General features: G+C 63.3%; 55 protein-coding genes, 1 tRNA gene and 1 pseudogene. 23 read left to right on the top strand and 34 right to left on the bottom strand.

Features of this window, described 5'->3' with window-relative positions; translation table 11 throughout:
- Positions 1 to 139: 139 nt before the first annotated feature.
- Positions 140 to 1,180: a D-xylose ABC transporter substrate-binding protein gene (xylF, locus tag NKI46_RS20125; protein ID WP_023683968.1), complete on the bottom strand. Its 1,041-nt coding sequence runs from the start codon at positions 1,178 to 1,180 to the stop codon at positions 140 to 142.
- A gap of 266 nt (positions 1,181 to 1,446) precedes the next feature.
- On the opposite strand from xylF, the gene NKI46_RS20120 reads away from it, so the two are divergent.
- Entirely contained in the window at positions 1,447 to 2,682 is a 1,236-nt protein-coding gene (locus NKI46_RS20120) for an ROK family protein (protein WP_023683969.1), read from the top strand.
- A gap of 30 nt (positions 2,683 to 2,712) precedes the next feature.
- On the opposite strand, the gene phoB is transcribed toward NKI46_RS20120, so the two are convergent.
- The 7 genes from phoB to NKI46_RS20085 all read right to left on the bottom strand — a co-directional run bounded on the left by phoB (position 2,713) and on the right by NKI46_RS20085 (position 13,963).
- Positions 2,713 to 3,402, bottom strand: coding sequence for a phosphate regulon transcriptional regulator PhoB (gene phoB / locus NKI46_RS20115; protein ID WP_031253470.1), 690 nt, complete (start codon positions 3,400 to 3,402; stop codon positions 2,713 to 2,715).
- 16 nt (positions 3,403 to 3,418) lie between these two features.
- Positions 3,419 to 4,123, bottom strand: a complete 705-nt coding sequence (gene phoU / locus NKI46_RS20110) for a phosphate signaling complex protein PhoU (protein ID WP_023670109.1) — start codon at positions 4,121 to 4,123, stop codon at positions 3,419 to 3,421.
- Positions 4,124 to 4,164: 41 nt separating this feature from the next.
- Positions 4,165 to 4,989: a phosphate ABC transporter ATP-binding protein PstB gene (gene pstB, locus NKI46_RS20105; RefSeq protein WP_023670110.1), complete on the bottom strand. Its 825-nt coding sequence runs from the start codon at positions 4,987 to 4,989 to the stop codon at positions 4,165 to 4,167.
- 17 nt (positions 4,990 to 5,006) lie between these two features.
- A complete protein-coding gene (pstA, locus tag NKI46_RS20100) occupies positions 5,007 to 6,323 on the bottom strand; it encodes a phosphate ABC transporter permease PstA (protein WP_352747555.1) in 1,317 nt (438 codons plus the stop codon).
- A complete protein-coding gene (gene pstC / locus NKI46_RS20095) occupies positions 6,320 to 7,780 on the bottom strand; it encodes a phosphate ABC transporter permease subunit PstC (protein ID WP_023806534.1) in 1,461 nt (486 codons plus the stop codon). Before pstC ends, pstA begins: the two co-directional genes overlap by 4 nt.
- Before the next feature lie 95 nt (positions 7,781 to 7,875).
- Positions 7,876 to 8,904 carry a substrate-binding domain-containing protein gene (locus NKI46_RS20090; protein ID WP_352747552.1) on the bottom strand — a complete coding sequence of 343 codons (1,029 nt, stop codon included), beginning with the start codon at positions 8,902 to 8,904 and terminating at the stop codon, positions 7,876 to 7,878.
- Positions 8,905 to 9,400: 496 nt separating this feature from the next.
- A complete protein-coding gene (locus NKI46_RS20085; RefSeq protein WP_502896823.1) occupies positions 9,401 to 13,963 on the bottom strand; it encodes a PAS domain-containing hybrid sensor histidine kinase/response regulator in 4,563 nt (1,520 codons plus the stop codon).
- Between the two features lie 188 nt (positions 13,964 to 14,151).
- Between NKI46_RS20085 and NKI46_RS20080 the strand changes: the two genes are divergently transcribed.
- On the top strand, positions 14,152 to 14,508 hold the full coding sequence (locus tag NKI46_RS20080) for a hypothetical protein (protein ID WP_050485907.1): 357 nt from the start codon (positions 14,152 to 14,154) through the stop codon (positions 14,506 to 14,508).
- A gap of 118 nt (positions 14,509 to 14,626) precedes the next feature.
- Here NKI46_RS20080 and NKI46_RS20075 read toward each other — a convergent pair whose 3' ends face one another.
- Positions 14,627 to 15,040: a DUF2865 domain-containing protein gene (locus NKI46_RS20075; RefSeq protein ID WP_352747545.1), complete on the bottom strand. Its 414-nt coding sequence runs from the start codon at positions 15,038 to 15,040 to the stop codon at positions 14,627 to 14,629.
- A gap of 399 nt (positions 15,041 to 15,439) precedes the next feature.
- Here NKI46_RS20075 and NKI46_RS20070 point away from each other — a divergent pair, with 399 nt between their 5' ends.
- A complete protein-coding gene (locus tag NKI46_RS20070) occupies positions 15,440 to 15,655 on the top strand; it encodes a hypothetical protein (RefSeq protein ID WP_023690098.1) in 216 nt (71 codons plus the stop codon).
- Positions 15,656 to 15,786: 131 nt separating this feature from the next.
- Here the strand turns inward: NKI46_RS20070 and tolA are convergent, their stop codons facing one another.
- The 6 genes from tolA to NKI46_RS20040 all read right to left on the bottom strand — a co-directional run bounded on the left by tolA (position 15,787) and on the right by NKI46_RS20040 (position 19,425).
- Positions 15,787 to 16,155, bottom strand: coding sequence for a cell envelope integrity protein TolA (tolA, locus tag NKI46_RS20065; protein WP_023701341.1), 369 nt, complete (start codon positions 16,153 to 16,155; stop codon positions 15,787 to 15,789).
- 220 nt (positions 16,156 to 16,375) lie between these two features.
- Positions 16,376 to 17,257 carry a glutathione S-transferase family protein gene (locus NKI46_RS20060; RefSeq protein ID WP_352747541.1) on the bottom strand — a complete coding sequence of 294 codons (882 nt, stop codon included), beginning with the start codon at positions 17,255 to 17,257 and terminating at the stop codon, positions 16,376 to 16,378.
- Between the two features lie 25 nt (positions 17,258 to 17,282).
- The gene (locus NKI46_RS20055; protein WP_023683976.1) at positions 17,283 to 17,864 is read right to left on the bottom strand and encodes a VOC family protein; all 582 of its coding nucleotides are present in this window, start codon (positions 17,862 to 17,864) and stop codon (positions 17,283 to 17,285) included.
- Positions 17,865 to 18,456: 592 nt separating this feature from the next.
- Positions 18,457 to 18,531, bottom strand: a tRNA-Glu gene (locus NKI46_RS20050).
- Between the two features lie 92 nt (positions 18,532 to 18,623).
- Positions 18,624 to 19,031, bottom strand: coding sequence for a VOC family protein (locus NKI46_RS20045; protein ID WP_023693672.1), 408 nt, complete (start codon positions 19,029 to 19,031; stop codon positions 18,624 to 18,626).
- A gap of 13 nt (positions 19,032 to 19,044) precedes the next feature.
- A complete protein-coding gene (locus NKI46_RS20040; protein ID WP_023701325.1) occupies positions 19,045 to 19,425 on the bottom strand; it encodes a hypothetical protein in 381 nt (126 codons plus the stop codon).
- A 26-nt stretch (positions 19,426 to 19,451) separates the two neighbouring features.
- Between NKI46_RS20040 and NKI46_RS20035 the strand changes: the two genes are divergently transcribed.
- Together NKI46_RS20035 and rpoH are read left to right on the top strand one after the other, a co-directional pair.
- Positions 19,452 to 20,510, top strand: a complete 1,059-nt coding sequence (locus NKI46_RS20035) for an RluA family pseudouridine synthase (RefSeq protein ID WP_352747538.1) — start codon at positions 19,452 to 19,454, stop codon at positions 20,508 to 20,510.
- 244 nt (positions 20,511 to 20,754) lie between these two features.
- Positions 20,755 to 21,666: an RNA polymerase sigma factor RpoH gene (gene rpoH, locus NKI46_RS20030; RefSeq protein ID WP_023670124.1), complete on the top strand. Its 912-nt coding sequence runs from the start codon at positions 20,755 to 20,757 to the stop codon at positions 21,664 to 21,666.
- A 301-nt stretch (positions 21,667 to 21,967) separates the two neighbouring features.
- Here rpoH and NKI46_RS20025 read toward each other — a convergent pair whose 3' ends face one another.
- From NKI46_RS20025 to NKI46_RS20010, 4 genes are all read right to left on the bottom strand, one after another.
- Positions 21,968 to 22,840, bottom strand: a complete 873-nt coding sequence (locus NKI46_RS20025) for an MBL fold metallo-hydrolase (RefSeq protein ID WP_023818423.1) — start codon at positions 22,838 to 22,840, stop codon at positions 21,968 to 21,970.
- A 145-nt stretch (positions 22,841 to 22,985) separates the two neighbouring features.
- Positions 22,986 to 23,645, bottom strand: coding sequence for a peroxiredoxin (locus NKI46_RS20020; RefSeq protein ID WP_023727298.1), 660 nt, complete (start codon positions 23,643 to 23,645; stop codon positions 22,986 to 22,988).
- 190 nt (positions 23,646 to 23,835) lie between these two features.
- On the bottom strand, positions 23,836 to 24,201 hold the full coding sequence (locus NKI46_RS20015) for a cell division protein ZapA (protein WP_023670127.1): 366 nt from the start codon (positions 24,199 to 24,201) through the stop codon (positions 23,836 to 23,838).
- Between the two features lie 12 nt (positions 24,202 to 24,213).
- The gene (locus NKI46_RS20010) at positions 24,214 to 24,486 is read right to left on the bottom strand and encodes a DUF4164 domain-containing protein (protein WP_023670128.1); all 273 of its coding nucleotides are present in this window, start codon (positions 24,484 to 24,486) and stop codon (positions 24,214 to 24,216) included.
- Positions 24,487 to 24,759: 273 nt separating this feature from the next.
- Here NKI46_RS20010 and tkt point away from each other — a divergent pair, with 273 nt between their 5' ends.
- The 8 genes from tkt to NKI46_RS19970 all read left to right on the top strand — a co-directional run bounded on the left by tkt (position 24,760) and on the right by NKI46_RS19970 (position 34,538).
- Positions 24,760 to 26,751, top strand: coding sequence for a transketolase (gene tkt / locus NKI46_RS20005; protein ID WP_352747535.1), 1,992 nt, complete (start codon positions 24,760 to 24,762; stop codon positions 26,749 to 26,751).
- A gap of 152 nt (positions 26,752 to 26,903) precedes the next feature.
- On the top strand, positions 26,904 to 27,914 hold the full coding sequence (gene gap, locus NKI46_RS20000; RefSeq protein ID WP_352747532.1) for a type I glyceraldehyde-3-phosphate dehydrogenase: 1,011 nt from the start codon (positions 26,904 to 26,906) through the stop codon (positions 27,912 to 27,914).
- 206 nt (positions 27,915 to 28,120) lie between these two features.
- On the top strand, positions 28,121 to 30,007 hold the full coding sequence (locus NKI46_RS19995) for a potassium/proton antiporter (protein ID WP_023737392.1): 1,887 nt from the start codon (positions 28,121 to 28,123) through the stop codon (positions 30,005 to 30,007).
- 145 nt (positions 30,008 to 30,152) lie between these two features.
- Complete coding sequence (locus NKI46_RS19990; RefSeq protein ID WP_023706283.1) at positions 30,153 to 31,355, top strand: phosphoglycerate kinase; 1,203 nt, start codon at positions 30,153 to 30,155, stop codon at positions 31,353 to 31,355.
- Positions 31,356 to 31,476: 121 nt separating this feature from the next.
- Positions 31,477 to 32,502, top strand: coding sequence for a class I fructose-bisphosphate aldolase (locus NKI46_RS19985; protein WP_023708586.1), 1,026 nt, complete (start codon positions 31,477 to 31,479; stop codon positions 32,500 to 32,502).
- 172 nt (positions 32,503 to 32,674) lie between these two features.
- A complete protein-coding gene (locus tag NKI46_RS19980) occupies positions 32,675 to 33,415 on the top strand; it encodes a DUF899 domain-containing protein (RefSeq protein ID WP_023693666.1) in 741 nt (246 codons plus the stop codon).
- Between the two features lie 63 nt (positions 33,416 to 33,478).
- On the top strand, positions 33,479 to 34,192 hold the full coding sequence (locus NKI46_RS19975) for an SGNH/GDSL hydrolase family protein (protein ID WP_023706280.1): 714 nt from the start codon (positions 33,479 to 33,481) through the stop codon (positions 34,190 to 34,192).
- Positions 34,193 to 34,313: 121 nt separating this feature from the next.
- The gene (locus NKI46_RS19970) at positions 34,314 to 34,538 is read left to right on the top strand and encodes a hypothetical protein (protein WP_156933971.1); all 225 of its coding nucleotides are present in this window, start codon (positions 34,314 to 34,316) and stop codon (positions 34,536 to 34,538) included.
- 9 nt (positions 34,539 to 34,547) lie between these two features.
- Here NKI46_RS19970 and NKI46_RS19965 read toward each other — a convergent pair whose 3' ends face one another.
- Positions 34,548 to 34,709 carry a hypothetical protein gene (locus NKI46_RS19965; protein ID WP_352747526.1) on the bottom strand — a complete coding sequence of 54 codons (162 nt, stop codon included), beginning with the start codon at positions 34,707 to 34,709 and terminating at the stop codon, positions 34,548 to 34,550.
- Between the two features lie 204 nt (positions 34,710 to 34,913).
- Here NKI46_RS19965 and NKI46_RS19960 point away from each other — a divergent pair, with 204 nt between their 5' ends.
- The 3 genes from NKI46_RS19960 (at position 34,914) to NKI46_RS19950 (ending at position 36,523) form a co-directional block, all read left to right on the top strand.
- A complete protein-coding gene (locus NKI46_RS19960) occupies positions 34,914 to 35,084 on the top strand; it encodes a hypothetical protein (protein ID WP_023670139.1) in 171 nt (56 codons plus the stop codon).
- A 182-nt stretch (positions 35,085 to 35,266) separates the two neighbouring features.
- Positions 35,267 to 35,677: a hypothetical protein gene (locus tag NKI46_RS19955; RefSeq protein ID WP_031196067.1), complete on the top strand. Its 411-nt coding sequence runs from the start codon at positions 35,267 to 35,269 to the stop codon at positions 35,675 to 35,677.
- A 126-nt stretch (positions 35,678 to 35,803) separates the two neighbouring features.
- Positions 35,804 to 36,523, top strand: coding sequence for a helix-turn-helix transcriptional regulator (locus NKI46_RS19950; RefSeq protein ID WP_023683994.1), 720 nt, complete (start codon positions 35,804 to 35,806; stop codon positions 36,521 to 36,523).
- 63 nt (positions 36,524 to 36,586) lie between these two features.
- On the opposite strand, the gene NKI46_RS19945 is transcribed toward NKI46_RS19950, so the two are convergent.
- The 3 genes from NKI46_RS19945 to NKI46_RS19935 form a co-directional block, all read right to left on the bottom strand.
- Entirely contained in the window at positions 36,587 to 37,279 is a 693-nt protein-coding gene (locus NKI46_RS19945; protein WP_023670142.1) for a DUF1013 domain-containing protein, read from the bottom strand.
- Between the two features lie 325 nt (positions 37,280 to 37,604).
- Complete coding sequence (locus tag NKI46_RS19940) at positions 37,605 to 37,745, bottom strand: DUF1127 domain-containing protein (RefSeq protein WP_023670143.1); 141 nt, start codon at positions 37,743 to 37,745, stop codon at positions 37,605 to 37,607.
- A gap of 421 nt (positions 37,746 to 38,166) precedes the next feature.
- Entirely contained in the window at positions 38,167 to 39,177 is a 1,011-nt protein-coding gene (locus NKI46_RS19935) for an NAD(P)H-quinone oxidoreductase (RefSeq protein WP_031198035.1), read from the bottom strand.
- A 146-nt stretch (positions 39,178 to 39,323) separates the two neighbouring features.
- Here NKI46_RS19935 and NKI46_RS19930 point away from each other — a divergent pair, with 146 nt between their 5' ends.
- The 3 genes from NKI46_RS19930 to NKI46_RS19920 all read left to right on the top strand — a co-directional run bounded on the left by NKI46_RS19930 (position 39,324) and on the right by NKI46_RS19920 (position 41,149).
- A complete protein-coding gene (locus NKI46_RS19930; RefSeq protein WP_023701314.1) occupies positions 39,324 to 39,518 on the top strand; it encodes a DUF1192 domain-containing protein in 195 nt (64 codons plus the stop codon).
- A gap of 96 nt (positions 39,519 to 39,614) precedes the next feature.
- Positions 39,615 to 40,853 (top strand): MFS transporter, encoded by a 1,239-nt coding sequence (locus NKI46_RS19925; protein WP_023715030.1) that lies wholly within the window; start codon positions 39,615 to 39,617, stop codon positions 40,851 to 40,853.
- A 32-nt stretch (positions 40,854 to 40,885) separates the two neighbouring features.
- The gene (locus NKI46_RS19920) at positions 40,886 to 41,149 is read left to right on the top strand and encodes an ArsR/SmtB family transcription factor (RefSeq protein WP_023690079.1); all 264 of its coding nucleotides are present in this window, start codon (positions 40,886 to 40,888) and stop codon (positions 41,147 to 41,149) included.
- Between the two features lie 29 nt (positions 41,150 to 41,178).
- On the opposite strand, the gene NKI46_RS19915 is transcribed toward NKI46_RS19920, so the two are convergent.
- From NKI46_RS19915 to NKI46_RS19895, 5 genes and pseudogenes are all read right to left on the bottom strand, one after another.
- Positions 41,179 to 41,643: an SRPBCC family protein gene (locus tag NKI46_RS19915; RefSeq protein ID WP_023715031.1), complete on the bottom strand. Its 465-nt coding sequence runs from the start codon at positions 41,641 to 41,643 to the stop codon at positions 41,179 to 41,181.
- A gap of 16 nt (positions 41,644 to 41,659) precedes the next feature.
- The gene (locus NKI46_RS19910; protein ID WP_032887163.1) at positions 41,660 to 42,034 is read right to left on the bottom strand and encodes a nuclear transport factor 2 family protein; all 375 of its coding nucleotides are present in this window, start codon (positions 42,032 to 42,034) and stop codon (positions 41,660 to 41,662) included.
- Positions 42,035 to 42,057: 23 nt separating this feature from the next.
- A complete protein-coding gene (locus NKI46_RS19905) occupies positions 42,058 to 42,384 on the bottom strand; it encodes an ArsR/SmtB family transcription factor (RefSeq protein WP_031198036.1) in 327 nt (108 codons plus the stop codon).
- A 5-nt stretch (positions 42,385 to 42,389) separates the two neighbouring features.
- A complete protein-coding gene (locus NKI46_RS19900) occupies positions 42,390 to 43,046 on the bottom strand; it encodes a glutathione S-transferase family protein (RefSeq protein ID WP_023715032.1) in 657 nt (218 codons plus the stop codon).
- A gap of 116 nt (positions 43,047 to 43,162) precedes the next feature.
- Positions 43,163 to 43,996 (bottom strand): annotated as a pseudogene (locus NKI46_RS19895) (alpha/beta fold hydrolase).
- Between the two features lie 114 nt (positions 43,997 to 44,110).
- Between NKI46_RS19895 and NKI46_RS19890 the strand changes: the two are divergent.
- From NKI46_RS19890 to NKI46_RS19880, 3 genes are all read left to right on the top strand, one after another.
- On the top strand, positions 44,111 to 44,638 hold the full coding sequence (locus tag NKI46_RS19890; RefSeq protein ID WP_023670151.1) for a winged helix-turn-helix transcriptional regulator: 528 nt from the start codon (positions 44,111 to 44,113) through the stop codon (positions 44,636 to 44,638).
- A gap of 78 nt (positions 44,639 to 44,716) precedes the next feature.
- Complete coding sequence (locus NKI46_RS19885; protein WP_023684002.1) at positions 44,717 to 44,950, top strand: hypothetical protein; 234 nt, start codon at positions 44,717 to 44,719, stop codon at positions 44,948 to 44,950.
- A gap of 179 nt (positions 44,951 to 45,129) precedes the next feature.
- Positions 45,130 to 45,561 (top strand): GlcG/HbpS family heme-binding protein, encoded by a 432-nt coding sequence (locus NKI46_RS19880; protein ID WP_023690074.1) that lies wholly within the window; start codon positions 45,130 to 45,132, stop codon positions 45,559 to 45,561.
- A gap of 248 nt (positions 45,562 to 45,809) precedes the next feature.
- On the opposite strand, the gene NKI46_RS19875 is transcribed toward NKI46_RS19880, so the two are convergent.
- From NKI46_RS19875 to NKI46_RS19860, 4 genes are all read right to left on the bottom strand, one after another.
- Positions 45,810 to 46,211, bottom strand: a complete 402-nt coding sequence (locus NKI46_RS19875) for a hypothetical protein (protein WP_023670154.1) — start codon at positions 46,209 to 46,211, stop codon at positions 45,810 to 45,812.
- 192 nt (positions 46,212 to 46,403) lie between these two features.
- On the bottom strand, positions 46,404 to 47,351 hold the full coding sequence (locus NKI46_RS19870) for an agmatinase (protein ID WP_023737377.1): 948 nt from the start codon (positions 47,349 to 47,351) through the stop codon (positions 46,404 to 46,406).
- A 197-nt stretch (positions 47,352 to 47,548) separates the two neighbouring features.
- Positions 47,549 to 47,731 (bottom strand): 50S ribosomal protein L32, encoded by a 183-nt coding sequence (gene rpmF, locus NKI46_RS19865; protein WP_008834724.1) that lies wholly within the window; start codon positions 47,729 to 47,731, stop codon positions 47,549 to 47,551.
- Between the two features lie 153 nt (positions 47,732 to 47,884).
- Positions 47,885 to 48,592: a transglycosylase domain-containing protein gene (locus tag NKI46_RS19860; RefSeq protein WP_050588540.1), complete on the bottom strand. Its 708-nt coding sequence runs from the start codon at positions 48,590 to 48,592 to the stop codon at positions 47,885 to 47,887.
- 131 nt (positions 48,593 to 48,723) lie between these two features.
- On the opposite strand from NKI46_RS19860, the gene NKI46_RS19855 reads away from it, so the two are divergent.
- Positions 48,724 to 49,641, top strand: coding sequence for a polyprenyl synthetase family protein (locus NKI46_RS19855; RefSeq protein WP_352747519.1), 918 nt, complete (start codon positions 48,724 to 48,726; stop codon positions 49,639 to 49,641).
- 97 nt (positions 49,642 to 49,738) lie between these two features.
- On the opposite strand, the gene NKI46_RS19850 is transcribed toward NKI46_RS19855, so the two are convergent.
- Positions 49,739 to 50,740, bottom strand: a complete 1,002-nt coding sequence (locus NKI46_RS19850; protein WP_023733043.1) for an NADP-dependent oxidoreductase — start codon at positions 50,738 to 50,740, stop codon at positions 49,739 to 49,741.
- Between the two features lie 68 nt (positions 50,741 to 50,808).
- Entirely contained in the window at positions 50,809 to 51,624 is an 816-nt protein-coding gene (locus tag NKI46_RS19845) for an oxidoreductase (RefSeq protein WP_023690069.1), read from the bottom strand.
- Between the last annotated feature and the right edge of the window lie 7 nt (positions 51,625 to 51,631).

Here is a 51,631-nt window from a genome sequence, read left to right as displayed (position 1 = left end):
CCCCCCGGGCCTGGCGGGGGGGGGCGCCGCCCCCCCCACCCCCATCATTTGGCCCCCCTTGGGCTAAAAAAAAATATCCTCTACCAAAAACCCCGGCGGGTCCCCCCCGGCGGCGCCTCATTTCTTCAAGTCGTCGAGATCAGTTGCAAGCCGCGACGCTGCCGGCGGCGACGCCTGTGCAGACTTCGTCCTTCTTGATCCAGCCGGCGTCGATGACGACGTTGAGGTTGTCCTTGGTGATCGCGACGGGGGTCAGGAACAGCGACTTGACGGTGTTGCCGCCAGGCGTGGTGAAGTCCTTGGCGCCGGCAATGTCGCCCGTCTTCTTGCCATCGGCAAGCTGCGAGGCGATCTCGGCGGCGTTCTTGCCGAGTTCGCGCGCGTCTTTCCACACCGACACCGTCTGCGTGCCGAGCGCGATGCGGTTCAGGGCGGCATGGTCGCCGTCCTGGCCCGAGACCGGAACCGTTCCGGCAAGGCCCTGCGCCGTCAGCGCGGCGACAACGCCGCCGGCGGTGCCGTCATTGGCCGCAACCACGGCATCGACCTTGTTGTCATTGGCGGTCAGGAACTGTTCCATGTTCTTCTGGGCGTTGGCCGGCAGCCAGCCATCGGTATAGGCCTCGCCGACATTCTTGATCTTGCCCGAGTCGATGGCTTCCTTGAGCACTTCCATTGAGCCCGAGAACAGGAAATCGGCATTCGGATCCGAGCCCGAGCCCTTGATGAAGACATAGTTGCCTTCGGGCTTCGCCTTGAACACTTCGCGGGCCTGCATGCGGCCGACTTCCTTGTTGTCGAAGGTCAGGTAGAAGACGTCCTTGTTCTCGATCAGGCGATCATAGCCGACGACCGGAATGCCTTCGTCCAGCGCCTTCTGCACCGCCGGGCCGATGGCCGAGGCGTCCTGCGCCAAGATGATCAGCGAGTTGGCGCCCTGCGAGATCAGGCTTTCGACGTCGGTCAGCTGCTTGCCGGGATTGGACTGCGCGTCGGCCGAAATGTACTTGTCGCCGGCGGCTTCGATCGCCGTTTTCATCGCCGCCTCGTCGGTCTTCCAGCGCTCTTCCTGGAAGTTCGACCACGACACGCCGATGACCTTGTCCTTCGCCTGCGCGACCGACATCAGCGCCAGCGACATGGCGACACCCGCCAGCATGGCGGCTGCAAATCTGTTCATTATAACCCTCCCTGCGCCGCCCACGGCGCGACAAAACCGGCCCGAAGGCCTGCACAAAGAGGCTCCATTTTTTCGAGCCTCGAAAAAATACTGGTTCAATGATAAGGCACTGTCAACATCGATTATGATGGATTCTGATGGCGTTGCCGAATTTTTTCGAGCTCCGCAATAAACAATGACAGGGCTGCCGGCGTCTGCCAATATTTGGCTGGTGCCGTCGAACGCCTTCACTATCATGAGGCGCGAGGAGGCCGGGAGGAAAACAAATGTCGGTTGGGATCCGCCACGACGATCTGCGCCGTCGCAACCGTGCGATGGTGATTTCGGCCGTGCGCCGGGCCGGCCAGCCGTCGCGGACCGAGATTGCGGCGACCACCGGCCTCAGCCATTCGACGATATCGGCAATCTCGTCTGATCTAATTCAAGAAGGCATCCTGATTGAAGGCAAGCCTGGCGAGACCGGCTCGCTGAAACGCGGCCGGCCGCAGGTCGGCCTTGGCCTCAACCCGGAAGCGGCGGCGGTCATGACCGTGGTGCTGTCGCTGAACTTCCTCTCCGTCACCGTCATCGACTATGCCGGCCAGGTGGTCGCGGAAGAACAGCGCCGGCTCGACACGCTGACCATGCCGCGCGACGAGCTGATCGGCGAATGCGTAGCAATCGTCGGGCGGCGTCTCGCGGACCCGGACCTCGATGTCCAGAGCATCGCCCGCATTGCCATGGGCATCCAGGGCATCACCGATTCGCAGGCGCGGGCCATGCTGTGGTCGCCAATCACGCCACTGACCGACATTGCCTTCGCCGACATGTTGGAAGCGGAATTCGGCATTCCTGCCACCATGGAGAACGACTGCAATATGATGGCGGTGGCCCTGCAATGGCGCCAGCCCGAGCGCTACCGCGACAATTTCATCGCGATCCTCTTGTCGCACGGCATCGGCATGGGGCTGGTGCTGAAAGGCGAACTGTTCACCGGCACCCATTCCTCGGGCGGCGAGTTCGGCCACATGATCCACCGTCCGGGCGGCGCGCTCTGCCGCTGCGGGCGGCGCGGCTGCGTCGAGGCCTATGCCGGAAACTACGCCATCTGGCGCAGCGCCAAAATGATGAGCGAAGATGCCGAGCCGGTCGATATCGGCGACGCTGATATGCGCGCACTCGCCGCGCGCGCCCGCGAAACCGATGGCCCGGAGCGCGAAGCCTATCGCAAGGCCGGTGAGGCGCTCGGCTTCGGCCTCGGCAGCCTGTTTGCGCTGATCGACCCGGCGCCTGTCGCCATGGTTGGCGTCAGCGCCGCCGCCTTCGACCTGATCGAGCCGGCATTGCGCGAAGCGATCGCCCAGACCGCCGGCGGCCAGCACTCGAAGTCGATCTCCTTCGACACCGAGCCCAACGAGCTGCCGCTGATCCGCGAAGGCTGTGCCATGCGCGCGCTCGGCTTCGTCGATCAGGAGATTTTCGCGCCGGGCATTCAGGCGAAATCCGGCAAGCATGTCGCCTGAATGGCCGGCAACGGCGCGACGCGCAGCATCCTAGTCTTCCCTGATCGCGTAGCCGGCGCCGCGAATGGTACGGATGACATCCGGCATGCGGCCGTTGTTGACCGCTTTGCGTAAGCGCCCGACATGGACGTCGACGGTTCGCTCGTCGATGTAGATCGTCTCGCCCCAGACATTGTCGAGCAGCTGGCTGCGCGAGAACACGCGGCCGGGATGGCGCATCATGAATTCGAGCAGCCGGAACTCGGTCGGTCCGAGCCTGATCTCGCTCTTCTTGCGGTAGACACGGTGCGACTCGCGGTCGAGCACGATGTCGCCGACCTTGAGCACGCTGGACAGCACTTCCGGCTTGGCCCGGCGCAGCAGCGCCTTCACGCGCGCCATGAACTCCGGCGTCGAGAATGGCTTGACCAGATAGTCGTCGGCACCGGTGGACAGGCCGCGCACGCGATCGCTTTCCTCACTGCGCGCGGTCAGCATGATGATCGGCAGCCGCTCGGTTTCGGGCCGCACTCTAAGCCGCCGGCAGAGCTCGATGCCGGAAACAGCGGGCACCATCCAGTCGAGCACCAGGAGATCGGGCACGTTTTCCTGCAGGCGGATCTCGGCCTCGTCGCCGCGTGTCACCACCTCGACGTGATAGCCTTCGGATTCGAGGTTGTAGCGGAGGAGCACGCCTAGCGGCTCCTCGTCCTCCACGACCATGATGCGTGGCGCGATCATAGGCAGTTCACCCTCATCAGGCCGGCGTGGCCATCGCCGTCTCGTCCTGCTTCGGACGATTGGCGGGCAATTGCTGGCCGGTCAGCACATAATACGCATTTTCGGCGATGTTGGTGACATGATCGCCGATGCGCTCAAGATTCTTGGCGCAGAACAAGAGATGCGTGCAGGCGGTGATGTTGCGAGGGTCTTCCATCATGTAGGTCAAGAGCTCACGAAACACGGACGTGTATTTGACGTCGATGCGCTCGTCGTCATTCCTGAGTTTTGCAAGAGCTGCCGCATCGGTGGCGGCATATTCCTCGACGACGCCTTGCACCTGGATCAGCACCAGCTGCGCCATGGCATCGATGGAGTGCGAGAGGTCGCGCGGCGTGACGCTCAAGCCCACGGTGCCGACGCGTTTGGCGATGTTCTTGGCGAGATCGCCGATGCGCTCGAGGTCGCCGGCCATGCGGATCGAGCCGACCACGGCGCGCAGATCGTTGGCCATCGGCTGGCGCTTGGCGATCAGCGTGATGGCGCGGTCGTCCAGTTCGCGCTGGCGCGCATCCATGATGGCGTCGTCGGAAACGACACGCTGTGCCAGCGCATTGTCCGAATTGAGCAGCGCCCTGGTCGAGCCGCTGACCATCGAGCCTGCCAGATCGCCCATGTCGCGGATCAGCTTGCTGATCTGCCCGAGCTCTTCATCGAAGGAGGCGACGGTATGTTCACCCATGATCTTGGTCCTCGTGCCTGAAAATTCACCCGCCGGACGGCTCAGCCGAAGCGGCCGGTAATGTAGTCCTGGGTGCGCTTGTCGTCGGGGTTGGTGAACATCTTGTCGGTGGCGCCCTCCTCGACGAGATAGCCGAGATGGAACATCGCCGTGCGCTGCGACACGCGCGCCGCCTGCTGCATCGAGTGGGTGACGATGACGATCGTGTAGTTCTGGCGCAGTTCGTCGATCAGCTCCTCGACACGGGCGGTGGCGATCGGATCGAGCGCCGAGCAGGGCTCGTCCATCAGGATCACCTCCGGCGACACGGCGATGGCGCGCGCGATGCACAGGCGCTGCTGCTGGCCGCCGGACAGGCCGGTGCCGGGCTCCTGCAGGCGGTCCTTGACCTCGTTCCAGATCGCAGCCTTCTTCAGGCTCTGCTCGACGATCTGGTCCATGTCGGACTTGCGCTTGGCCAGCCCATGGATGCGCGGGCCGTAGGCGACGTTCTCGTAGATCGACTTCGGGAACGGGTTGGGTTTCTGGAACACCATGCCGACGCGGGCGCGCAGTTCGACGACATCGATGTTCTTGTCGTAGATGTCGTCTTCATCGAGCGTGATCTTGCCGGTCACCCGCGCCGAATCGATGGTGTCGTTCATGCGGTTGAGGCAGCGCAGGAAGGTCGACTTGCCGCAGCCGGACGGGCCGATCAGCGCCGTCACCTGGTTCTGGCGGACGTCGAGATTGACGTCGAACAACGCCTGCTTCTCGCCGTAGAAGACGCCGACCTTGTCGCCGCGCATCTTGATGACTTCGTTCGACTTGGCGTTCATTTTGTCGCCCACTGCATTCTCAAGGGACTGTTCGGTCATGATGTTCATACCAAATTGCCTTTTTTCTACCAGCGCCGCTCGAACCGGCGCCGAAGCACGATCGCGGTGATGTTCATGGCCATGAGGAAGACGAGCAGGATGATGATGGCGCCGGACATGCGCTCGACAAAAGCGCGCTCAGCCTCGTTTGCCCACATGTAGATCTGCACCGGCAGCGCGGTCGCCGGATCGAAAGGCGTCGTCGGATAATCGGCGACGAAAGCGACCATGCCGATCAAGAGCAGCGGTGCTGTCTCGCCGAGCGCACGCGCCAGGCCGATGATGGTGCCGGTAAGGATGCCTGGGGCGGCAAGCGGCAGGATGTGGTGGAACACCATCTGCATCTTGGAGGCGCCGAGCCCGAGCGCTGCCGAGCGGATCGACGGCGGCACCGCGGCAAGGGCGGCGCGCGTGGCGATGATGATGGTCGGCAGCGTCATCAGCGTCAGCACCAGGCCGCCGACGAAGGAAGCTGAGCGCGGCATGCCGAGGAAGTTGATGAACACGGCAAGGCCGAGCAGGCCGAAGACGATCGACGGCACAGCCGCCAGATTGTTGATGTTGACCTCGATCAGGTCGGTGAAGCGGTTCTTCTTGGCGAATTCCTCGAGATAGATCGAGGCGGCGACGCCGATCGGCAGCGCCAGCAACAGCACGATCACCATCATGTAGAACGAGCCGATGATCGCCACGCCCATGCCCGACGTTTCGGGCCGGCTGGAGGCGCCATAGGTGAACAGGCCGGTGTTGAAATGCTCGGCCATCACGCCGTCGGCCTTGAGTTTGTTCATCCAGTCGATCTGCTGGTTGGACACCTTGCGGCGCGCTTCATCGACGCCGAGGTCGATCTGGCCCTTGAAGGCCGAGTCGAGATTGGCGGCAGCCAGGATGTCGACATCGCGCGTCGTGCCGATCACCGAGGGATCGGCGGAGAGGATGTCGCGCAGCTGGACCCGCGCGCCTTCCGACAGGAAGCCCTTGAGCTTCAGCATCATCGGCTTGTTGGCCGGATCGATGCCGAGCTTGGCCACCAGCGCGTTTTCGGCGAGCTTGGGATAGTTCGCCTTGATCAGCACATTCGGGTCTGTGGCACGCTTGTTCGAGGGGTCGATGACCTTCTCATCGAAGGTGATCGGAAGCGTCACCGTCGTCTGCCAGAAGGCGGTGTAGCCTTTCGAGACGATGGTGATCAGCATGATGGCCAGGAACGCCAGGCCGACCGAGATCGCAATCACGCCATAGATGCGGAACCGGCGTTCGGCGGCATAGCGCGCCTTCAGCCCGATGTCGCGGCGCGGACGCGCGACGGCACCCGCCATCGTGTCCAGGGGGATGTCGGTCATTCGTACTGCTCCCGGTACTTGCGCACGATGTAGAGGGCGACGATGTTCATCACCAGCGTCAGCGCGAACAGCGTCAGGCCGAGCGCGAAGGCGACCAGCGTCTGCGGCGAGTTGAACTCGAGATCGCCGGTCAGCTGGTTGACGATCTTGACGGTGATGGTCGTCATCGCCTCGAACGGATTGGCCGTCAGATTGGCGGCGACGCCCGCCGCCAGCACGACGATCATCGTCTCGCCGATGGCGCGCGACGCCGTCAACAGGATGGCGCCGACGATGCCGGGCAGTGCCGCCGGCAGGATCACCCGCTTGATCGTCTCGGAGCGCGTGGCGCCGAGGCCGAGCGAGCCGTCACGCATTGCGCGCGGCACCGCGGTGATGATGTCGTCGGACAAAGAGGACACGACCGGGATCAGCATGACGCCCATCACCAGACCGGCGGTGAAGATGCTCTGGCCCTGGATGAAGGGCGAGCCGCCGGTGAGTGCCGCCGACAGGTCGCGCAAGAACGGTCCGAGCGTGACAACGGCGAAGATGCCGTAGACGATGGTCGGAATGCCGGCCAGCAGTTCCAACGCCGGCTTGACCACCGAGCGCACACCGCGCGAGGCATATTCGGACATGTAGACCGCCGACATCAGCCCGACCGGCACTGCCACCAGAAGGGCGACGGCGGCGATGTAGAGCGTGCCGGCAAGAAGCGGGATCAGGCCGAACTGACCCTGGCTGCCGCCGGAACCGGCGGCGGCGAAACGCGGATCCCACACCGTGCCGAAGAAGAAGCTCATCGGCGACACGCTCTCGAAGAAGGTGATGGTCTGGAACAGCATCGACAGCACGATGCCGACCGTGGTCAGGATGGCGATGGTCGAGGCCGCAAGCAGCCCCCACAGCATCAGCTTCTCGACATTGTTGCGCGCCCTGGCGCGCGGCGCGATCTGCCTCAGCGCATAGAAGGCGCCGGCGACCGACAGCGCGAAGGTCAGCACGGCGCTGAACAGGCCGAGCCGGTCCTGGACCTGGTTCGCCTCGACCGCGATCGGGATCATATAGTCCTGGGTGTCGCTGGCCAGTGCCACGCCCTTGGCGGCGAGCAGCGGCTGCAATTCGGCGAAAGTAGCGGGAAGTGCGGTATCGCCATCGAGCCGGCGCAGGCCCTTGGCCAGGCTCTTCACCAGGCTGGCGTCGAGCGCTTCGCTGGCCACCTTTGTGTCGGCGGTGCGCTCGGGCAAAGCGGCATGGATATGCCGGTCGAGATAGAAGGAAGAGCCGATATCCCAGACGGCGAGCAAAAGGACGGCAGGCAGGACCGCGAGCAGAAAGGCCCACCAGCCATGATAATGCGCGCGCGAATGCGGCTTGACCTTGCCGGTATCCTGCGCCGCGGCGCGCTGGCGGCCGACCACAAAAGCGACCACGCCTATGGCGATGACTATGGCGAGTACGAGCAAGGACGACATAACCCACCCCAGGGAAAATTCAGATCGCCGCAGCCGTTGCGGCAAGCGGCGAAGTCAGGGCGCGGAGTTCATCCGCGCCCTGATCCGTCCGTTGATTACATTGTCTTTCCAGCGGTGAAGGCGTCGCGCTGGCCCTGACGTTCGGCGTCGGGAGCGGAAACCAGGCCGTACTGGGCGAGCGGGCTTTCCGGGCCGATCATCTGGTCATCAAGGAAGAACTCGACATATTCCTTGAGGCCGGGAACGACGCCCAGATGCGCCTTCTTGACGTAGAAGAACAACGGCCGCGACACGGGGTACGTGCCATCGGCGATGGTCTGCGTCGAAGGCACGATGCCTTCCACGGTAGCGACCTTCAGCTTGTCGGCATTGTTCTCGTAGAAGGCGAGGCCGAACACGCCAACGCCGGTCTTGTTGGAGTCGATGCGGGCCAGCGTCTCGGTGTAGTCGCCGTCAATGTCGACAGCCTTGCCGTCTTTGCGGATGGCGATGCAGGTCTTGCCGATTTCCTTGTCGTCGGCGATGCCGGCAGCCTTCAAAGCGGCCTTGTCGCAGCCGGCGTCGAGCAGCTTGGTCTCGAACACTTCACGGGTGCCGTGCTTCTCACCCGGGATATAGGCGGCGATATCCCAGTCGGGCAGCTTCGGATTGACCTGGTTCCACTTGGTGTTCGGGTTGTCGACCAGCTTGCCGTCGACCACCAGCTTGGCGGCGAGCGCCTTGTAGATGTCGGCGGGAGCCAGCGCCCAGTCCGGACCCTTGATGTCGGTGGCAAAGACGATGCCGTCATAGCCGATGCGGACTTCCTGGACGTCCTTGACGCCGGCGTCGGCGCAGGACTTCAGCTCGTCCTTCTTGATCGGGCGCGAGGAGTTGGCGATGTCGATCGTGTCTTCGCCGACGCCCTTGCAGAACTCCTTGATGCCGGCGCCGCTGCCGCCGGACTCGACCACCGGGGTCTTGAAGTTGGTGAAGGTTTCGCCGAACTGCTCGGCGACGATCTTGGCGTAAGGCAGCACGGTCGACGAACCGGCGACCTGGATCTGGTCACGCGCAGCGGCGACACCGGACGATGCGGCGAACGCTACCGCCACGGCCGATGCCGTAACGAGGAATTTCTTCATGTGGCCTGCTCCTGTTCGGAAGATGGTCTCTTGGCGCCCTCTTCAAACCGGCGCCCGCTGAGGCCAATAGCCTTCGATTATTACAGTCGCATGACAGTTTCGTGTCAGCCCGGTAACGTCGCACAGACGTCTTGTGGGCCGCACCCTTTAAGCCGGTTTGTGGGAATGGAAGTTGCCGCTGGAATCAGACGCTTGCGCAATTCGTGCTGGCATCAAGTCCCGGCACACCGCAGGCCGCGATGCCGAGAAAGAAAAACCGGACGGGAGCGCGTTGCCCGTGACCAGAGCGAATCTTGGCCGAGCCATCGCCAAAAACAGGTCCGTTGGGGTAGATTCGACGCTGTTTCTTGTCGGCGGTCGCTTGCTCCCGCCCGTAACTGAATGAGCGGTTTCGTTGCGACCATTGTCCTGACTGGGCGCCAGCTTTGATATGGTGCGATCGCACCATATCCTTGGCTGTTGCGGCGCGGCCGAATCCCGGCGGCGCCGCAGGTTGCTATCCAGCGTCTCGTTGGGCTTCGCCTGATATGCCGACCCAGCGCTCGACCTTTTCGAGCAGCGCCCTGGGGCTGATCGGCTTGGGCAGATAGTCGTCCATGCCGGCTTCCAGGCAGCGCTCACGGTCGCCCTTCAAGGCATGCGCGGTGACGCCGACGATCGGGATATGCATACCCGTATGTTCTTCCAGCCGGCGAATTGCGGCGGTGGCCTCGAGCCCGTTCATCTCCGGCATCGAGACGTCCATCAGGATCATGCGCGGATTAAGCCGGCCGAAGGCGTCGAGCGCCTTGCGGCCGTTGCCGACGATTTCGAAACTGTAGCCGGTTTCGCCGATTATCTGGGTGAACACCATCTGGTTCACCTCATTGTCCTCGGCAACGAGAATGTCGAGCCGGCGTTCATCCCCGGCGGCCCGGGCGCGGGCACGAACCGGCGGCGGTTGCAGCAAGGCGCGTTCCGATGCAGCGAGCGGCGGCTTTGCCGGCGACGGTTCGTTCCTGCCGCCGCCGGAACCGCTGCTTGCCGCCGGCAGCACACGGCCGTCCGTGATATTGTGATGGTGCCGCTGGATGGTGGCGACCAGCGTTTCCAGAAGCACCGAGGAACGCGCCGGCTTGATCAGCTGGGCGTCGATGCCGAGATCGCGATAGCTGGTGTTGGCGAGCGACTGGTCGACCGAGGTCAGCATGATGATCGGCGTGTCGGCCAGCCCTGCGGTGTTGCGCACGACGCGCGCCATTTCGGCGCCGCTCATCCCCGGCATCTGATAATCGAGCACGACGCAGTCGACCGGCACGCCGTAGGCAGCCGCGGCGACCAGCACCTTGAGCCCTTCGGGTCCGCTTTCGGCGGCGCAGGAATCGAAGGTCCATGACGCCATCTGCTCGCTCAGGATCGATCGGTTGACGGCATTGTCGTCGACGATCAGCACCCGTGAGCCGGTCACGTCGACCGGCATGATCCGCCGTCCGGTCTGTTCCTCGGCCCTGGGCAATGTCACGGTGAACCAGAAGGTCGAGCCCTTGCCTTCGGCGCTCTCGACACCGATCTCGCCGCCCATCAACTCGACCAGCCGCGAGGTGATGGCGAGCCCGAGCCCTGTGCCTTCGTGGCGTCTGGTCGACGAGGTGTCGGCCTGACTGAATTTTTCGAAGACGAGCTTCAGTTTCTGCTGCGGAATGCCGATGCCGGTGTCGGTGACCGAAACGGTAAGCTTTGTCCCCGTCGGCCCCCTTTGTCCGGTCACGTCGACCAGCACGTGGCCTTCGTCGGTAAACTTCACCGCGTTGCCGACCAGATTGGTGACGATCTGCCTGACGCGACCGACATCGCCGACGAACAGGCTTTCCAGGCCCGGCTCGACGCGCACGATGAGCTCGAGGTCCTTCTCCTTGGCGCGCGTCGATATCAGCGTCGCCACATCCTCGATCGCTTCGGGCAGGTTGAAGGGCGCAGGGTCGAGCACCAGCTGTCCGGCATCGATCTTGGAGAAGTCCAGTATGTCGTTGATGATGGTCAAGAGCGCGTTACCCGACTTGACGATGATATCGGTGAACGTCTTCTGCTTGGGATCGAGGTCGGATTTGGCCAGCAACTCGGCCATGCCGAGTACGCCGTTCATCGGCGTGCGGATCTCGTGGCTCATATTGGCCAGGAATTCCGACTTGGCGCGGTCGGCCAGCACGGCGCGCTGGCGCGCCTCGCGCAGTTCGGCCTCGCGCAGCTTCAGTTCGGTGATGTCGGTGGTCGACCCAATCAGATAGAGCGAACCGTCGGACGCGATCATCGCGCCCTTGCGGGCGAACTGGTGGCGCACGCTGCCGTCGGCAAGCGTCACCGTTTCCTCGATCTCCTGTGTATCGCCTGTGCGCAGCACGGCGAGATCGCTGTTGACGAAGGCTTCGCCGTCTTCGCCGAAAATCTCGATGTCCGTCTTGCCGATCGCGTCTTCCCTGCGGAGGCCGGTGAGGTCGCACCAGCCCTTGTTGACGTAGAACTGCCTGAGGTCGGAGCGCTTGGCGTAGATCGACACCGGCACGTTGTCGATGAGATTGCGGAACACCTCGTTCTCGCGCATGCTCTCTTCCAGCGCCTGCTCGCGCGCCTTGACGTCGGTGATGTCGGTGCTGGAGCCGACAAGGTGCACCGACCCATCGAGCGCCACCAGCCGGCTCTTGCGCGTCATCAATTGCCGCACCGTGCCGTCGCGATGGGTAACGGGCTCCTCGATCTCGCGGCCGCGGCCGGTGACGACGACCTCGGTGTCGTCATGGGTGTAGGTTTCGGCGTCGTCGATGCCGAAAAGCTGGAGATCGGTCCGGCCGATGACTTCCTCCTTGGGGATGCCGGTCAGCGCGCACCAGGCCTTGTTGACGAATTCCATGCTCAGATCCTGCGCCTTGATGAAGGCGGCGACCGGCAGTTCGTCCATGACGTGGCGGAACAGGTCGATCTGGCGCATGCTTTCCTGCAGCGCCTTTTCGCGGCTCTTGATCTCCGAGATGTCGACGCGCACGCCGATGAAGGTGCCGTCCTCGGTGCGCATATCGTAGACCTGATACCAGCGGCCGTCCGCATTGAGGCGCTCATAGGACGAGTTGGGCAGGCGATAGCGGGCGAGGATGGCATTGAGCCAGACATCGGGGTCGCCTTCATAGAGCCTATCGATTTCTCGATCGCCGCTCGATCGGAAATAGCCGACCGAATGTCCGAGTTCCAGGGCCTCGCGGAAGCTGCGGCCGGGCTGCCATGCCGGTTTCAGCTCCGGCAGCGTGTCCTGCAGCTTGCGGTTTGCAAAGACGAACTTGTCGTCGCGGTCATAGATGATGACGGCCGCCGGCAGCGACTCCAGCACCGTGGTGAGGTTCTTGCGGGCGTCCTCGGCTTCGGTCTCGCGGCGCTTCATGTCGGAGATGTCGAACAGGAAACCGGCGACATAGTTGCGGCCGCTGGGCATGCCGACGCGGTTCTTGCGCACGATGCGCGAGCGGCTGGCGCCCTCGGCGTCGAAAGTCTCCTCGACCTCGTAGGGCGTGCCGGTCGCCAGCACGGCGCGTTCGCTGTCTTCGAATTGGGCGGCGTCCTTTTGCTTGAGGAAGTCGCCGCCGGGCCTGCCCAGCATCGCTTGCGGGCTCTGTCCGAACAGTGCCGAAAACGCCTCATTGACGAAGACGAAACGCAGATTGTCGTCCTTGACGAAGATCGGATCCTTGACGCCGTTGATCACCGCCTCGGCCAGCCGCGATTTCTCCAACGCTAGGGCGAGTTCAGCCTCGCGATCTTTCATGTTGGTGACGTCGACATAGGAGATCAGCCTTTTGCCGCCGGCGAGCGGCGCCAGCGATGCAATCAGCGTACGGCCGTCATTGCGTGGCAATTGCCTGGAGCCCACCAGGCCGGCCGAGATTTCTGCTTCGCGCTCGGCGATGTGGCCCTGCCATTCGGCATCGTCAGCACCGTACGGGTCCATATCGCGGCTGGCCTGCATCAGTTCGCGGAAGCCGCAGCCGATGCCGGCGCGTCGGGGATCGATTTCCCAGAAATCATAGAAGGCGCGGTTGATCACCTCCGCGCGCATGTCCGCATCAAGGACGAGCACGCCGATCGGCATCTGGTCGACCATCGTGCGAAGATTGGCGAAGGTCTCCGTAATTTTGGCGTTGGCACTCTCGATCTCTGCGTCGCGACGCTTGAGCTCGGAGACGTCGTAGTAGGTCAACAGCCGCTTGCCGCCGGACAATGCCGTCACCGAGAACATCATCGTCCTGCCGTTGGCATGGAGAAATTCGCGTGGCGCAACCGAGCCGGCGCTGATCTCCTCGATGCGGGTGGCTAGATAGTGCTGCCACTGCTGTTCATCGAGATCGCCGTAGATGCCGTTGCGGCGGTTGAGTTCCATCAACAGACTGAACGGCGCGCCGACAGTGACGGCGCCGTCGGGAATCCTGGAGAGCTCGCGATAGGCCTTGTTGACGATGAGCGTGTCGAACTTCGCGTCAAGCACCACGACGCCCATATGCATGGCATCCATTGTCCGCTCGAGATCGGCGAGGTGCTGCGTAGCCTCGCCGGCCGGCGGATCGCTCTCGTCCTGCCGCAGTTCGTCCAGCGCACCGGCCAGTGCCGTGACGTTGCGGCCGATGCCGCGATAGCCGATGAATTCGCCTTCGCCGTCGAACCGCGGGGAACCGGTGATCGAAACCCAGCGGCAGCCGGGACGGCCGCCCTTCAACTCATAAACAAAGTCGCGAAACGGCCGATGCGCCTGCAGATCCTCCAGATGCGCGGCGGCGTGTCGATTGCCGTGCACCATCTGCTTGAGGAAATCGAAGCGGAAACGGCCAAGAATGCTGGCGGGATCGATGCCGGTGGCGGCCTGGTAGTTCTCCGAAAGCCAGGAAAAGCGCAGCTCGGCGTCGGTCTCCCAGACCCAGTCGGCGCCGGCCTCGACCAGTTCGCGCATCGCTTCGGGCGAACCCCCGACGGACGTATCCTCGCCGTTCACCACCCCTTTTCGGGAACCGCGTCCGCCGCGTGTTCCAACAGTCCCGTCAGCCATCCCGTTCCCACCCCGAAAGCCAAGGCCGAACCCCCTCAGCGGTTCGCCGGCGGAATGTGCCCGAGAAGCATTAATGATCCGCTAACCATAACCAATCCAGACTGCGGCCAGAGCCACATTGCCCTGCGGTATTCCGCCGGTTGTCGGCGGAACCCCGGCCGGGCTATAAGTCGGCGGGGGTGTTGCTGATGACGGGTTGGATCGTGCCTTGTTTCCTGTGCCTGGCGCTGCTTGCGGGCAGCGGCTGCGCACGCAGCTATGACGGCACGGTGGTGATCCCGAAGCCGCTCGATATCAGGCGGGTCTGGGATCGCGATCCGTCGCAGACCGAGGCCAGCCGGATGCAGGCGGAAGCCGGTGTGTTTCCGACGCCGCCGCCGCAGGAGCCCTACCGGCCCGCGGCACGCAGGCACACAACGCAAATTGCCGCGCCAAGGCGGCACGTCAGGTCCAGCCCGCCCAGCATGGCTTCCGAACCGGCCAATCCGCTCACCTGCAAGAATGTCAGCGAACCCGGCAAACGCTACAGGATGGTTTGCGAATAGCTGGTACTTGAGCAATTCCAGGAAAAGTGTGAAACGGTTTTCCGTCCGGAATTGCGTAAAACAAAGACATAGAGCGGTTCGCCGTTTCGGTGAAACGGACAAACGCTCTAGGCGCAGGTTACTCCGCCGGGAAGAAAGCCGGCCCGACCACCCTGACCGGCCGCGAGCCGGCCAATAGCTCGACCGACTCTCGCTGGGCGGCGCCCCTGGCCTCTGCAGCGTCTGCGCCAGGCTGGGGAATTTGCGCCACGGTGCCAAGATCCGGCTTCGCTGACGGCAAAGGAATGATCGCGTTGGCCATATTGGCTGGCGTCACCGTGCGCGCTCTCAGCTCGGCAACGCGCCGGTGATAGCGCTTGAGGTCGCAGGCCCTGAAGTTCGCATCACCGCGATATTTGACGGCCGTCGGCAGGTCCTTGTAGGATGTGCGCGTATCGAGCGCGACCATCTTTTCGGTTTCAAGGCTTGGGTCCCTGAGCATGTACAGGTCGACGCCGGCATCGTCGCAGATGTAGCGGCACTGGTCGACCATCTCCTTGACATCGCCGCCTTGACGAACTGCGATTTCGGCGCCGGGAAGAAATAGCCGTCGGTGAGACGAACGCAAAACAGCATCGAATTGCTGCCGATCATGGCGCCAGCCGGACGCTGTCTTTGTTGCCCGGCGGCGGGCGTGCAGCCGAGCGCGACGAGCCTGGCCTGCAGTCCGGACGTATCCCGGCGCGAAATCGCGGCGCCGGCGATCTGGCGTTGCACCCGAGTGTATTATGCCGGTTCCTGTAAATTCGCTATTACACTTTTGTTTCAAGATTGAGACGAGGCCAGGCTCGGGCGAGCCCGGGCCGCCGCAATCATCGATCCCGCGTTGTCGGCCCTTGCGGATGAAACCTTTCTCCGGTGTCTCGCGTTGTGTCGGGCAAAGGAGACGAAGATGTCTATTCACTTCACTGTCTCTGGCCTGACCAGGAACCTGTTCCACTCGCTGGGGCTGGACCATGAGCGGGCGCCGAGAGCGCTCGATCCCGAACAGAGCCTGTTGCTGGAATGCTATCTGGCCGGACAGATTCCGGAATCCGCCTGGGCCGACTACGTCTTCGAGACGCCGGAACTGCAGCGGCATGTCGATATCAGACGCCCGCACAACTGATCAGAGCAACTTCAGGAAAGTGTGAGTCGTTTTTCCGGGAAAAGCGCGTAGCGCTTTCCCCTGGGAATTGCGTCAAGACAACGAGAGAGGGGGTCGCCGTTTGTGAAACGGTGAAACGCTCGCCCGCTCGCCTACTGCTTGGGCGAAGCGAATTGCACGGTGAAGACATTGCCCGCGACGCCTTGCGCCAGCGTCGGCGAGAAGCTCAACGGCAGGCACTTTTGCAGGGCAGTGGTTGCGGCGTCGACGAATGATTTCCTGGTATCCGCATCGCCATCGACCTTGATCGCCGTCGGCCGCGGCGGACCGATCAGCGTGCCGTCGCGCTTGAAGCTGAAGCTCAAGGTGACGCTGGCATTTCCAGCACCCGCCGGCGGCGTCCAGCACGCCTGGATGGCATCGCCGACCTCCGCCATCGTGTCGAGCGGCGCGGCATTGCACGGGTAGCCTCCGACCAACACAACACCGGCAATCGCAAACACTCTCGCTACGCCCTTCATCGCAAAGCTCCTCGTGTGTCGTCCGCCGACCATGATGGTAGGGTCGAAGCAGACGATGGCAATATGCCTGATGTCAGACTTTACGGCATGAGACGGGCCTGATGGCGCATCGGCGAAAAGCAAAAGGCCGGCATTGCGCCGACCTTTCCCTTCACCCTTGCGCCAGTACATCCGTGGTCGCGCGGTGCCTTCAATAGACAGCGTTTTGGTTAACGAATCCTTAGTTTTGCGCGCTGGCCTGCGACTTCACATAGGCGATGTAGCCGCGCACGTCGCCGGCCGGCTCGGCATAGGCCTTGCCGAGTTTCTTCTCCATCGCCGCGACATACTCCTTGGCCCATTTTGGCAGCGCATAGTCGATGACGGCCAGGAACTCCAGCGTCGATGCCAGGCGTATGTCGGCGATCGACGGGTGCTTGCCGCCGATGAACGGCTTGCCGTCCCTGAAGAAGGAGTGAAACACCTCCAGCGGCTCGGCAACCGCCGCCATGGCGGCCTTCTGCGCCTCGGACTTCTTCTCCGGATGAGCGTCGCTATGGCCGACCTCGCCGGCATAGTGCGGGAAACCCAGCGCCGGATAGGTGGCGCGCGCCACATAGGGGTAGAGCGTGCCGATCAGGTAGAACATGGCGCTGTCGACCATCGCCCGCTTGGCCGGTGCCTTGGGATAGAATTTCTCCAGCCCGTGCTTGTTGGCGAGATACTGCATGATGGCACAGCTCTCCCAGAGCACGCCGCGCGGCAGCCCCTTGTCCTCGATCATCGGCGTCAGATGCGCCGGATTGCGCGCCATATATTCCGGCGACCGCGTGTGGCCCCAGGCGTCGGTCTCGGCGGCGTCGAACCCGGCTGCACGGGCAAACACCCGAACGGTCATGTTGTTGACGCTTGGCTTCAGCATCGAGAGCTTCAGCGCAGGTTTTTTCGCCGCCTTGGCCTTCGGCGCGGATTTCCTGGCAGCCGGCCTCGTCGCGGTTTTGGCGGCCGGCTTTGCGGCTGCCTTCGGCGCGGCCTTTACGGCCGCTTTTGCCGCCGGCTTCACTGCCTCTTTTACTGCTGGCTTGGCCGCTGGTTTGCCAGCGCTCTTAACTGTCTTTGCCATTGTGGTCCTCCCCTTTTGCTGGCCGTCAGTATGGATTCTTCGGCGTCCGGTCGTCTGACAAGGTCGCGCGCGACCATTCGACCAGCGTCTGGATCGCGTCGGCAAGGTGTACTTCGGCGATGTTGTAGTCGCCGCGCGCAACGCGCAGCTTGTGCGCCTGCATCAGCACGTCGGCATGGGTGAAACCTGCCGGCGGATCGAAGCGATAGGAGGCGAGTTCGATCAAGAGGCCGAGCGGATCCTCGAAATAGATCGAATCCATGAAGCCGCGATCCTTGACGCCGCTGTGCTTGATGGCGCGCTCATCGAGCCGAGCGACCGCCTGCAGGAAGGTCACGCGCGACACCGAGAACGCAATATGATGGACGCAGCCCGGTTCGGTCGGCGTGCGCCGCTTGACCGGCGTGCGGCTCTCGTCGGTGAAGACGGTGATCAGCCTGCCGTCGCCGGGATCGAAATAAAGATGGCTTTCGCTTGGCTTGTCGAGGTTGGGCTGCTCGAAAATGAACGGCATGCCGAGCACGCCCTCCCAGAAATCGATCGAGGTCTGGCGGCCGGCGCCGACGAGGGTGATGTGATGGACGCCCTGCGACTGCAGTTTCTGCATCGGTCTCCTCCTCGCCGACCCTCGCCTATGTTCCCCGGCGTCTTGCGCGCCGCAACGAGCCCTTTGGCAAGGCTTCGTACATGATGCTAGTGCAATTGGCAGCGCCGCGCCAGAAGCTCGCGGAGACTGCCGGCGCTGGGTGGTGAAAGGGGCTTGAGTTGCATGACCTGAGGCTATGCAACGGCTCTGAATCGGCTTCCGCCAGCGTACCCAGGCCCGCGCATTCGGCGCATGCCATCGTCTGCCCGGGACAGCCGGCCCGATGCGTGCCTTGCGGGCAGCAATGCCCTTTCGACTCGCGCCATTTCAAGCAATCGAAAACCTGCCCGCTGCCGTGACAGCACGGGCATATCATTATTGCCGAATTCATGCCTGCTATGCCCAACCAAATCCGCGTTGCCGCAGATGCTACCCCCGCACCGCAAGTAACAGAGATCGCTACGCTTTCAAGCGTCGCGGCCTGACTTAAATTGGGTGTATTCGGGTACGCGGACTTGCCGAATTTCGCTGATGCCGCCGACCCTCGCGGTCACACGCGATCCGCGCGGCTGCTGCCCGAAATTTTCGATGATGCGGAAGGAAAGTCGTTGCTTGGTACGCCCAAGGGGAATCGAACCCCTGTTCCCGCCGTGAGAGGGCGGTGTCCTGACCGCTAGACGATGGGCGCGTTCAAGAACCGGCGATATAGGCTGACGGTTTGGAAAAAGCAACTGGGCTTCGAACGGCCGGACCGCTTCTGTGCAATCTCGGTTTGCGGACTTAGCGTTTCGGCTCGATCAGATCCCACAGATTGCCGTAGAGATCGGCGAAAACCGCCACGGTGCCGTACGGCTCATGGCGTGGCGTTTCATGGAAATCGACGCCGTTTTCCAGCATCGTCGCATGGTCCCTGGCAAAATCGTCGGTTTCGAGAAACAAAACCACGCGGCCGCCGGTCTGGTCGCCGACGCGGCTTTTCTGCACATCGTCCAACGCTTCCGCCAAAAGCAGCCGGGGGCCTTGCCCGGCCGACGGCGTCACCGTCACCCAGCGTTTGCCGTCACCGAGATCGATGTTGTCGCAGAGCGCAAAGCCAAGCTTGCCGACATACCAGGCAATCGCCTCGTCATAATCGGCGACGACGAGCGTAACGGTTGCTATGCGGCGATGGTCGGCAAACCCGGTCATTGTTTCGGCCCGCTCATTTGTTGCGGATGGCGAAGCGGCCGATGATACGGCGCTCGGCGATGTCGTAGACGAAGATGGTGCGGCTGCCGTCGCTGATCTCGGCGTCGATCGAAATGCGATTGCCCGACAGAGCCTGGCTGATCACCTTGGCTCCGACCGGGAGCACTATGTCGGCCGCGAGCGGCTCGCCGGGCGGAACTGGAATGTCGTTGGCGAGCGGCGGGTTCGCGGGCGGCGCTTTGCGCGATTTGTAGACAATGGCTGCGATCACCACCATAAGGGCCAGCAAAAGCAGGCCGAGATTGATGGCCATGAAACGGATGAGCCTGCCGCGCACCTTTTCGATCTCGGGATCGAGCGGCTTTTCTTCTTCATCGGCAACGGGCCGGGCCATGGCAGAACTTTCCGGAACTTTTTTCGATGAGCGCTCATAGCGAAGAGACCCCTGAATTGATAGAGGCTGGACAATTCATAGAGGCGGCGCCGACCGTGCTCGAAGCCGGCGCGGAAGCGGCCGGCCAGCGCCTCGACCAGTGGCTGGCGAGCGCCCTTGGTCCCGACATGTCGCGCAGCCGGGTGCAGATGCTGATCCGGCAAGGTGCCGTTTCGATCGACGGCAAGCCGGTCGACGAGACCAAGCGCAAGATGAGTGCCGGCGAGCGCGTATCGGTCGTCATGCCCGAGCCGGAACCGGCCGAACCGCAAGGCGAGCCCATCGTGCTCGACGTGCTTTATGAGGACGACGAGCTGATCGTCATCAACAAGCCGGCCGGCCTCGTCGTCCATCCCGGCGCCGGCAACTGGACCGGCACGCTGGTCAATGCCCTGATCCACCACTGCGGCGACAGTCTTTCAGGCATTGGCGGCGTCAGGCGGCCGGGCATCGTCCATCGGCTGGACAAGGAAACCAGCGGCGTCATGGTGGTGGCCAAGACCGACCGCGCCCACAAGGCGCTGTCGGAGGCCTTTGCCGACCACGGCCGCACCGGCGACCTCGAACGTGCTTATTTGGCGCTGGTCTGGGGAATCCCGTCGCGGCCGACCGGAACGGTCGACGCGCCGCTTGGCCGTGCCGCCGACCGCGTGCGCCGCGCCGTCGTGCCGGAAGGCCGTGACGACGCCCGCCACGCCGTGACCCATTTCACCGTCAAGGAGCGTTTCGGCGAGGGCCAGCAGGCGTTCGCCACCGCCAGCCTGGTCGAATGCCGGCTAGAAACCGGCCGCACCCACCAGATCCGCGTCCACATGGCCCATATCGGCCATCCCGTCATCGGTGACCCGGATTACGGCCAGGCCTTCCGCACCAAGGCCAACCGGCTGCCTGAACTGCTGAAGGGTCAGGTCAAGGCGTTTTCCAGGCAAGCTTTGCATGCCTGGCTCCTTGCATTTCGGCACCCGGCTACCCATTTATCGATGAGGTTCGAGGCGCCGATACCGGGGGACATGGAGGAACTCGTCGGCGGCTTTCGCAAACTCTGAACCCGAGCAATTCCAGGAAAAGTGTGAAACGGTTTTCCGTCCGGAATTGCGTCTAAACAAGCCAGCTAAAACCTGAGCGGCATTGTTCACTTCAGCGTGACACACTGTTTCGTGTTGAACAAATGCCTGTCTTTTCCGGTTTTGTTCCTATATAAATCGGTTGTCGCGGGCGAGCCTTTTGGTGCTCGCGTCACATGCCCGCCGCGTTTCGGGGGCATCACTCCAATAGAGAGGGGGCGCAATCATGGCCCAGTCACTACCCAGTATTGTTTCCGGCGAAGGCGGCCTCAGCCGCTACCTGGAAGAAATCCGCCGCTTTCCCATGCTTCAGCCGCAGGAAGAGTACATGCTCGCCAAGCGCTACGCCGAGCATGAAGACACCAGCGCTGCGCACAAGCTCGTCACCAGCCATCTTCGGCTCGTCGCTAAGATCGCCATGGGCTATCGCGGCTACGGCCTGCCGATCGGCGAAGTGATCTCGGAAGGCAATGTCGGCCTGATGCAGGCCGTCAAGAAATTCGAACCCGAGCGTGGCTTCCGCCTCGCGACCTACGCCATGTGGTGGATCAAGGCCTCGATCCAGGAGTACATCCTGCGCTCGTGGAGCCTGGTCAAGATGGGCACGACCGCCAATCAGAAGCGCCTGTTCTTCAACCTGCGCAAGGTGAAGGGCAAGATCCAGGCGCTGGACGATGGCGACCTCAAGCCCGACCAGATCACCGAGATCGCCACCAGGCTGAACGTGTCGGAAGCCGAAGTCGTGTCGATGAACCGCCGCCTGTCGGGCGACGCGTCGCTGAACGCGCCGATCCGCGCCAGCGAAGGTGAATCCGGCGAATGGCAGGACTGGCTGGTCGATGATCACGAAAGCCAGGAAGACATGCTGATCGAGCAGGACGAGCTGGAAAACCGCCGCGGCATGCTGTCGGGCGCTCTGGCCGTGCTCAACGATCGTGAGCGGCGCATCTTCGAGGCCCGCCGCCTCGCCGAGGAGCCGCTGACGCTGGAAGAGCTGTCGTCCGAGTTCGACATCAGCCGCGAGCGCGTGCGCCAGATCGAGGTGCGCGCCTTCGAGAAGGTGCAGGACGCGGTCAAGGCCGCCGCCAAGCGCCAGATGCAGGCGCTGCGCACGATCGAGGCGCAGCCGGCGGCGTAAAGCTGGGTTCGGCTAAGGAACAGAAGGCGGCGTCGGGAAACCGGCGCCGCCTTTTTTTATGTCTTACGCTTACGCTGGCGATTGGCGAAAGCATTCTTGACATCCAATCTCCCCCCTTGCGGGGGAGATGTCCGGCAGGACAGAGGGGGGTGTGAAGGATCGCCAACTTCGGTTTTGGCTACCCTATCGGAATAGACGGCACAGCTACCCGACTGACAGGTCAGCGGGACAGCACCCCCCTCTGCCCTGCCGGGCATCTCCCCCGCAAGGGGGGAGATCGGCAGCTTCGCCAACTGCCCTCTCAAAGCCCATCAAGCGGAAACTTCAGATACCGCCTCCCATTGGCCTCCGGTTCCGGCAGCCGTCCACCATTCATGTTGACCTGCAGCGCATGCAGGATCAGCCGCGGCATCGGCAGTGTCTTGTCGCGCGCTTCGCGCAAGTCGACGAACTCGGCTTCGCTGCGCGCCGCAACGAGGTGGATATTCTTTGCCCTCTGCTCGGCGACCGTGCTCTCCCAGCACGGCTCGCGGCCGCCGGCCTGATAGTCGTGGCCGACGAACACGCGCGTATCGTCCGGCAGCGCCAGAATGCCCTCAATCGAATGCCACAGCCGCGCGGCACTGCCGCCGGGAAAGTCCGTCCTTGCCGAGCCGCTGTCGGGCATGAACAGCGTGTCGTGGACGAAGGCGGCGTCGCCGATGACATAGGTGATCGAGGCGAGCGTGTGGCCGGGCGAGAACAGCACCTTGACCGGCAGGTTGCCGATCATGAACGTTTCGCCTTCCCCAAACAGCCGGTCCCACTGCGAGCCGTCTGCGGGGAAATCCGGCCAGTTGTAGATCGCCTTCCACAGCGCCTGGACTTCGATGATCCTGTCGCCGATCGCCGTCGGCGCGCCGGTCTTTTCCCGGAGATAGTGCGCCGCCGAGAAATGATCGGCATGCGGATGGGTGTCCAGGATCCACTCGAGCTCCAGCCCGTTTTCGCGGATAAAATCCAGCAAGGCGTCGGCATTCTTCGTCGCCGTCGCGCCGGATTTTTCGTCGAAATCGAGGATCGGGTCGATGACGGCGCAGCGTCTCGTCACCGGGTCGGTGACGACATACTGGATGGCGCCGGTCGGCTTGTCGTAGAAGCCGGCGACCTCAGGTTTGGCCGAAGCGATGTCCAATGTCCGGCCCCCCTGCCCCTTGCCCGACAGGAACCGTTTTCTCCGTCGGGTTGAACAAGAGCATGGTCATCTGGCAAAGCGCGCCGGTCAAGCACGCCTTGCCACAAATAGGACTGAAGCCCCAAATAGCTCCGACGGAGACAACCTAGGCTGACGGCTGCTTGGTCTTCCTGAGATAGGGCAGGATCGTCTCGAAAGCGCCAAAACGCTTGACCGCATCTTCGTTCGAAACCGCGGCGGTGATGATCACATCCTCGCCCTGCTTCCAGTTGGCCGGCGTCGCCACCTGGTGCTTGGCGGTCAGCTGCATGGAATCGACCGCGCGCAGGATCTCGTCGAAGTTGCGGCCCGTCGTCATTGGGTAAGTCAGCACCAGCTTGATCTTCTTGTCCGGCCCGACGACATAGACCGAGCGCACCGTGGCGTTGTCGGCCGGCGTGCGGCCTTCCGACGTCTCGCCGGCGCCCGCCGGCAGCATGTCATAAAGCTTGGCCACCTTGAGGTCCTTGTCGCCGATCAGCGGGTAGTTCACCGTCTGGCCGGTCGCCGTCTTGATGTCGGCCTGCCACTTGTCGTGGCTCGCAACGGGATCGACGGAAATGCCGATGACCTTGACGTTGCGCTTCTTGAACTCGCCTTCGAGCCCCGCCATCGTGCCCAGCTCGGTGGTGCAGACCGGGGTGAAATTCTTCGGATGGCTGAACAGGATCGCCCAGCCGTCGCCGATCCAGTCATGAAACTTGATCGGCCCTTGCGTGGTCTCGGCGGTGAAGTCAGGCGCGATGTCGTTGATACGAAGGCTCATGGCATTATTTCCCCAGCAACAGATTTCGTCAGGAGCGGCCGTGGACGGCGTCAACGCTCCGGCATTCCCGCATCTTAGCGCAAAAATCGCGGCTGCAGGACAATAGGAAACTATTATTGGCGACGGAACGAGCACTTTCGTTCTACGGACCGACGTTGGGCCGACAATCTTTCGTTTGTGCGGGGAAGGCTCAGGCCTTGTTGACCGCCAGCGACGTGGCCAGGTCTTCCATGCGCTGGGCGAGCGCGCCGAGCGCGCTGGTCAGCACGGTGTCGTTCTTGTCGGCCTTGGTCAGCGCTTCGTCGCGCGTCTTGCGCAGCGTCTGCACTTCGGTCTCCATGCCCTTGACCCGCTTCTGCAGCTCCGAAAGCTCGTCCATCACCATGATGCCGGCCATCACCGTCAGCCGCTGGTCGCCGATCTCGCCGAACGAATCCTTCAGATGCGAGACATAACGGTCGAACCGCTCGGCGAGGTCGATCAGGTGCTCTTCCTGACCCTCGTCGCAAGCCATGCGATACTGCTTGCCGTCGATGGAAACCGTGACCTGTGCCATGGCCTGCAGCTCCTACCTGTCCAGCACCGCGCGGATGGTTTCCATGGCGGTCACCAAGCGGCGCGACACTTCCTTGTTGGCATCTTCCAGCCGTTCGGCGCGGGCTTCGGAATTGTCGAGTTCCTGCGCCAGCCGTGAACGGTCGGCGTTCATGCGCTGCACCTCAGCCTCGGCTTCGGAATAGTCGCGCTCGTGCTCGAGCTTGGCCGCGACGGCGTTTTCCAGCCCCTCGATGGCCTTGCCCAGCCTGTGGATGACTTCCTTGAGTGTGGTTTCGCCGGTCATGGCCTTCGTCCTGTGCCCTGCCCATCACCGAATCGCTTCGCGTTCAGAACGCGTTAACAAGGAAACATTAGGCACCGGGTGAAGGCAACGTCAACAAAGCTCTCGCGACTGTCCCCCGCTAACGCTAATGTAGGTCGGCCCATAAGGTCTCAAAGCCATCACAAGACCGGCAAATGTGCAGCCGATTTGTTGACTAAAAGCCCGTGGCTGCTATGTGTCGCGCACTCTTTCCTGGGCTCTGCCAAGCCCACAAATCCCCACCCCGGAGGTACCATGACGTCGCGTGAACAACATGACCGGATGGCCAATGCGATCCGTTTTCTCTCCATGGACGCCGTCGAGAAGTCCCAGTCCGGCCATCCCGGCCTGCCCATGGGCTGCGCCGACATCGCCACAGTGCTGTTCACCCGCTTCCTGAAATATGATCCGAAGAACCCCCATTGGCCGGACCGCGACCGCTTCATCCTGTCGGCCGGCCATGGTTCGATGCTGCTCTACTCGCTGCTGCATCTGACCGGTTACGAGGACATGACCCTCGACCAGATCAAGCATTTCCGCCAGCTGGGTTCCAAGACTGCCGGCCATCCCGAATACGGCCATGCCACCGGCATCGAGACGACGACCGGCCCGCTCGGCCAGGGTCTCGCCAATTCGGTCGGCTTCGCGCTCGGCGAGCGCATCATGAACGCCGCCTTCGGCAACGACCTCGTCGACCACTACACCTATGTGCTGGCCGGCGACGGCTGCCTGATGGAAGGTGTTTCCCAGGAAGCCATCGCGCTGGCCGGCCACCTCAAGCTCAACAAGCTGATCGTCTTCTGGGACAACAACAACATCTCGATCGACGGTCCGGTTTCGCTTGCAGACAACACCGACCAGGTCGCCCGCTTCCAGGCCTCGGGCTGGAACGCCAGCCACATTGACGGCACCGACCCCGAGGCGATCGCCTACGCCATCGAAGCCGCCCGCCATTCCGACAAGCCGACGATGATCGCCTGCAAGACGACCATCGGCTTCGGCGCCCCGACCAAGGCCGGCACCAACAAGGCGCACGGCTCGCCGCTCGGCGCCGACGAGATCGCCGGCGCGCGGAAATTCTTCAACTGGGACTCGCCGCCCTTCGAGATCCCGGCCGACATCCTCGACGCCTGGCGCACCGCCGGCAAGGCCGGCGCCAAGCCGCGCACCGACTGGGAGGGCCGGCTCGCCAAGGCCAAGCCCGAGATGAAGGCCGAGTTCGAGCGCCGCCTCGCCGGCAAGCTGCCGTCGAACTTCGATGCCGTCATTGCCGACTACAAGAAGAAGCTGTCGGCCGACAAGCCGAAGGTCGCCACCCGCAAATCGTCGGAAATGGCGCTGGAAGTCATCAACGGCGCCGTGCCCGAGACCATCGGCGGCTCTGCCGACCTGACGAGCTCCAACAACACCAAGACCAGCCAGACCAAGAACATCACGCCGGACGATTACGGCCAGCGCTATGTCCACTACGGCATCCGCGAGCATGGCATGGCGGCCGCCCTCAACGGCCTGACGCTGCATGGCGGCCTCATCGCCTATGGTGGCACCTTCATGTGCTTCTCCGACTATGCCCGTCCGTCGATGCGGCTGGCGTCGCTGATGGGCATCGGCTCGATCTTCGTCATGACCCATGATTCGATCGGTCTGGGCGAAGACGGCCCGACCCACCAGCCGGTCGAGCATCTGGCGGCGCTCCGCGCCATCCCCAACCACAATGTCTTCCGCCCGGCCGACGCGGTGGAAACCGCCGAATGCTGGCAGATTGCCATTGAATCGGAAAAGACCCCGTCCACCCTGGCGCTGACCCGCCAGAACCTGCCGACGGTGCGCACCGAGCACTCGGCCAGGAACCTCAGCAGCCAGGGCGCCTATGAGCTGGCCGCGGCGAGCGGCGAAGCGGCGGTGACGATCTTCGCCACCGGCTCCGAGGTCGAGATCGCGCTCGGCGCCCGCGAACTGCTGGAACAGCATGGCCACCCGACCCGCGTCGTCTCGGTGCCTTGCTTCGAACTGTTCGACCAGCAGAGCGACGCCTACCGCAAGGAGACGATCGGCAACGCGCCGATCAAGATGGCGATCGAGGCTGGCATCCGTCAGGGCTGGGATCACCTGATCGGCTCCGACGGCATCTTCATCGGCATGACCGGCTTTGGCGCTTCCGGCACCATCGAGCAGCTCTACCCGCATTTCGGCATCACCGCCGAAGCCGCGGCCAAGGCGGCGGAAGCCCGCCTGCACGGCCAGTAAGATCAGGGTCAGTCCCGCGCACCAAGGCGGATTCGCGGGGCTGGTCCAACCTAATCGATTTAAATTCGGCCTTCTGCGGCTGGATTCTTGTGCCATCCGCCGCTATGAAGCTGCGGACCCATCTGCCGCCTCCAGCTCCCAGGGAGAGTAAAATGACCGTCAGAGTTGCCATCAACGGATTTGGCCGCATCGGCCGCAACATCCTGCGCGCCATCCATGAATCCGGCCGCAAGGACATCGACGTCGTCGCCGTCAACGACCTCGGCCCGGTCGAGACCAACGCGCATCTGCTGCGCTATGACAGCGTGCACGGCCGCTTCCCGCACGAAGTGTCGGTCTCGGGCGACCAGATCACCGTCGGCAAGGAGACCTTCAAGGTCACCGCGATCAAGGACCCGGCGCAGCTGCCGTGGAAGGAGCTCGGCATCGACATCGCGCTCGAATGCACCGGCATCTTCACCGCCCGCGACAAGGCTGCCGCGCATTTGACCGCCGGCGCCAAGCGCGTCGTCGTCTCCGCGCCTGCCGAAGGTGCTGACCTCACCGTCGTCTACGGCATCAACCACGACAAGCTGACCAAGGACCACATCGTCATTTCGAATGCGTCCTGCACCACCAACTGCCTGGCGCCGCTCGCCGCAGTGCTGCACGAGACCGTCGGCATCGAAATGGGCATGATGACGACGATCCACTCCTACACCGGCGACCAGCCGACGCTGGACACCATGCACAAGGATCTCTACCGCGGCCGCGCGGCTGCCCTGTCGCAGATCCCGACCTCGACCGGTGCGGCCAAGGCGATCGGCCTGGTGCTGCCCGACCTCAAGGGCAAGCTCGACGGCATCTCGATCCGCGTGCCGACCCCCAACGTCTCGGTTGTCGACTTCAAGTTCATCGCCAAGCGCGCCACCACCGTGCAGGAGATAAACGAAGCAGTGATCGCCGCCTCCAACGGCAAGCTGAAGGGCATTCTCGGCGTCACCCATCATCCGAATGTGTCGATCGACTTCAACCACGATCCGCGCTCGTCGATCCTGGCGCTCGACCAGACCAAGGTCATGGACGGCAACTTCGTTTCGGTGCTGTCCTGGTACGACAATGAGTGGGGCTTCTCCAACCGCATGGCCGACACCTCGGTCGCCTTCGGCAAGACCATCGCCTGACCTGAAGGCATCGTCTCGCAGCTTCGAACGCCCGGCTGTGCCCGGGCGTTTTTCGTCAGCGCGCCGGGCAAGGCGCGCCGAGCCGCCAAACGCCGGAAAATCAGCGGCATAAGGCAAAAAGCCATCCTTGCGCCTTGCACCGGCCATGCCTTCGCCCCACTCTCCCGTGAATCGGTAGAAAGAGGAATTCGAGGGGCAAATCACGGATGGAGCATGCGATCTATCTCGTCACGCTGGTCGGCACAGCGCTAGTCGTCGCCGCAGCGTTCTCGAGCCTGATCGCCTTTCGCTTCGGCGCCCCTTTGCTGCTGCTCTTCCTCTGCATCGGCCTCGCCAGCGGCGTCGATGGTCTCGGCATCGAATTCGACAATGCGCGCGTGGCATATTTTGCCGGCTCACTGGCGCTGGCGGTCATCCTGTTCGATTCCGGTTTCGGCACGCCGCTCAACGCGCTGCGCCAAGCGGCCGGACCGGCGCTGTCGCTGGCGACCTTCGGCGTAATCCTGACCACTGGCCTGTTCGGCGCCGCCGCCTATTATCTGCTCGACCTCAGCTGGCTGGAATCCTTCCTTCTGGGAGCTGCCGTCGCCTCGACCGACGCGGCTGCGGTGTTCTTCCTGCTGCGCGCCGGCGAAATCAATCTGCGCGAGCGCGTGCGCGCCACGCTCGAAGTCGAATCCGGCACCAACGACCCCATCGCCATCTTCCTGACCATCACGCTGGTCGAGATCATCGCCGCCCACGCCAATCCCGAGACCCATGTGCTGGTCACCGACCTGATCCTCGGCTTCCTGCTCAATATGGGGCTCGGCGCCGTCGTCGGCGTGCTTGGCGGGCTCGGCATCGTGCGCCTCGTCGACCGGCTCAACCTCGACCATGGCTTGCTGCCGATCTTCGTGCTGACCCTGTCGCTGATGGTGTTCGCCGCGGCCGGCGCCATTGGCGGCTCGGGCTTCCTGGCGGTCTATCTCGCCGGGCTGATTGCCGGCAACTCCGACATCCGCGCCGTCACCATCCTGAAGCGCTTCCAGGACGGCATGTCGTGGCTGGCACAGATCATCATGTTCCTGATCCTCGGCCTGTTCGCGACACCCTCGCAGTTTCCGGCGATCATGGTGCCGGCGGTGCTGCTCGGCCTGTTCCTGATGTTTGTAGCGCGCCCGGTCGCCGTCTGGCTCTGCCTTATCCCGTTCCGCCTGCCGCGTCCCGAGATCGCCTTCGTCTCCTGGGTCGGCCTGCGCGGCGCCGTGTCCATCCTGCTTGCCATCACCCCGCTGCTCGGCGGACTGGAGAACGGCCGCACCATCTTCAACGTCGCCTTCATCATCGTGCTGGTATCGCTGGTGGTGCAGGGCTGGTCGGTCGGTCCGCTGGCGCGCCGGCTCGGCCTGATCGTGCCGGCGAGGCTCGGGCCGCTCGACAAGGTCGAACTCGAACTGCCGGGCTCCGCCCACCACGAACTGCTCGCCTACCGCGTGGCGCCCGGCAGCCCGGTGGCGCGCGGCGAGCGTATCCCGCGCTGGGCACGGCCCTCGTTGGTGCTGCGCGACGGCCGCTCGATGCGTTTCCAGGACATGGGCCGGCTCGCGGCCGGCGACCAGGTTTATATCTTCGTGCCCGACCGCTATCCGCGCCTGCTTGACAAGCTGTTTGCCAGCCGCGCCGTAGTCGACCCCGAGGATGCCGACTTCTTCGGCGCCTTCGCCGTCGATCCCGCCCGCTCGGCCGCAGAGCTCGAGGCCGCATACACACCGGGATTGAGCGAAGCCGAGCAGAAGCTCACCGTCGGCGCGCTGGTGACGGCAAGGCTCGGCGGCCATGCCGAATATGCCGACCGGGTGCTGATCGGCCCGATCGAATTGATCGTCCGCGACGTCGACGACAAGGGCAAGATCACCGGTCTCGGCCTCTCCTTCGAGCCGACCGCGCCGGTGGCGCGGGTTCCGGTGTTCCTGAGCGCCGGCGAGATCGGCGATCGTGTCTCCGCCTTCATCCGCAACTGGCGCAAGCCGACCGAGAGGCAGACTGCAGAGGCGACAGCCAATGAGAAGGCCCTTGAGCCGACGGCGGAAAAGATAACGACAGAAGGCTGACAAGCGATCGGTTCACGCTGACGTCCCGCATCATCACGACAGCCTTCGCCTTGATCTCAAAATTTAGCTCGCACCCCGGCTCAAGCCTTGCATCGTCATCGATGCGAGGTATGGTCCCGGCGATTTTCCACGGAAAGGAACCCGCATGGCCGCCTTCAAGACACTCGACGATATCGGCAATATCAGCGGCAAGCGCGTGCTGGTGCGCGTCGACCTCAACGTTCCCGTCGCCGATGGCAAGGTCACCGACGCCACCCGAATCGAACGCATCGCACCGACCATCGCCGAACTGTCCGGCAAGGGCGCCAAGGTCATTCTGCTCGCGCATTTCGGCCGCCCGAAGGATGGTCCCTCGCCCGAATTCTCGCTGGAGCCGATCGCCAAGGCTGCCGCGGAGGTGCTTGGCCGCCCGGTCGGCTTTGCCGGCGATTGCGTCGGCGACACGGCGGGCAGTGCGGTCGCCGCCATGAACAAGGGCGATGTGCTGCTGCTGGAAAACACCCGCTTCCACAAGACCGAGGAGAAGAACGACCCTGATTTCACAGAGCGGCTCGCCGCTAATGGCGATATCTTCGTCAATGATGCCTTCTCCGCCGCCCACCGGGCGCACTCCTCGACCGAAGGCCTGGCGCGGCTGTTGCCGTCCTATGCCGGCCGCACCATGCAGGCCGAGCTCGAGGCGCTGGAGAAGGGGCTCGGCAATCCGGTCCGCCCTGTCGTCGCCATTGTCGGCGGCGCCAAGGTGTCGACCAAGATCGACTTGTTGATGAACCTGGTGAAGAAGGTCGACGCGCTGGTGATCGGCGGCGGCATGGCCAACACTTTTCTCGCCGCGCGTGGCACCGCTGTCGGCAAGTCGCTGTGCGAGCATGACCTTGCCGCGACCGCCAAGCAGATCATGATCGAGGCCGCCGAAGCCGGCTGCGCCATCATCCTGCCTGTCGACGGTGTCGTCGCCAAGGAATTCAAGGCGGGTGCGGCCAGCGAGACCGTTGCCATTACGGATGTCCCGGCTGACGGCATGATCCTCGATGTCGGCGAAAAGACCGTGAAGACGATCGGTGAATGGATCGACCGCGCCGCGACGCTGGTCTGGAACGGCCCGCTCGGCGCCTTCGAGATCGAGCCTTTCGACCACGCCACGGTGGCGGCGGCCAGGCACGCGGCGGCCCGCACCAGGGCCGGCAAGCTGGTCTCGGTCGCCGGTGGCGGCGACACGGTGGCCGCCCTCAACCATGCCGGCGTCGCCGACGACTTCACCTATGTCTCGACCGCCGGTGGCGCTTTCCTGGAATGGATGGAAGGCAAGCCGCTGCCCGGCGTCGACGTCCTGAAGAAGCAGGCCTGATCGGGACGAGGGCGTCAAACGAGGCGCTGGAAACTTTCAATCGATTCGAGCTTTCCGATGCCATTCCTTTGGCGGTAGACTTCCCTTAAGCGCGGAACAACACCGTCAAGGAGAAGCAAAAATGAGCGAACGTCTCGAAGACATTGCCGCCGCAATGGTGGCCGGCGGCAAGGGCCTGCTGGCCGCCGATGAGAGCTCCGGCACCATCAAGAAGCGCTTCGACGTCATCGGCGTCGAATCGACCGCCGACAGCCGCCGCGACTACCGCGAGATGATGTTCCGCGCCAAGGACGCGATGACGAAGTACATCTCCGGCGTCATTCTCTACGACGAGACCATCCGTCAGAAGGCTGCCGACGGCACGCCTCTGGTCGACATCATCAAGGCGGCGGGCGCCATCCCCGGCATCAAGGTCGATGCCGGCGCCAAGCCGCTCGCCGGCTTTCCCGGCGATACCGTTACCGAAGGCCTCGACGGCTTGCGCGAGCGGCTCGCAGATTATTACAAGCTCGGCGCCCGCTTCGCCAAATGGCGCGCGGTGATCGACATCGACACCGGCAAGGGCGTGCCCTCGGTCAATTCGATTGCCTCCAACGCCCATGCGCTGGCCCGCTATGCCGCACTGTGCCAGGAGGCCGGCATCGTGCCGATCGTCGAGCCGGAAGTGCTGATGGACGGCGCGCACGACATCGACACCTGCTACGACATCTCGAAGGCAACGCTGATCAAGCTCTATGACGAGCTGCATGCGGCGCGCGTTTTGCTGGGAGGCACCATCCTGAAGCCGAACATGGTGCTGGCCGGCAGGAAGTCGGGCAAGGTGAGCAGCCCCGAAGAGGTCGCGGAAAAGACCATAAAACTGTTCCGCGAAACCGTACCGGCAGCGGTGCCGGGCATCGCCTTCCTTTCGGGCGGGCAGTCGGACGAGGAGGCTACCGCCAACCTCAACGCCATCAACGCCATCGGCCCGCATCCGTGGAAGCTGACCTTCTCCTATGGCCGCGCCTTGCAGGCCGCCCCGCAAAAGGCCTGGAGCGGCAAGGCATCGAACGTCGCCGCCGGCCAGGCCGCCTTCACCCATCGTGCCCACATGAACCATCTGGCGGCGCTGGGACAATGGACGGCGAGCCTCGAACAGGCCGCCTGAGCGCAGTCCTCCCGTTGTCATACAACCCGGGCCGATGCGCCCGGGTTTGTTTATGCAAAGCCCGGCTTGGACGGAGTTCGTCCATCCTTATCTCCTTTTCGGCAAAAGCTGACGGCGATGTCGGTTTCTGCCCATCCCAAACGTCCTTGGGTGAACAGACAGGGAGAACTTCATGACTCGCAGCAAGGTGGTTTCGCGTGAAGACTGGTTTGAGGCGCACAAGGCGCATCTGGCGCGCGAGAAGGAATTGACACGGTTGCGTGAGCGCATCGCCGCCGAGCGGCGTGAACTGCCCTGGATGAAAATCCGCAAGGACTATGTCTTCGAGACCGAGCAGGGTCCGAAGAACCTGGCCGGACTGTTCGGCGCCAACAGCCAACTGATCGTCTACCACTTCATGATGACGCCAGGATCGAACCACCGCTGCGAAGGATGCTCCTTCCTTGCCGACCATATAGACGGCGCCGATCAGCATCTCAGGCACCACGACGTGTCGCTGGTGGTGGTTGCGCGCGCGCCGCTGGCGGAACTGCTGCCTTACAAGCAGCGTATGGGCTGGAAATTCGACTGGGTGTCGTCCTACGCCTCGGATTTCAACTTCGACATGCAGGTCTCCTTCACCGACAAGCAGATCGCGGCCGGCGACACCACCTACAATTTCGAGACGCGTCCGCGCACGTCAAAGGACCTTCCCGGCACCAGTGTTTTCTACAAGGAAGAGAACGGCGACATATTCCTTACCTTTATGTCGCGCGCCCGCGGCGGCGAGGCCCAGATCGGCACTTACGACTATCTCGACATGACACCGAAGGGCCGCGGCGAAAATGGCCCTTATCATAGCCTGATGGACTGGGTGCGGCTGCATGACGAATATCAGGACAAGCAGGCGGACAAGCCGAACTGCTGCGACTAGAAGCTCGTTCACCTCAGGCGAAACTTGCGCTAAGGCTGCCGCTGATCTCTAAACGGTATCGCCATGCGCTTCCCGGCCCTTCTTACCTGGCTCGCCTACCCCGTTTATGTCTGGCAGGGCCTCGGCGTGCGCCGCCGCACCACCCGCATGCTGCCGGCACAAGGGCCGGTCATGCACGAAATATCGGGCAAGGCGCCGGCCATCTCGCTGCTGGTGCTGGGCGATTCCTCGGCCGCTTCCGTCGGCATCGGCAATTCCGAGAACGGGCTTGCCGCGCAGCTTGCAATGCTGGTCGCAAAACGAACCGGCCTTGCCGTGCGCTGGCGCGCCGCCGGATTCAACTCGGCAACGTCGGGCCAGATCCGCGACCATGTGCTGCCCAATCTGTCGGCCGATCGGTGGACGCATATAGTGCTGGCCATCGGCACCAACGACACCAAGAATTTCCACTCGGTGCCGCGCTTCAAGAAAGAGTTCGGCGGCCTGCTTTACGCGCTGCGCGCCAAATGGCCGGAGGCCCGCGTCGTCTGGTCGCCGGTGCTGGAATTCACCCGTGCGCCGGCCATGCCGCCGCTGCTCGGCAAGATACTCGAAATCCGCGCTACCGCAATGAACCGCATGGGCGAGCGCCTCTGTTTCGAGCGCGGCGCCGTGCCGGCGCCACGGCTGCCGATCACCAACCCTGAGGCCGGCTTTGCCTCCGATGGCTTTCATGCCTCGGAAGCCGGTTACCGCGCCTGGGCCGAACATCTGGTCGGATGGGTGCTCGCCGATTGACCTGAGGGGGCACAAGCTCGGACTGGTGGGCTTCAGAGAACTGACGCGAGTATTTCCAAATACTGTTGATTGCAGCCTGCTTCCAATGGATCTGAGCCAGAATATAATCCAGCAGCAATGGATGAGCTACGGCCTGGATTCCGAAACCGGCAACGACACCTGCACGCTGACCGGCAACCGCGCCGAATCGAGCAAGCATGTCATTCCGGCCGGCCCGGCCAACGCCACGCCTTTTATTGCGGCGAACCTGCCGGAATTCATGACGACGCGCGGTGGCGATTACTTCTTCGTGCCCAGCCTCAACGCCATCCGGATGATTGCCATGGGAACGGTGGACCCGACCTGACCCTCAAGGCTACGTCCAGTGCCCCAGCGCACCCGCCAGCGCGATGGCCGCCATGGCGATCAGGGCCAGCTTCCAGAAATCGCCGCGCCGCTTCAGGCCCGGCCAGCCGAGCGGCTTGATCAGCTGAATGGCCATTATGCCGATGATGACGAGCGCGAGGAGTTTCGACATGCCAGCCTTTGAGCAGCATCGCGACAGGCTGTCAAAGCGGTTCTTGCATGGTCTCGGTCGACTTGGCCATTCCTGACAAAAGGCTCGTTTCCGAACCGACCGCCAAGCACCTCGCAGCTTTCTTCAACGAGCTGACATGCTCCTGACAGACTGCTGTCAGGAGGGGTATGCGATAGTGTCTCCATCAGAGAAGAGGAGATGGTCATGAACAGCTTTGGTATTTTGAACAGCGTACAGCACTATGTCGGCAAGATCCGCACGATGCGCAATGAAGTCCGTACCCAGCGCTTCCTGAACTCCTTGCCGGCGGACATCCGCAAGGACATTGGCTGGCCGGATATGTATGAGGGTCACAGCCGCATTCGCGAGATCTGAGGCGTTTTACATGACAATGCTTGGATGCGGACCCCGCAACGCCCGGATCATTGACATGGACCCCCGGGCGGCGACGCCTTGGGCTGGCGCAAAGACTTTTGGCGCCTGCTACGGACAATGCTGAAGGCTCCTGACAGAATGCTGTCAGGAGCACCATGCCATAAACGTGTCAGGAGACATGAATGGTGAAAAGCTGGAACGACAGGCTGAACACGCCGGGCGTCAACGGCGTGAAGCCGACGCCACGCACAATGGGCGACGTCGTCGAGGGCCAGCCGATGCTGGTGCCGACGCCCCGTCAGGTCGATGATTTCATCCGCACGATCCCCAACGGCGTCGAGATGGATGTACGCGCCTTGCGCACTGCGCTCGCCATCGAGCATGGGGCGCAAGTGACATGTCCGGTCACCATCGGCTATCATCTGCGCACCGTCGCCGAAGCCGCCAATGAGGATCTCGAACGCGGCATGACGCTGAACGATATCACGCCGTACTGGCGTGTGCTCGACGTGAACACGCCGACAACGAAGAAATTGTCCTTCGGCGCGGAATTCGTCGCCGTGCAGCGCAAGCGCGAAGGACTTAAACCATAATGCGTGTCGCCCAAAAGTGCGCAGCGGTTTTTGGGAGAACGACAAGCATAAAACAGGAGATGGATGTCACCCGGAACCGGTTTCGGGACCGTGACATTCATAGAAAAGCAGCCGAGGGACCATACGATGCGACGTGCCGACAGGCTCTTTCAGATCGTGCAGCACCTGCGTGGCGGCCGGCTGGTCACCGCCCAGAAGCTCGGCACATGGCTCGAGGTTTCCGAGCGGACCATCTACCGCGATATCGCCGATTTGCAGTCGACCGGAGTGCCGATCGACGGCGAGGCCGGCGTCGGCTACATGATGAGGGAGGGTTTCGACCTTCCGCCGCTGATGTTCACGCGTGACGAAATCGTCGCGCTGGTCGCCGGCGCCCGCATGGTGCGGGCCTTTGGCGGCGCGGCCATGGCGCGTGCGGCCGACGAGGCGCTGGTCAAGATCGGCGCCGTCCTGCCCGACGCCGAGAAGGACCGCATCGCCCGCACCGAGATCCACACGCCGATGTGGGTGGTGAGCGACGCCGCGCGTGAGGCGATCGACGTGATCGAGCGCGCTGTCGAGAAGCGACAGGTGCTGACCATCGACTACCGCGACGAGGCCGGCCGCGGCACCGGGCGTGACATCCGTCCGCTCGGTCTGTGGTTCTGGGGCAAGGTATGGACGCTGGTTGCCTGGTGCGAGATGCGCGACGATTTCCGCGCCTTCCGCATCGACCGCATCGCCTCGGTGGTCATCGCCGGCCGCATCTTCAAGCCTGAGCGCGGCAAGCAGCTTGCCGACTTCTACCGCGCCGTCGAACGCTCGGAGGACTATGGCATGACGCCGGACCGGGCGGCGCGCAGCTGAGACTTCGACAATCAATGAAAAAGCCCGCTCGAAGCGGGCTTTTTTGATGAACTGTCGCAAACCTTACTCGTCGTCCGCATCTTCCTTCTTGGACTTGAGCGCCGAGAGCTTGGCGAACACGGCGTTGGCGTCCAGTTCGGCATCCTCGTCCTTCGGCTTCTCCGGCGCCGGCACCAGGCGCTCGGTCACGGCAGCCGGGAGCAGCGTGTCGCCGACAGGCTGCGCCTGCTCGCGGCCGCGCGAGGCGCGGTTGACTTCCATGTCGAGGTCGATCTGCGAAGCGAGACCCAGCGTCACCGGGTCCATCGGCTGCAGATTGGCCGAATTCCAGTGCTTGCGCTCGCGGATCTGTTCGATCGTCGACTTGGTCGTGCCGACCAGGCGCGAAATCTGCGCGTCCTTCAATTCCGGATGGTTGCGGACCAGCCACAGGATGGCGTTGGGCCGGTCCTGGCGCTTCGACAGCGGTGTGTAGCGGGGACCCTTGCGCTTGGATTCCGGCACCCGCACCTTGGGGTCGGACAGTTTCAGGCGCTGGTTCGGATCCTTCTCGGCGCGCGCGATCTCGTCGCGGGTCAGCTGTCCGGTCATGATCGGATCCATGCCCTTGATGCCCTGCGCCGATTCGCCGTCGGCGATCGCCTTGACCTCGAGCGGATGCAACCCGCAGAACTGCGCGATCTGCTCGAAGGAAAGCGCGGTGTTGTCGACCAGCCAGACGGCGGTCGCCTTGGGCATCAGCAGCGTATTGGCCATTTCAAAAATCCTTCTCGTTCGCCCGCGTTCCCGCGCGGGCGGTGGTTTAGAGCCACCAAAATGGGAAATTCGCGGCCTGTATAACCGCTCCGCTGCCGTTTCGCAATGTTTTTGGCGCAGGGCGCAGCCGTCGGACACCGGACAGCGGGGGAGGCCAGGAGGACCTCGGCTCCGGCGATCATTGATGCCGAGTTGTAACAGGGGTCCAAAACGACAAAACCCGCCGGACAGGGTCCAGCGGGCTCGGAACCGGCGACGGGATACCGTCTGCGGCGGCTCTTGCTTCTGCCGCGTGGCAGGCCTCATCGGCCGACCAGGCTTCGAATTAGATGGCCTTGCGGGCAATCCTCTCGATGTCGCCGCGGCTGATGCCGAGATCGCTGAGCTGACGGGCGTTGAGCTTGTTCAGCTCGCGCACGGTTTCGTTGTACATACGCCAGTTACGGAAAGCGCGGATCGGGTTCATGGTGTCCTCCAGTTGTTGGATCAAATCGTTTCGATGACGCTTAGATAGGCAGGGCTGCCCACGAATTGAACAGACGTCTTTGCATAGCCGCAATGCAAATGCTGCATTGCAGCATTAAGCTTCTGTTCATCTTGCCGACAGGCTGAGCGCGGAGCATGGCGCGAGCTTCAGGTCAGGCCGAGCCGAGAATGGCGGCTCCCGAGAACCGGCCTACGCCGGCCGTAGCCTTCATAGAGCGGAGGCATTTATGACGGCTTCGGCCGGCGAAGGCCGGAGCGGAGCGTACTTCAGTACGAAGCACCGGCCTACGCCGGACGTAGCCTTAACTGCCGCAACCCCTCATGAGGGCTTCGGCCGGCGAAGGCCGGAAGCGCAGGGAGCCGCCATTCGCAGGCCGGCCTCACCTGGAAGATCGACCCATCTAGCCGACGTCGAGAACGATCTTGCCTATATGCTCGCCCTCTTCCATGCGCTCATGCGCCCGCCAGGCGTCGGTCAGCGGGAAGATCATGTCCATCACCGGCGCTACCTTCCGGGTGCCGAGCAGCGGCCACACCTGTGCTTCCAGTGCGGCGGCGAGCGCCGCCTTGAACTCGACCGTGCGAGGCCGCAGCGTCGAGCCGGTGTGGGTCAGCCGCTTGACCATGATTTTCGAGAAATCGGCGCTCGCCACCGCGCCGGCCTGGACGGCGATCTGGACGATCCTGCCCTCGACCGCGGCGGCCTCGTAGTTGCGCGCGATATAGTCGCCGCCGACCATGTCGAGAATGACGTCGGCCCCGTTGCCGCCGGTCGCATCCTTGACCGCCGCGACGAAATCCTCCTCGCGGTAGTTGATCGCCCGGTCGGCGCCGAGTTTCAGGCAGGCGTCGCATTTTTCCTTGCTGCCGGCGGTGGTGACGACATAGGCGCCGAAGGCCGACGCCAGCTGGATCGCCGTGGTGCCGATGCCCGATGAGCCGCCATGGACCAGCAGCGTCTCACCCTTTTTCAGGCCGCCGCGCTCGAACACATTGTGCCAGACGGTGAAATAGTTTTCCGGAACCGCGGCCGCCTCCGTGTGGGTGAAGCCGGCGGGCAGCGGCAGCACGCTGCCGGCATGCACCTTGACATATTCTGCATAACCGCCCCCCGGCGTCAGCGCGCAGACCCGGTCGCCGATGCGCCAGCGCGATATCTCGTCGCCAAGGGCGGCCACTTCGCCCGATGCCTCGAGACCGGGCAGGTCGGAAGCGCCGGGCGGCGCCGGATAGGCGCCCTTGCGCTGCTGCACGTCGGGGCGGTTGACGCCGGCCGCACGCACCCGGATCAGGATTTCGCCGGGACCAGGCACCGGCACGTGGCGCGTTTCCGGTTTCAGCACCCGCGGCCCGCCCGGTTGCGAAATTGCAATGGCCCTCATTGTGGCTGGAATTTTATGTCCGCTCGCCATGAAATTTCCCGTCTCGGTCCGCCGGTCTGTCGCCGGCTGCCAGCTTCTTGCCGGCTGTTTGCATCTACGCCCCTGCCCTATGTATGCTGATTGCCGGATCAGGCAAATGGCCAAATCAGCCCAATACTGAATAGGGATGAGCGACGATGGCGATCTTCGACGACGAGCCCAAAAAGAAAGCCCGCCCGCATGAGATCGGACAGGATCTGGCGCTGCTTTCGGTCGGTGACCTGACCGAACGGATCAGCATCCTGCGCGAGGAGATTGCCCGGCTCGAAGCCGAGCTCCAGACCAAGGGCAGCACCAAATCGGCGGCCGAAGCCCTGTTTCGCCGCGGCTAGTTTTCGCATTAGTTTCGGCGTTGAGCATCCGCCGCCGAAAAGCCCGAATGCGCCTGTCTTCAGACCCCGCCACCGAATCTCCAGACGGATCAAACAATGTTTGCAAGCTACAGGCCGATCCTCTCGCTGCTTCGCGGCACCGCTTTCCTGCTCGCGGCTTCGGGGCTGCACGGCCTGTTGTTGCCGTTGCGCGGCCAGCTCGAAGGGTTTTCGACCGCATCGCTCGGTCTGATGGGCACGGCCTGGGCCGGTGGCTTCGTCACCGGCTGCTTCTTCGCACCGCGCCTGGTGCGCCGCGCCGGCCACGTCCGGGCGTTCGGCGCCTTTGCCGCTTCGGGCGCCATCGTGGCGTTGCTTACCGGCCTGATCATCGACGAATATGTCTGGATCCTGCTGCGCGCCTTCACCGGTTTCACCATGGCCGGAGCCTTCATGGTCATCGAAAGCTGGCTGAACGAGAAGGCCACCAACGAGAACCGCGGCACCGTCTTCGGCCTCTACATGATGGTCACCTATGCCTCGATCATGGGCGGCCAAATGATCGTTGCCGGCGGCGACGTCAGATCGGCATCGCTGTTCATGATTACCGGCATATTGTTCTGCCTGTCGCTGATCCCGACCGCGGTGTCGTCGGCTTCGTCTCCCAAGCCTTTGCAGGACGTCAAGCTCGACGTCAAAGGTCTCTACGCCAACTCGCCGGTGTCGGCGATCGCCTGCCTGTTGGTCGGTATCGCCAATGGCGCCTGGGGCACGCTTGGCGCCGTCTACGGCGCCCGTATCGGCATCTCCACCGCCCAGATCGCACTGATGATGAGCCTTGTCGTTATTGCCGGCGCGGCCATGCAGCTTCCGGCCGGACGCCTCTCCGACAAGACCGACCGCCGTTTCGTGCTGGCGGGCGCGGCTTTCGGCGCCGCACTGTTCGCCATCCTGATCTTCCTGTTCGAACCGCGTTTCGCCGTCCTCGTCATTGTCTTCGCCGCCGCCTACGGCGCCTTTGCCTACACGCTCTATTCGATCGCCGTGGCGCATGCCAACGACCACGCCCGATCGGAGGATTTCGTCAAGGTCTCGGGCGGCCTGCTGCTTCTGTATGGCTTCGGAACCATGATCGGGCCCTTGCTGGCTGCCGCCCTGATGGGCTGGCTCCGCCCCGAAGGCCTGTTCCTGGCCACCGCGCTGGCGCATCTCAGCCTCGCCGCCTACACGTTGCTGCGCATCAGCCGCCGCGCGCCGGTGCCGATCGAAGACCGCGATGCCTTCAAGACCCAGCCGGCCGATCGCTCGGTCACCCCTGAAGCACTGCGGCTCAGAAAAGCGGAAGCCGACGGTTGAGATTTGAAAAGCTTTGCCCCACAAGTATAGGCATGATCTTTTCTGACGCCTTCATGGCGATTGCCGACCCCAACCGGCGCTATCTTCTGGAAGAGCTCCGGCGTGGCCCGAAAACCGTCAACGAACTGGCTTCGGGCCTTCCAGTCTCCCGCCCGGCCGTGTCCCAGCATTTGAAAGTGTTGCTGGACGCCGGTCTGGTTCAGGCCAGGGCCGAGGGCACGAGGCGGGTCTATACAGTCAGCAGTGCCGGCTTCCTCAAGCTCAATATTTGGCTTGATCAGTTCTGGGAAGCATAGGCCGCGATTCCAGCTCGCCTCCCTGGCTTTCAAGTGTCCGTTGCCAGCGCCTTGCCCAGCGCATCGAGCAGGAATCCGGTACCATGCTCGCGCGATGACGGTGTGTCGTGCCCATCGAGAAACGCGCCCTGCTCGGTCAGCACCAGACGCGTGCCCGTGCCTTCCGGGCGAAGCTCAATTGTCGCCAGCGAAACCGAGATTCTGACATCACCGAACAGCATGTCGTAGCTGTAGACGATGCGCTGGTTGGGCACGATGTCCTGATAGGTGGCGGTATAGGTGTGGATCGGCCCGTCCTTCGGCCCGCCGGCATTGACCTCCTGGCCGCCGACGCGAAAATCCATTTCGTGCCTGTGGGTCATCGGGTTGTCGGGGTCGGCGAACCAGCGCCGCTTGGCGGCCGGATCGCTGAGCGCGAAATAGACTTTCGCCGGTGCAACTGGATAGAGGCGCTCGAGGACGAAGGTGGAGTGGACGACGGATCGTTCGGCCATAGTCAGGTCCTCTTGGTCAGCTTGATGGTTTCTGCGCGACGAAGACACCGTCGCGATAGGACGCGCCGAAATAGACTTCGACGGCGCGCAACCTGTCGTCATGGAACAGATGCAGTTCGGTGTTGCGGAAGGTCTTTCCGTCCGCCGTCTCGCAGCGATAGAGGACAAAGGCGGCGTCCTCGTCCTCGCATATCCGCTCGATGACGATCGAGCTGAAGGCCGGGCTGTCCGGCCAGCAGCGCTCGAAATAGGTCGCACGGTCGATGGCGTCGTCATAAGGGCTGGTGAAGGTGAAATCGTCGGCGAGCACCGCCGCGACGGCAGCCTTGTTATTCGCCTGGTAGGCGGAAAAATAACCGCGGATCAACTCCGCTCTGCTTTTGCCGGGCATGGTCATTTCTCCTCTGCTTCAGGTCATTCGGTCTCGGCGAGAAAATCGCCGAGCCGGTCGAGCCGACGCTCCCATGTCAGCCGCCGTTCGTTGATCCAGTGTTCTGCGCTGCGCAGCGCCTGCGGCGCGATCTGGCAGGTGCGCACGCGGCCGAGCTTTTCCGAGCGCACCAGCCCGCTTGCTTCGAGCACGTTGAGATGCTGGACGACGGCCGACAGCGACATCGCCAGCGGTTCGGCCAACTGGCTGACCGAGGCCGGCCCACGCGACAGCCGCTCGACCATGCTGCGCCTGGCCGGGTCTGCGAGCGCCTGGAACATCAGGTCGAGCTGGGCGGGATCGTGCAGCATCGCGATCAGCCGTTATTGTAGGGAAAGAACTTGAAGTAGGGCTGCGCCTCCTCGACCACCCGGGCGAAGGACGGCCGCTTGAGCAGGCGGTCGTGGTAGTGTTTCAGGGCCGGATAGCTGTCGCCGAACGGCTCGACCTTGTTGGCGTAGAACAGCGCCGGCGAGGCCGCGCAGTCGGCCATGGTGAAGGTGGGGCCGGCCGCCCAGAGTTTCGAACGCATCTCCTCCTCGATGATCGCATAGGCGTTGCGCAGTTGCACGCGCGCCTCATCGACCCCGAACGGATCGGTCTTGTCCTGCGGGCGCAACCTGTCGCCGACGATCTTCTGCATCGGCGCCTGCACGTAGAAATCGTAGAAACGGTCGGCCTGGCGGACCTGGAGGGCAAGGTCGGCCTCGGCCGGGATGAGCTCGACCGGCCCGGGATAATGCGCGGCCAGATATTCGATGACGATGGTCGATTCCAGCACCGTGCGATTGCGTGCATCGTCACGCAGCGCCGGCATCTTGCCGGTCGGCGACACCTTCAGGAACGCTGCCCGCGACTGCTCGTCGCCGAGGTCGACGATAACCGGCGTAAAGGGCGTATCGTTCTCGTAAAACGCAATCAGCGGTTTCCAGCAGAACGATGCCAGCGGATGGAAATGGAACGTCAGGGACATTTTTTGCTTGTCTGTTTGCGGTTCGTCGATGCTGGAGCGGTGCCAGCCAGCGCCGACACTGAAGCATTTACTTAACTATTTCCATGAGGCGAATGTGTCAAGGTTCCAGACTGCCTTCAGGGTTCGGTATGCGCCACGATGGCGGCGACGATCGTGCCCCAGTCGTCGGGATGCAGTTCGTGGCCACCGCCTTCGACGCGGACAAGCCGCCCGCCGGCAACAGCGTCGGCAAGCACTGCGCCATGCTCGACCGGAAAGATCGGATCCGATGTCCCGTGAATGACGAGCAGCGGAACTTTGATCTCGCGCAGGCGTCCTTTCAGATCCTCGCCGCCCTTCAGCATGAAATGGTTGGTCGCGCTCAGGAAGCCGCCGGATCGGTCGTAGTCCTGTTGGACGAACGCCCGCATCGCCTTCTCGTCGAACGGATGCGCGGTGCTGGCGATCGCACGCGCATCCTTGACAACGAAGCCGATCACCTGGTCGCGGTCCGACCAATCGACCTTGGCGCCATCGGCCGAGTGCTCCATATAGGCCTCGGTCGTCGCCGGCAGGTGCGATGTATCGATCCCCACCGGCGAACTGCTGATCACCGTCAGTGTGATGACACGCGAGGGATGTCTCAACGCCAGTCCTTGCGCGATCATGCCGCCCCATTGACATCCCGACCACATGCGCCTTGCCGATGCCGCAACCGTCGAGGACGCGCACCGCATCGTCCGCCATGTCGTCGAAGGTATACGGCGGCTCGCCCGTCGCATATTTGGTCGACAGGCCGGTATCGCGATTGTCGTAGCGGATCACGAAACGGCCCTCGCCGGCGAGTTTTTTGCAGAGCGCCTCCGGCCCCCACAGCATCGAGGCCATGGCGCCCATGATCAGCAGAACGGTTGGATCGCCGGGATCCCAAACGTCTGGGAGACGATTTCGGGTGCTGCGGCCCGTGTCATGGGACTCTCCTCGCATGGGCCAATCAATGGCCAACCAAACTGATTGCGTTTTGCTATCGGTTGCACGATAATAAAACTGATACGATAATGCAACTGGTTTTTGAGGAGAGTCGGATGAAAACCGAACACCGCTCGGGATGCCCTATCAATCTGTCGCTGGAAGTGTTCGGCGATCGCTGGAGCCTGATCATCCTGCGCGACATGATTTTTGGCGGCAAACGCCACTTTCGCGAACTGCTCAACGGCTCGATCGAGGGCATCGCTTCCAACATCCTGGCCGACCGGCTGAAGCGGCTGATGGAACTCGGCATGCTGACCAAGGCCGACGACCCCTCGCACAAGCAGAAGGCGATCTACAGCCTGACCGAGATGGCTATCACGCTGGTGCCGATCATGGCGCATCTCGGCGCTTGGGGCCGCGTCTGGCTGCCGGTGAGCGAGGAGCTTTCGATCCGCGCCGAACTGCTGGAGAAAGGCGGGCCGCCAATGTGGGAGCAGTTCATGGACGAGTTGCGCCATGACCATCTGGGCACGCCTGTCGCCACACCCGCGCAGCCTTCCGTCCGCGCTACATTGCAGGCCGGATATGAGGCGGTGGTCGCCCGCAAGGCGTCGAGCGGCATCGAGGCCCCGGCCGCTTGACCAACTTATTTCCCCATTATCAGGCCGGCTCTGCTATCAAGGGGCTGAAAAACATAATTTATGGGATGGATAACGCTCTTGGTCGAGAACTCTAAGGATACTGCCCGCGCCCGGGCGGATATGCGTTTCAAGAAGCAGGAAGAGGCCGCCACGGTGCGGCAAAAGGCGATGGCGGAGTATGTCGCCGAGGCCGACGCCCGCCAGGCCAAGACCAACAAGCTCCGGGCATTGCGCCTTGCCAAGGAAGCGGAAGACCTCGCCAACGCCCCTGCCGTTCCGGTCAAGAAAGCGCCCCGAGCCAAGAAAAAATAGCGCGGCCTTCTTCATCGACGCCCGATCTGGATGCCGGCGGATCGTATCCGCCGCCATGTGCCACGATCAGCAATGCCCGCCATTTCCGCTTTCCCACGCGAAGCAATTTCAACCGCAACCGGGATTTCGCATCCCGCATGTCAGGTCGATGATTGACGCGTTTTGATCAGGAGACAGCCATGACCGCACTGACCCTCGAAAAAGCCAAGCACATCATCGACGCCGCCTTCGCCAAGGGCGCCGAGCTGAAGCTCAAGCCGCTCGGCGTTTCCGTGCTGGACGCCGGCGCGCATCTCGTCGCCTTCCAGCGTCAGGACGGAGCCTCGTTCCTGCGCCCGCAAATGTCGGCCGGCAAGGCCTATGGGGCGCTGGCCATCGGCATGGGCTCGCGCCGTGTCGAGGCTTTCGCCAAGGAGCGGCCGCATCTCGTCGCCGGCATTTCGGACGTTTCGGGTGGACGCGTGTTGCCGGTCGTCGGCGGCGTACTGATCCGCGACAAGGCAGGCGCCGTCATCGGCGCCGTCGGAATTTCGGGAGATACGTCGGACAATGACGAAGCCGCCGCCATCGCCGGCATCGAAGCGGCGGGCTTCACCGCCGATCCGGGCTGAGGGGGAGCTTCGTCATCCCAGGGCGAAGCAGGAACGAAACTCCGTCGCGAAGACCCTGGGATCCATGCCGCGACCTTTGCCGCAAGTGTAAGCGGAGCAGAATTCTGAACCGTTGCAACGCCTTAGCTTCACGGAATGGATCCCAGGGTCTGCGCCGCGTCGCTTCGCTCCTTGCTTCGCCCCAGGATGACGACCAGAAAGAGCAGCCACGCCAATCGCGAACGGATGCGACCATCCAACGAAGGCGGCTAGTTCAAATTTATGTCTCTACTCGCCGACCGCATCGACACCGAAAACCCGGCCAGCACATCGAACAGGGCGATCACCATCAGCGTGAAGAAGACGGAGTGCGCCGCGCCCTTCACCAGCAGGAATTCGACCAGGAACGCCACGAAGACCAGCGTCGACAACAGATGGTCCATGATCGAGGCGTTCGTGGTGCGCACCGACTTCACCATTTCCAGGAACAGGAAGATCAGCCCGATCACCACCATCAGGTCGCCGAGCGTCATCGAGAACACCCCGCCCGACATCATGCTGAACGAGAAGATCTCGGTCGCCCACGGATCGTCGCCGCTGCCGAATATTCCGAGGAGTCCGAGATTGTAGGCCACGAAGGGCACGATCAGCAGCGGGATGGCACCGAACATCAGGCGTCTCCTCTAGCAATCCAGGAAAGCGGTTTCCCAAGGAATTGCCTAAACAATGGGGGCACCTTCTGTAGAATGCCCCGCAGGCACGCCGTCAAGATTTTTCGCTAGCGCCCGCAAACACGGAAAAAGACCGCGCGAAACAACCCTGTCAGCCACAGTTGCCCCGGCTGACCACCGACACGCCGGGATTCAGCGCTTGAACTGGCCTGTCCGCACGGCGGCGCCGATAGCGTTGAGGATGAAAAGGCCGGCGGTCATCGAGGTGATCTCGTTGACGTCGCGCGCCGGCGCGATCTCGACGATGTCGATGCCGACGACACTTCCCTTGGCGAACAGCCCCTTGATCAGCTCGATCGTCTGCCGGTAGCTGATGCCGCCAGGCGCCGGCCCTTCGACCGCCGGCATGACAGCGGGATCGAGACCGTCGGCATCGATGGTCAGGTAATAGCGGCCGCCGTCCGGGATGCGCTTGAGCAGCGCCGCCGTACCGATATCCTGCCATTCATTGGCGGTGACGATGTTGGAGCCGTAGGCGCGGGCCGCCTCGACCTCCTCGAGCCGGGCGCTGCCCTGGCCGCGGATGCCGAGCTGGAAAATCCCGGCTATATGCGCCATCTCCGAAGCGCGGCGGATGGGGCTGGAATAGCCTTCCCTGACCCCGTTGACATTGTCGCGCCAGTCGAGATGGGCATCGATCTGAACCAGGGTGATCGGCCCTTCGCCATCAAGCGCCCGCAGGATCGGGATCGGAATGCCGTGATCGCCGCCAATGGTGATCGGCAAGGCGCCGGCGACGCGGATCTTGCGGATCGCCGTTTCGGCCAACCTGTAGTGGCTGCCGGCCGCATCGCCGGGGACATCGCCGACATCGACCACCTTGACGTCCTCCCCGTCGAACAGGGTTCCGCCAATGTCGAAATCATAGCGGTCGAGCCCGAGGCTGATGCGCTGCGAGGCGCGCCGCACCGCGGTCGGCGCCTTGGTCTGGTCGTTGACCAGCTCGTCGATCGTGTAGGGACTGCCGTAAGGCATGCCGATGATGGCGACATCCGCCTTCAGCGCATCGAGGTCCTCGACCAGCGGGAAGTTCATGAAGGTCTGGAAGATATCGCGGGGTGCTGTGGTGAGCTTGGTCATGCGGTCCCTCTGAAGCCGGTCGATCATCGCGCGGAAGCGCCGCGACAAGGCATGCGGACTCAATACAGCACCGCCCCCGCAGCTTGTATCGCCACGGACGCCCGGTCTTTGGCATAGTTGGCGGCGCGGCGCACCAAACGCAAAAAAACCGGCCAATGGCCGGTTCTTTTGGTATTCAAACCCTTCGAAAGCTGGTCTCAGCTTTCCTTGGGCGTCAGCACCTGGCGACCGCGATACATGCCGGTCTTCAGGTCGATATGGTGCGGGCGGCGCATTTCGCCGGAATTCTTGTCCTCGACATAGGTCGGGGCCTTGAGAGCGTCGGCCGAGCGGCGCATGCCGCGCTTGGACGGAGAGGTTTTTCGTTTCGGAACGGCCATGGATATGCTCCACTACATGGTCAAAATGCCCCGATAGCCCTCGTGAAAGGGCCGCGTCAGGGCCATAATCTGAGAAAGTCGGGTGCCTATACACGCCCTGCGCCGTTTTGGCCAGCACCGTGGCGATTTTTTTTGAACTGGCAGCGGTTCGACCTAATCAAGACAACCGACATACGCGCCCGAACGGCCGGCGCGGCGTTCGATCAGCGACGCGAGCCGCCGCAGACCCGGGCCGGGCTTGGCCGGATTGCGCGCGATCGGATTGGGCAACGAGACGGCGAGCAAAGCCGCCTGCCGCCGCGACAGCTGCTTGGCCGAAACGCCGAAATGATGCTGGGCCGCCGCCTCGATGCCGTAAACGCCCGGCCCCCATTCGGCGATGTTGAGGTAGATCTCCATGATCCGCCGTTTCGACATCACCGCGTCGAAATAGACGGCCAGCGGCAGTTCGACCACCTTGCGCACCGAGCCCAGCGGCCGCGACCACAGGAAAAGGTTCTTCACCGTCTGCATGGTGATGGTCGAGGCGCCGCGCGTCGCCTCGCCGGCCAGCGCATCGTCGACGACGCCGCGCAATTCGCCGAGATCGATGCCGCGATGGAAGCAGAACTGACCGTCCTCCGACATGATCACCGAATTGGCCAGCACCGGCGACACATCGTCGATCGACACCCAGCGCCGGTCGTAGCCGGAAAATGTCGCGAGGTCTTTGACCATCAAGGTCGATATCGGATGCACGAAGGACGGCAGATAGAGGAAGGTCAGCCCAACGGGTATCGCCGCCAGCACGGCGGCGACGACCAGGCAACGCCGGGCGAGGCGCTTCAGACCGGCGCGGTTCACGCGCCTCGGTCGCGCCATCTCAAACCCCTCGGTTTCATGATCGACGATCGGTTCCGTCAAGCCGCCCCACCCGCGCCATTCTCCCGCCTCCGGCATAATGGCGCGGGGCTTCTTGCGCAACGTCTGAGTGTCGGCTACCGCTCCCGGCCATGACGAAAGACGAGCAATTGGCCTTTGAGGCCGCACTTCTGGGGCGGGCGGCGGCTATCGAGGCCGGGCTCAGGCTGCTGCTGGACGGCCGCACGCTTGCCGGCGAGATCGCCCGGCCGGAGCGTCTGATGGCGGCCATGCGCCATGGCGTGCTGAACGGCGGCAAGCGGCTGCGCCCCTTCCTGGTCATGGAAAGTGCCGCCCTTTTCGGCGCCGATGGCGAGGCGTCGCTTCGCGTGGCGACAGCGCTCGAATGCGTGCATTGCTATTCACTGATCCATGACGATCTGCCTGCTATGGACGACGACGATCTGCGCCGCGGCCAGCCGACCGTGCACATGGCCTTCGATGAAGCCACCGCTATCCTTGCCGGCGATGCGCTTCTGACGCTTGCCTTCGATGTCCTCGCCGATGAGGCGACGGCGCTGCCGGCGGAGCGCAGGGCGGCACTGGTGCTGGCGCTGGCGCGCGCGGCCGGCACTGGGGGCATGGTCGGCGGGCAGACGCTCGATCTCGAAGCCGAGCGCAGCAGGCCGGACGAAGCCGGCATTATCCGGCTGCAGGCGATGAAGACCGGCGCGCTGATCCGCTTCGCCTGCGAAGCCGGCGCGATCATTGCCGGCGCCGCACCGCAGGACCGCGACCGGCTGGCCGGATTCGGCTCGGCGGTCGGGCTTGCCTTCCAGCTTGCCGACGACCTGCTCGACCTGACCGCCGATGCCAGCCAGATGGGCAAGGCGACCGGCAAGGACGCAGCCGCCGGCAAGGCGACGCTGGTGGCGCTGCATGGCGCGAACTGGGCGCGCAGCCAGCTCCATGGGCTGGTCAAGCAGGCGCATGAATTGCTCGAGCCTTACGGTGAACAGGCAGCCTTGCTGAAGGCAGCGGCAAGCTTCGTGGCAATCCGCAACAACTGAGGTTTGGGCGATCGGATGCCGAACCGTTTTCGGAATTTGTCGGCCTTGCGCTGCCTTGCTTTGGTGTCTCTCAATGCCCCCAAAGCAACTGGGCGCGCTATCTGACCTTGACGACGACCTTGCCCTTGGCGCGTCCTGTTTCGACGTAAGCCAGCGCCTCATTGGTCGCTTCAAAAGGAAAGACCCTGTCGACGACCGGGCGAATCGCCCCATCTTCGATGAGGGACGTGATTTTGCTCAGTTGCTCACCTTGCGCCGACATGAACAGGAACGAAAATCCCACGCCCCGGCGCTTGGCTTTGGTCTTGATACCACGGCTCAGCAGCCGCAGCAGCAGCCTTAGCACCACGTTCAGTCTCTGTTTCCTGGCAAATTCGGGATCCGGAGGACCGGAAATCGAGATGAGCTTCCCACCCGGTTTCAGCACAGTCAGGGATTTCTCAAGCGTCTTGGCGTCCTGGCTGTTCAGGACGACGTCGTAGCCCGACAGGATTTTCTCGAAGTCGTCCTTCCTGTAGTCGACGACGACATCGGCGCCGAGATCCCTGACCAGATCGTTGCTTGCCGCGCCCGCTGTTGTCGCAACGATCGCGCCGAGGTGCTTTGCCAACTGGATGGCGAATGTCCCCACGCCGCCGGAGCCAGCCTGGATGAAGATCTTCTGGCCTGTCTTCAGACCCGCCCTCTCGATGAGAGCCTGCCAGGCGGTCAGACCGACCAGCGGGATCGAGGCCGCCTCTTCCATGCTGAGGTTCGCCGGCTTCAGCGCCACGTCGGCTTCATCGATTGCGATGAATTCGGCGAATGTCCCGATCCGGCCGTCGCGCGGCCGCGCATAGACGGCGTCGCCGGGTTTGAATTTGCGGACTTTCGAGCCCACCCTGACAACCCTCCCGGCAACGTCGTGACCGAGGATGAAGGGCCGGCGATAGGGAAGGACGAGTTTGAATTCGCCGGTTCTGATTTTGGAATCCAGCAGGTTCACCCCGGCGGCATGGACCTCGACCAGGACGTCATTGTCCAGCAGCTCCGGCTCCGGCATCTCGGCCAGCCGCAAAATGCCTTTCTTGCTATATTTATCGACAACGAATGCCTTCATGGCAGTGACTTTCTGAAAGTGTCTGTTGGCCTGCTGTCTGTGCGTGAAATTCTCCGTCCCGCCGTTGTTCAGACCGGCAGGCGGAACTGCTTGCGCAAGGTCTTGTCGAACATCTCCGCGGGGGCGAAGCGGCGCAGCAGGCTGACCTGGCGCGCTGCCTTCCCTGCGGTATAGCGCCGTCGCGGACGGGCGTCGGTCGCTGCCTTGACGACCACATCCGCCACCACTTCCGGCCGATCGGCTTTGGGCATCACATCGGCAAGCAGCGCCTTGAGACCGGCGCGCGCCTGATCGTAGTCCTTCAACAGGGAATCCGGCTCGATGCCGTTCTGGTCGAAGACGGTGCGCACGAATGCCGGCTCGATGACCGAGACGCGAATGTTGAAGGCGCGAACCTCATGATCGAGCGATTCCGAATAGCCCTCCAGCGCGTGCTTGACCGCCGAGTAGTGCGCTGAGTATGGCGCGGGCACCAATCCCAGAATCGAGCCGATGTTGACGATGCGCCCTTGGCCGCGGCGCCGCATCGACGGCAACACCGCATTGGTCATGCGCATGACGCCGAACAGATTGACGTCGAACAGAGCCTGCACCTGTGCGACCGAAGATTCCTCGGCACCGCCAAGCAGGCCGACACCGGCATTGTTCACCAGCAGATCGATACGACCGGTCTGGGCCAGCACGGTTGCAACGAGGGCGCTGACCGACTCCCCGTCGGTCACGTCGCAGGTCAGCATGGACACCTGCGCCGGGCCGTTGCCGGCCTTGCTGCGGCTTGTCCCGAAGACGGTATACCCCGCCCGCGCCAAGGCCTCGGCACTGGCGCGGCCGATGCCCGAAGAGGCTCCGGTCACGACTGCGGTTCTTCCCGAAAGGGTACTCATTTGATAC

The organism is Mesorhizobium sp. M0615 (assembly GCF_040320805.1).
Taxonomy (GTDB): domain Bacteria; phylum Pseudomonadota; class Alphaproteobacteria; order Rhizobiales; family Rhizobiaceae; genus Mesorhizobium.
The sequence above is the reverse complement of the archived record's forward strand: the minus strand, read 5'-3'. Positions and strand labels throughout refer to the sequence as shown.

Bases quoted from the DNA above. Each gene is read 5' to 3' on its own strand.
- xylF (WP_023683968.1), bottom strand. From the start codon at position 1,180: ATGAACAGATTTGCAGCCGCCATGCTGGCGGGTGTCGCCATGTCGCTG.
- NKI46_RS20120 (WP_023683969.1), top strand. From the start codon at position 1,447: ATGTCGGTTGGGATCCGCCACGACGATCTGCGCCGTCGCAACCGTGCG.
- phoB (WP_031253470.1), bottom strand. From the start codon at position 3,402: ATGATCGCGCCACGCATCATGGTCGTGGAGGACGAGGAGCCGCTAGGC.
- phoU (WP_023670109.1), bottom strand. From the start codon at position 4,123: ATGGGTGAACATACCGTCGCCTCCTTCGATGAAGAGCTCGGGCAGATC.
- pstB (WP_023670110.1), bottom strand. From the start codon at position 4,989: ATGAACATCATGACCGAACAGTCCCTTGAGAATGCAGTGGGCGACAAA.
- pstA (WP_352747555.1), bottom strand. From the start codon at position 6,323: ATGACCGACATCCCCCTGGACACGATGGCGGGTGCCGTCGCGCGTCCG.
- pstC (WP_023806534.1), bottom strand. From the start codon at position 7,780: ATGTCGTCCTTGCTCGTACTCGCCATAGTCATCGCCATAGGCGTGGTC.
- NKI46_RS20090 (WP_352747552.1), bottom strand. From the start codon at position 8,904: ATGAAGAAATTCCTCGTTACGGCATCGGCCGTGGCGGTAGCGTTCGCC.
- NKI46_RS20085 (WP_502896823.1), bottom strand. From the start codon at position 13,963: ATGGCTGACGGGACTGTTGGAACACGCGGCGGACGCGGTTCCCGAAAA.
- NKI46_RS20080 (WP_050485907.1), top strand. From the start codon at position 14,152: ATGACGGGTTGGATCGTGCCTTGTTTCCTGTGCCTGGCGCTGCTTGCG.
- NKI46_RS20075 (WP_352747545.1), bottom strand. From the start codon at position 15,040: ATGGTCGACCAGTGCCGCTACATCTGCGACGATGCCGGCGTCGACCTG.
- NKI46_RS20070 (WP_023690098.1), top strand. From the start codon at position 15,440: ATGTCTATTCACTTCACTGTCTCTGGCCTGACCAGGAACCTGTTCCAC.
- tolA (WP_023701341.1), bottom strand. From the start codon at position 16,155: ATGAAGGGCGTAGCGAGAGTGTTTGCGATTGCCGGTGTTGTGTTGGTC.
- NKI46_RS20060 (WP_352747541.1), bottom strand. From the start codon at position 17,257: ATGGCAAAGACAGTTAAGAGCGCTGGCAAACCAGCGGCCAAGCCAGCA.
- NKI46_RS20055 (WP_023683976.1), bottom strand. From the start codon at position 17,864: ATGCAGAAACTGCAGTCGCAGGGCGTCCATCACATCACCCTCGTCGGC.
- NKI46_RS20045 (WP_023693672.1), bottom strand. From the start codon at position 19,031: ATGACCGGGTTTGCCGACCATCGCCGCATAGCAACCGTTACGCTCGTC.
- NKI46_RS20040 (WP_023701325.1), bottom strand. From the start codon at position 19,425: ATGGCCCGGCCCGTTGCCGATGAAGAAGAAAAGCCGCTCGATCCCGAG.
- NKI46_RS20035 (WP_352747538.1), top strand. From the start codon at position 19,452: ATGAGCGCTCATAGCGAAGAGACCCCTGAATTGATAGAGGCTGGACAA.
- rpoH (WP_023670124.1), top strand. From the start codon at position 20,755: ATGGCCCAGTCACTACCCAGTATTGTTTCCGGCGAAGGCGGCCTCAGC.
- NKI46_RS20020 (WP_023727298.1), bottom strand. From the start codon at position 23,645: ATGAGCCTTCGTATCAACGACATCGCGCCTGACTTCACCGCCGAGACC.
- NKI46_RS20015 (WP_023670127.1), bottom strand. From the start codon at position 24,201: ATGGCACAGGTCACGGTTTCCATCGACGGCAAGCAGTATCGCATGGCT.
- NKI46_RS20010 (WP_023670128.1), bottom strand. From the start codon at position 24,486: ATGACCGGCGAAACCACACTCAAGGAAGTCATCCACAGGCTGGGCAAG.
- tkt (WP_352747535.1), top strand. From the start codon at position 24,760: ATGACGTCGCGTGAACAACATGACCGGATGGCCAATGCGATCCGTTTT.
- gap (WP_352747532.1), top strand. From the start codon at position 26,904: ATGACCGTCAGAGTTGCCATCAACGGATTTGGCCGCATCGGCCGCAAC.
- NKI46_RS19995 (WP_023737392.1), top strand. From the start codon at position 28,121: ATGGAGCATGCGATCTATCTCGTCACGCTGGTCGGCACAGCGCTAGTC.
- NKI46_RS19990 (WP_023706283.1), top strand. From the start codon at position 30,153: ATGGCCGCCTTCAAGACACTCGACGATATCGGCAATATCAGCGGCAAG.
- NKI46_RS19985 (WP_023708586.1), top strand. From the start codon at position 31,477: ATGAGCGAACGTCTCGAAGACATTGCCGCCGCAATGGTGGCCGGCGGC.
- NKI46_RS19980 (WP_023693666.1), top strand. From the start codon at position 32,675: ATGACTCGCAGCAAGGTGGTTTCGCGTGAAGACTGGTTTGAGGCGCAC.
- NKI46_RS19975 (WP_023706280.1), top strand. From the start codon at position 33,479: ATGCGCTTCCCGGCCCTTCTTACCTGGCTCGCCTACCCCGTTTATGTC.
- NKI46_RS19970 (WP_156933971.1), top strand. From the start codon at position 34,314: ATGAGCTACGGCCTGGATTCCGAAACCGGCAACGACACCTGCACGCTG.
- NKI46_RS19965 (WP_352747526.1), bottom strand. From the start codon at position 34,709: ATGTCGAAACTCCTCGCGCTCGTCATCATCGGCATAATGGCCATTCAG.
- NKI46_RS19960 (WP_023670139.1), top strand. From the start codon at position 34,914: ATGAACAGCTTTGGTATTTTGAACAGCGTACAGCACTATGTCGGCAAG.
- NKI46_RS19955 (WP_031196067.1), top strand. From the start codon at position 35,267: ATGGTGAAAAGCTGGAACGACAGGCTGAACACGCCGGGCGTCAACGGC.
- NKI46_RS19950 (WP_023683994.1), top strand. From the start codon at position 35,804: ATGCGACGTGCCGACAGGCTCTTTCAGATCGTGCAGCACCTGCGTGGC.
- NKI46_RS19945 (WP_023670142.1), bottom strand. From the start codon at position 37,279: ATGGCCAATACGCTGCTGATGCCCAAGGCGACCGCCGTCTGGCTGGTC.
- NKI46_RS19940 (WP_023670143.1), bottom strand. From the start codon at position 37,745: ATGAACCCGATCCGCGCTTTCCGTAACTGGCGTATGTACAACGAAACC.
- NKI46_RS19935 (WP_031198035.1), bottom strand. From the start codon at position 39,177: ATGGCGAGCGGACATAAAATTCCAGCCACAATGAGGGCCATTGCAATT.
- NKI46_RS19930 (WP_023701314.1), top strand. From the start codon at position 39,324: ATGGCGATCTTCGACGACGAGCCCAAAAAGAAAGCCCGCCCGCATGAG.
- NKI46_RS19925 (WP_023715030.1), top strand. From the start codon at position 39,615: ATGTTTGCAAGCTACAGGCCGATCCTCTCGCTGCTTCGCGGCACCGCT.
- NKI46_RS19920 (WP_023690079.1), top strand. From the start codon at position 40,886: ATGATCTTTTCTGACGCCTTCATGGCGATTGCCGACCCCAACCGGCGC.
- NKI46_RS19915 (WP_023715031.1), bottom strand. From the start codon at position 41,643: ATGGCCGAACGATCCGTCGTCCACTCCACCTTCGTCCTCGAGCGCCTC.
- NKI46_RS19910 (WP_032887163.1), bottom strand. From the start codon at position 42,034: ATGCCCGGCAAAAGCAGAGCGGAGTTGATCCGCGGTTATTTTTCCGCC.
- NKI46_RS19905 (WP_031198036.1), bottom strand. From the start codon at position 42,384: ATGCTGCACGATCCCGCCCAGCTCGACCTGATGTTCCAGGCGCTCGCA.
- NKI46_RS19900 (WP_023715032.1), bottom strand. From the start codon at position 43,046: ATGTCCCTGACGTTCCATTTCCATCCGCTGGCATCGTTCTGCTGGAAA.
- NKI46_RS19890 (WP_023670151.1), top strand. From the start codon at position 44,111: ATGAAAACCGAACACCGCTCGGGATGCCCTATCAATCTGTCGCTGGAA.
- NKI46_RS19880 (WP_023690074.1), top strand. From the start codon at position 45,130: ATGACCGCACTGACCCTCGAAAAAGCCAAGCACATCATCGACGCCGCC.
- NKI46_RS19875 (WP_023670154.1), bottom strand. From the start codon at position 46,211: ATGTTCGGTGCCATCCCGCTGCTGATCGTGCCCTTCGTGGCCTACAAT.
- NKI46_RS19870 (WP_023737377.1), bottom strand. From the start codon at position 47,351: ATGACCAAGCTCACCACAGCACCCCGCGATATCTTCCAGACCTTCATG.
- rpmF (WP_008834724.1), bottom strand. From the start codon at position 47,731: ATGGCCGTTCCGAAACGAAAAACCTCTCCGTCCAAGCGCGGCATGCGC.
- NKI46_RS19860 (WP_050588540.1), bottom strand. From the start codon at position 48,592: ATGGCGCGACCGAGGCGCGTGAACCGCGCCGGTCTGAAGCGCCTCGCC.
- NKI46_RS19855 (WP_352747519.1), top strand. From the start codon at position 48,724: ATGACGAAAGACGAGCAATTGGCCTTTGAGGCCGCACTTCTGGGGCGG.
- NKI46_RS19850 (WP_023733043.1), bottom strand. From the start codon at position 50,740: ATGAAGGCATTCGTTGTCGATAAATATAGCAAGAAAGGCATTTTGCGG.
- NKI46_RS19845 (WP_023690069.1), bottom strand. From the start codon at position 51,624: ATGAGTACCCTTTCGGGAAGAACCGCAGTCGTGACCGGAGCCTCTTCG.